Here is a 53,043-nt window from a genome sequence, read left to right as displayed (position 1 = left end):
TTTCTCTTTCCAAATCAACAATGTCAAAGACCCAAACCGCTCCAGCGGCCCGACTTGTTTAGCGCCGGTGTCGTCGGCGGAGGCGGGTGTTTAGTGAAGCCCGATCCTCATGTCAATCGCTCTTTTCAGAGATTTTGCAGACCGAAGAGCGAACCCTTCAAACCGCAAAAAATCACCGGGAGTAAGCTGCGAGGCTGACCCCTAAACCGTAGCTCGGCGTTTCGAATGAAGCGCGGAACCTAATGAAGCCAACCGATGAAAGCAAGAAGTTTTTCAACCTCTTTCCTTCGTGAACCGTGGAAACTGCTGTCCCCGCGGCCCGTCGGCCAGCCCGTTTCCGAGCGAGGCGGCTCTATACGGACCGCCCCCTTTGTCCGCAACCGGAATCTGACGCTTTTGCGAAGATTTTGGCAGACCCCGGATCGCTCAAGCTTCACCGTCCCTGCTGCGCCTGATTACAGCTGGCGACGCACCAGTTTTCCGTAGTGATCCATCAGATCCAGTGAAAGGGCGCCCGGCGTGAAGCGATAGTCGCCCACCTCCGCCACCGGCGTCACTTCGACCGCGGTTCCGGTCAGGAAGCATTCCGAGAAGCCGGACAGTTCTTTCGGCAGGATGTCGCGAACCACGACCTCGATCCCCTTAGCCTTGGCGATCTCGATCACCGTCTGGCGGGTGATGCCATCCAGGATGTGCTCGACCTTGGGCGTATGGATGACGCCGTCCTTGACGAAGAAGACATTGGCGCCCGTCGCCTCGGCGACATAGCCGCGCCAGTCCAGCATCAGGGCGTCGGCATAGCCATTACGCTCCGCCGCGTTCTTGGACATGGTGCAGATCATATATAGACCCGCCGCCTTGGCCGTGGTCGGCGCGGTCTGCGGATCGGGGCGGCGCCACTTGGACCATTCCAGACGCAGGCCGCGCGCCTTCACTTCCGGATCGAAATAGCTGGGCCAGTCCCACACGGCGATCGCCAGATGGACCTTGTTGTTCAGGGCCGAGACGCTGGTCTGTTCGGCGCCCAGATAGGCGACCGGGCGAACATAACAGTCCGTCAGCCCATTCTTGGCGCAGGTTTCATTGCAGAGCGCATCGATTTCAGCCACGCTGTACGGGATCTCGAAATCGAGCAGGTTGGCGGAGCGTTTCAGCCGCTCCGAGTGCGCGGTCAGCTTGAAGATTTCGCCGCCATACATACGCTCACCCTCGAAAACCGACGAGCCGTAGTGCAGAGCATGGGTCAGAACGTGCGTTTTTGCTTCCCGCCAGGGTACAAACTCGCCATTCATCCAGATCCATCCGTCACGATCGTCGAAAGGAACGAAGGCCATTGGAACACATCTCCCGCGAAACTGACGGTGTTAGAGCCGCCCGAATCGTTCAGGTCAACGCCCTGAGCGGGAGGAAAGACGCATGAGCATGACGGAATCACGCCCTTATGGCCGCTCCGGCCCCATCGCCGGGCCCGGCGTCGGCCGCCATCTGCTGATCGTCGACGACGACGACCGCATCCGCGAACTGCTCAAGGAGTTCCTGGCGCGCGAAGGTTATCGCGTCACCGGGGCCGCCCACGCCGCCGCCGCCAAGCGGATGATGGAGCTTATCGAGTTCGATCTGGTGGTGTTGGATGTCATGATGCCGGGCGAGAGCGGGTTTGATCTGACCACCTGGGTGCGGGGCAAGGCGGAGCTGTCCAAGACGCCGGTTCTGCTGCTGACCGCACGCGGCGATCCCGAAGACCGGATCGAGGGTCTGGCGCGCGGCGCTGACGACTATATGTCCAAGCCGTTCGAACCGCGCGAACTGGCGCTGCGGATCGAGGCCATTCTGCGTCGCACCGGGGGCAAGCCCATTGGTCCGCGCGAGATCAAGCTGGGCGCCGCCGTCTTCGACATGGAGCGGCTGGAGTTGACCCGCGAGGGCAAGCCCCAGCGTCTGACCGAGGCCGAGGCGCAACTGCTGAAGACGCTCGCGCTTCACGCCCATGCACCGGTTGAACGGATGAGCCTGTCGCCCGACACCGCCGACATCACCGGCCGCGCCGTCGATGTTCAGGTCACCCGCCTGCGCCGCAAGCTGGAAAGCGACCCCAAGAACCCGCGCTATCTGCAGACCGTGCGCGGCGTCGGCTATATGCTGGCGCCCGACTAAGGCTCTAAGCGGACCGGCTGAGGAAACATGCGGCTTCTGCCCGCCTATCTGTGGCCGCGTTTCCTGAAGCGGCGCCTGCCCACCTCGCTATGGGGGCGTTCACTGCTGATCATCGTGCTGCCGGTGCTGGTGATGCAGGTGGCGGTGACATGGATCTTCTTCGACGCCCACTGGCAGACGGTGACGGCGCGCCTGTCCGAAGGCCTGGCCGGCGACATCGCCTGGGCGGTCGAATCCTATGAGGACGACCCCAGCCCGCAGGGTCTGCAGCGTTTGGCCGACCGCGCAGAACGTTCGATGTCCCTGTCCATCGCCCTGCAGGAAGATCGCGTCCTGCCGACAGAGCAGAGGCGTGGCCCCATCGGGGTCGTCGACCGGGTTCTGGATCATGCGCTGCAATCGCGCCTAGACCGCCCCTACTGGTTCGACACCACCCGATATCCTTCCTACGTCGATATTCAGGTGCAGGAGCCGCAGGGGGTCTTACGCATCATCGCCCCGCGCGAAAGGGCCGTGGCGACCCAGGCCCATATCTTCGTGCTGTGGCTGACGATTGCGACCGTGCTGCTGATGGGCGTGGCCATCCTGTTCATCCGCAATCAGGTGCGCGCCATCGAGCGCCTGGCCGACGCCGCCGAAGCCTTTGGCCGAGGCGAGACGGTGCCGCGCTTCAAACCGCATGGCGCGCGTGAGGTCCGCGCCGCCGCCACCGCCTTCATGGCCATGCGCGACCGGATCCAGCGCCATATCGACCAACGCACCGCCCTGCTCGCCTCGGTCAGCCACGACCTGCGCACGCCGCTGACGCGCCTGCGTCTGGAGCTGGCGCTGGCGCCGCCCTTCAAGCGCCAGGCCGCCATGCGCGGCGACCTGGACGAGATGGAGCATATGATCGACGAATATCTGGCCTTCGCTCGCGGCGAGGCTGGAGAAACGCCGCAGCCGGTGTCCGTGCCCGACCTGCTGGGCGCCGCCGCCGATGACGCCCGGCGCGCCGGCGCCGAGGTCGAGTTGTCAGCGCCAGAGGGCCTGACCGCCATCTTGCGCCCCCTCGCCTTCAAGCGCGCCCTGGTGAACCTGGCCGGCAACGCCGCTTCTCACGGCGACCATGTTCGGCTGTCGGCTCGCGTCCTGACATCCGGCGGCGTCGAGATCGCCATTGAGGACGACGGCCCCGGCATTCCCGACGAGATGCACGAAGAGGCCTTCCGCCCCTTCTCGCGGTTGGACGATTCACGAAACCAGAACCGCAAGGGGGTGGGACTGGGTCTGGCCATCGCCCGCGACGTGGCGCGCAGTCATGGCGGAGACATCACCCTGGAACGCAGCGATCTGGGCGGACTGAAGGCTGTGATCCGGATTCCAGGCCCAGTGTCCCTAGCGCCAGCGGAAGCGGCGGCCGACTGAGCCTCCAACGACCCGTGTCGTTTCAAATCTGATACCCCCACTAGCGAAAACCTACGCCAAGGCGCATCTACAATCCCGACAGGGTTGGAGATGGAACAGATGCGTAAACTTGCTTTCTTCGCCCCCTTGGCCGCGACCCTGGCGGTCGCCGCCATGGCTCAGGCGCAGCCTCAGGCTCAAATTCAGGCCACCACACAGGTTCAGTCCGAAAATCAGGCGCCGTCCAATGTCACGGTGACCATCGGACGCGATCTGCAGACCAGGGTCGAGAAGCTGGGCGTGCGAGAGGTCAATGACCAGATTGCAAACCTGCAGTCCAACGTCGTGCGCGTGCTGGAGGAATCCTATCCCGGCGCCAGCGCTCAACTGGTGCTGACCGACCTCAAGCCCAACCGCCCGACCATGCAGCAGATGCGCGATACGCCGGGACTGGACCCGATCCGCAGCATCTCCATCGGCGGTGCGGCGATCGAAGGTCAGTTGACGACAGCGGACGGCCAGACCCGTGCGGTGAAGTTCTCATACTTCTCGCCGTCGATCCGTGACGTCTGGGGTTACGGCGTCTGGCAGGACGCCGACCGCGCGTTCGAGCGGTTCAGCGCCTATCTGCAACGCGGTCGTTTCTAGGGTTCAGCCCATCTCGCGGTTGCGGCGGACCGCCGCTGCAACCGTGTCGTGGGTCATGGCCGTCAGGCGGCCGCCGCGCGACAGGGCGTCCAGACCGGCGCGGGTCGAACCGCCCGGCGAGGCGATGCGGTCGATCAGAACCTCCAGCGGATCATCGCCCATCGCATCCGCAGCGGACCGCAGGGTGGCGCGCGCCAGAACATCGGCTGTCGCCGCGTCCAGACCCGCCGCCTCCCCGGCCCGCGCCAGGGCTTCTGTGAAGGCGTAGAAATAGGCCGCGCCCGATCCGGCTACGGCGGTGGCCGCGTCCATCAGAGCTTCTTCGTCCAGATCGACCGTCTCCGCCATCGGCTCGAACAGGGCTCGTCCCAGTGCGCGCGCATCGGCATCCGCAGACCAGACGGAAGCCACGCCCCGTCCGCGTGAGACGCCCGTGGTCGGCATGACCCGCACGATGGGCCATCCGCCGATGCCTTCAGCCAGCGTCGGCGCCATCACGCCCGCCATGACAGACAGGATCACCGCCTGGTCCCCCAGGAACGGCAGCAGCGGCGTCACGACCTCGCGCCATTTGGCGGGCTTCACCGCCAGCACGATGACCTGGGCCTCGGTCAGGGCCTCCAGCGGCGGATTGATCCGTGCGCCCTTGGCCCGCGCAAACTCAGCGACAGGCTTCTCGGACGGGCTGAGAATGACCAGGTTTTCAGCCGCAACTGTTTCAGTCAGCAGCCAGCCTTCCAGGATGGAAGACCCCAGACGGCCGCACCCGACCAGAACGACGGTTTCGCTCACAGCCATCAGGCGGTGCCGACGGTCTCGAACAGGCAGGCGTCGATCGCCTCCTGCGGCTTCTTGTTGCCCCGGACCATGAAGTCGAAGGCGGGATAATAGCGATCCGCCGCCTCAACCGCCGCATCAATCATTGACGCAGCCTGGGCCAGGGTCGGACGCTCGCCCATCGGCAGGGCGAGCGAGTGACGGAAAACGATCTCGCCATCCTCAGCCCAGACCTCGAAATGCCCCATCCAGGTGCGCTGATTGATCATGCCGACCAGTTCATAGGCGGCGGCCTTGCGGCTCTTGGCCACCTTCAGATCAAGCGCACAGCACAGCTGCAGGCAGTCCCCTTCAGGACGCCAGGCGAACCACAGCTCATAATCCTTCCAGTCGCCGGCCAGCGCGAACGCCAGATCACCGTCGTTGGTGCGGTCGAACGGCAGGTTTTCGGCCGTCAGAACGTGTTCGACTACTTCCAGCGGGTCGAAAGGCACGTCCGTTTCCTCTGGCCGGGCGATGTCCATCAAGCGTCTCGATTCAGGCGGCGGCCCCACGAGTCGGGGGCGTTAACGGGACGGTAAGCCTGTTCGCGGATTCGGCTCAACTGTCTGCGTCCGTTGCGGGAGTTCCATCTGTGGACGTTCCCTTGCGAGGCTTATTCGCGGGCTTTTCAGCCGCCTTCAGCGTCGCGATCTCGGCGCGCAGGGCGGCGATTTCATCTTTCAGAACGTCGAATTCGTCGCGACGGACCAAATCCATCTCGGCGGCGATCCGGTCAGCCTGCGCGCGCCAGGCCGTCTTGGCCTCTTCGCCCGCCGCCTGCGCCAGCCCCATGGCGCCCGTGGTCAGCTTGGCGAACTCATCCAAAAGGGGGTTGCGGGTCTGCATGGCGGGCTCCGACCTGACGTCGTTAACGAAATCTGACCCAATAGGGTGAACGAAACCTTTCTTTCTGCTGCTTCGGAGGCGCCATCAAGGCGTCGTGTTCACCCATCACTGCCATATCTCCTTCACAGGCGACGCAGGCGCCGTCGCTTGCTAAAGCTTCCAAGACTGAACCGACGAGGATCCCCACCTTGCCTTTTCCCGAATTCGACCCGGTCCTGATCCATCTGGGTCCGTTGCCGATCCGCTGGTACGCCCTGGCCTATGTCGCGGGCATCGTCCTCGGCTGGTGGTACGCGTCACGTCTGGCGCGCCGCGATAGCCTGTGGGCGCCAGGCCGCCCGCCGGTCAACAACACCCAACTGGATGATCTGGTCCTGTGGATCACCCTGGGCATCATCCTGGGCGGCCGGTTCGGCTACGCCCTCTTCTACAAGCCCGTCATGTTCGCCCAACTGTTCACCGGCCAGACCCTGGGCGAGCGGTTCGAACTGCTGCAACTCTGGACCGGCGGCATGAGCTTCCACGGCGGCTTCCTGGGCGTGGCCATCGCCATCATCCTTTTCGCCCGCCGTCAGAAGATAAACATGCTCAGCCTGGGCGATCTGGTCGCCCCCGTCGTGCCGCTGGGCCTGTTCTTCGGCCGCATCGCCAACTTCATCAATGGCGAGTTGTGGGGTCGCGAGACGACCGTTCCCTGGGCCATCCGCTTCTGCAACGCCCGCATCGAACAGATGTACGGCTTCTGCCCCGCCGGCGACGTCCCGCGTCACCCCAGCCAGCTTTACGAAGCCGGACTGGAAGGCCTGCTGCTGTTCTCGGTCCTGTCGCTGGCGATCTGGAAGTTCAAGCTGCTGCAGAAGCCGGGCTATATCACCGGCCTGTTCCTCGTCGGTTACGGCATCTGCCGCGCCGCACTGGAGAATGTGCGCGAGCCTGACTACGGCATGCCCCACTTCCCGCTCGGCCTGACCATGGGCATGATGCTGTCGATCCCGATGATCCTGGTCGGCGGCTGGCTGATCTGGCGGGCCTGGAACCGCTCGCCCGCCGCAGCATGAGCGCGCCGGTCGAAACCCTGAAGTCCCGGTTGGCGCGAGAGATCGCCCTGACCGGGCCCATGACGGTCGCCGACTACGTCACCCGCTGCCTGCATGACCCCAGAGGCGGCTACTACGCCTCGCGCCCATCGCTGGGCGAACGCGGTGACTTCATCACCGCCCCTCTGGTCAGCCAGATGTTCGGCGAACTGATCGGCCTGTGGGCGGTCGAGACCTGGCATCGCCTGGGCGCGCCCGAGCGGTTCCGTCTGGTCGAAGTCGGTCCCGGCGACGGCACGCTCATCAGCGACGCCCTGCGGGCCGCGCGCCTGGCGCCGGGCTTCCTGGAAGCCTGCGACCTGATCCTGATCGAGCCCAGCGCCCCCTTGCGAGACTTGCAGGCCCGGGCTCTGGCGGGCGCTGATCTGTCGCCGCGCTGGGTGCGTGACCTGACGCGGATCGAGACCGACGCGCCGGTCATCCTGATCGCCAACGAGGTGCTGGACTGCATGCCCGCACGTCAGTTCGTCCGCACGGAGGGCGGCTGGGCCGAGCGGCGCATCGGCGTCACAGACGACAACGACCTGACCTTCGGCCTGACCGCCATCTCTGGCGGTTTTGACAAGCCGTCCTTCGACATCGAACCCGGCCAGGTGTTCGAGATTTCGGAGCAGCAGCCCGTCTTCGGCCGCGATCTGGGCCTCTTGATGAAGGCCGCCTCGGGCGCCGCCCTGCTGATCGACTATGGCCGTGCGCGGCCAGAGGCGGGCGATACGCTTCAGGCCCTGCGTCGCCACCAGAAGGTGTCGCCGCTGGACAATCCGGGCGAGGCCGACCTGACCCAATGGGCCGACTTCCCCCTGGTGCTGGAGGCCGCGCTGCGTACCGGCGCCGACGTCACGGGCTGCCTGCCCCAGGGCGAGTTTCTGCGACGTCTGGGGATCGAAGCCCGCGCTGAACGCTTGAAGTCGGGACGGCCCGACGCGGCGCCCGTCATCGACCGCCAACTGAACCGCCTGACCGCCGACGACCAGATGGGACGCCTGTTCAAGGCTGCCGCGATCTTCTCGCCCCGATCGCTGATCGTACCGGGATGGGATGCCGAGTAGAAGACGACCATGACCGACCTTGCCCCCATCACCCATCCGCTGCTGACCGCCGCTGGCGTCAAGCACGGCTTCTTCACCCGCGCGGGCGGCGTCTCCACCGGCATCTATGAGGGGCTGAACGCTGGCGTCGGCTCAAAAGACGACCCCGCCGCCGTCGCCGAGAACCGTCGCCGGGTCGCAGAATCAATGGGCGCAGACGCCGACCACCTGAACGGCTGCTACCAGATCCATTCCGCCGTCGCGCGCGTCGCTGACGGTCCCTGGCATGGCGACCGACCAGAAGGCGACGCCGTCGTCACCGCCAATCCCGGCCTGCTGTGCTCGGTGCTGACCGCCGACTGCGCCCCGATCCTGATGGCCGATCCCGAGACCCGCATCGTGTCCGCCGTCCATGCCGGATGGAAGGGCGCCCTGGGCGGCGTCGTTCACTCCGCCGTCGCGGCGATGGAGGCCCTGGGTGCCGATCCGCGCCGCATCCTCGCCGTCGTCGGCCCGTGCATCGCCCAGGCCAGCTATGAGGTGGGCGTCGATTTCGAAGAACGTTTCGCCCATCACGACCGGGGCAGCGAACGCTTTTTCCACCCTGGCGTCGCGCCCGACAAACGCCAGTTCGACCTGCCCGGCTTCGTCCTGTGGCGCCTGCAGCAGGCAAGCGTCGGCCAGGCCGTCTGGACCGGCCACGACACCTGCGCCGACGAAGCCCGGTTCTTCTCCAACCGCCGCGCCTTCCAGCGCGGAGAACAAGATTTCGGACGCCTGATCAGCGTGATCGGGGTTTAGCGCAACCGACAGAACGCCCCCGCCCGTCCGGCCGGGAGAAGCCGGTCAGCCTGCTTCGGCCAGTTCCGGCACGCGGGTGATCACCCGCCAGGCATGAGGCGCCGCCAGCAGCGCGCGGACCAGCTTGTTGTTCAGGGCGTGACCCGCCTTGTAGCCTTCGTAACGGCCCAGCAGCGGCGCGCCCAGCACGTACAGGTCGCCGATGGCGTCCAGCGCCTTGTGCCGAACGAACTCGCGCTCCATGCGCAGGCCGCCGGGGTTCAGGATTTCGTCGCCGTCGATGACCACGGCGTTCTCCAGCGAACCGCCGCGCGCCAGACCCGCCTGACGCAGCGCCTCGACCTCATGGGCGAACCCAAAGGTGCGGCAAGCCATGATCTCTTGGCGGAAGGTCGGCTCATCCACGACGAAGTCGACGACCTGATTGCCGATCGCCGCCGACGGAAAGTCGATCTCGAACCGCATTTCATAACGGTCGCACGGCATCAGGGCGGCGTGCTTGTCGCCTTCGGTGACGTGAACCGTCTCCAGAATCTCGATGTAGCGCTGCGGCTGGGGCTGCGGACGGAAACCCGCGCGGTCCAGCAGCTTGACGAACTCCAGCGCCGAACCGTCCAGGATCGGCAGCTCCGGTCCATCCACCTCGACCACGGCGTTGGATACGCCCAGGGCGCAGAAGGCGGCCATCAAATGTTCGATGGTCGACAGGCGGACGCCCGCCGCATTCTCGATCATGGTGTTCAGGCGCGCATCCACCACGGCCTCGCCCGAAACGGGGATGCGGTTGTCGCGGTCGGTGACATCCGTGCGCACGAAGACGATGCCCGTGCCCGTAGGCGCAGGACGAACCGCCAGCCGCACCCGGCGGCCGGTGTGCACCCCGACGCCGGCGATGATGGCCGGCGCGATGATGGTGCGTTCGTGGTGATCTTGTCTGAACGACAAACTCAAACTCGCTTCTTAACTGCGCGCACCGCTGCGTGCGGATTGCGACCTGCGCTCCATTTAGCGGCAGGGCTGCAAGCACGAAATGAAAGTCGGGTTTCGGATTGTTTCGATACGAAACAGGCCCCTAAAGGCAGAACGCCCCGGAGCGCGAGGCTCCGGGGCGTTCATTGTTTCAGGGCTTAGCGCCTAGTTGGCCAGTCGGCGGAGAAATGAAGGAATCTCCAGGTCGTCGTCGGCCTGACCCATTTCCTGCTCGGGCTGGTGCGAAGGTTGGCTGGTCTGGCGCATCTGCGGCGCACCGCGGCCATAGGTCGGCTCCGGCTGCGGCTGAGTGCGTTTGCCGCGGCCGAACAGGCTCCAGCCGCTGCGACGGTGATCACGATCATCGTAGTCATCTTCGATGGCCGGTTGCTGCGGCGCGCGCGAGTACAGATCGGGCTGCGGTTCCGGGGCACGGGCCGCCGGAGCGCGGGTCTCATATTCCTCGACCCAGGGATCGACGATCGGCTCCAGATTACGCGGTGCCTCGGCGACGCGGATCACGGGTTCAGGGCGGGGCTCGGGCTCGCGCGCGGGCGGCGCCATGAAGGTCGGAACGACCGGAGCCGCCTCGATGCGGGGTTCAGGCGCGCGGGGGGCCTCGGCGCGGGTCGGCTCGCGATAGACGTCACGGGTCGGCTCGGGGGCGCGCGGTGCCTGCGTGCCATACAGACCACCCGCCGAACGGCGCGCTTCATGGCTGGCCAACGGCGCGGACGGGGCAACCGGATCGACGCGTTTGATCTCGCCCTCGTCCATGCCGGTCGCCACGACCGACACGCGGATCTTGCCTTCCAGGGCGGGATCGAATGCCGCGCCGAAGATGATGTTGGCGTCGCCGTCGACTTCGGCCGAGATGGCGTTGGCGGCCTCGTCGACTTCCAGCAGGGTCATGTCCAGACCGCCGGTGATGTTCACCAGCACGGCCTTGGCGCCCTTCAGCGAGGTCTCGTCCAGCAGCGGGTTAGCGATGGCGTTCTGAGCCGCCAGGAGGGCGCGGTCGTCGCCCGTGGCCTCGCCCGTGCCCATCATCGCCTTGCCCATTTCGGACATGACGGCGCGGACGTCGGCGAAGTCGAGGTTGATCAGGCCCGGCAGGATCATCAGGTCGGTGATCGAACGCACGCCCGAGTGCAGCACCTGGTCGGCCATGCCGAAGGCGTCCGCGAAGGTCGTGCGCTCGTTGGCGACGCGGAACAGGTTCTGGTTCGGAATGACGATCAGGGTGTCGACATAACGCTGCAGCTCGGCGACGCCCGAGTCCGCCAGGCGCATGCGGTGACGGCCTTCGAAGGTGAAGGGCTTGGTCACGACGCCGACGGTCAGGATGCCGCGATCACGCGCGCACTTGGCGATGACGGGCGCTGCGCCCGTGCCGGTGCCGCCGCCCATGCCGCAGGTGATGAAGACCATGTGCGCGCCTTCCAGGTGCGCGTGGATCTCGTCAGCGGACTCCTCGGCGGCGTTCATGCCGACCTCAGGATGGGCGCCTGCGCCCAGGCCTTGGGTGATGGTTTCGCCCAGTTGGATGCGACGGTCGGTCTTGGCGAACGACAGATGCTGCGCATCCGTGTTTGCGACGACGAACTCGACCCCTTCAAGGCCGGCGTCGATCATGTTGTTCACGGCGTTCCCGCCGGCGCCGCCAACGCCGAACACGACGATGCGGGGCTTCAGTTCAGTGTTCTGCGGCTTGACCAATGAAAGCGACATATCTGTTTTCCGACCTTGCGACCCTGCCCCTGCACTCCAATGCGACTACCCCGCCGAATCACATTGGTTATGAGCGCGTTAAGGATTGCGCCCATGAGGGTTAAGAGAAGGTTACGGCGATAATATGAGTCGCGTCATTTACCAGACAGCTTTTAGATATAACCAAGATCGTCGAACTTACAGTCTGATGCGTAGCGCGGCCGTTAAGTCAGCCCACAACAAAATAGCGGGGGGAGGGAATCCCCCGCCCCGCCATCTTGCAAGCTTAAGAACCAGTCAGATCAGAAGCTAACGCGAGCGCCAACGACGTAGCGACGCCCCAAGCCGTCATATACGTCCGGCTGGGTGGTCCAACCAGTGGGCTGACCCCAACCTTGGCCAATGTACACATACTTATCGAAGATGTTGTCCACGCCGACGAAAACGGTAGCCTTCGGCGTCACCGCGTAACGAACTTGCAGATCAGAGAAGGTCGTCAGAGGAATTCGACCGTCCTCATCGTAGTTGTTGCAGGGGTCAAGCTGATCAAAGCAGCTCTTACCGACGAACTGAGTCTGCCACGACACTGTCAAAGCGTCCCGTCGATACAGAAGATCGAGCTGAGCCTTGTTCTTTGACGTCCCAGTCATACCCGAAGATTCGACCAGTTCGCCACCAGGCAAGGCTGACTGCTTATATTCTTCAAGACGTTGATACGACAAGCTTGCTGTCAGGGTGCCCCAGTTTCCGTTCCAGTCCCTTGTTCCCGGGAAGTTATCCAGGCTGAAGACATAGCTGGCCATGACATCGAAACCGCTCGTCTTGAAGGTGCCAAGATTCTGAGTTTGCGAGTTCAGTTCACGCATCGCGCCGACTTGCGCCGTGCCCGTGGCGTAACGAACTACCGACTGACAGAACGGGCTGCTGGCGTCGTAGACACCGCCACTGTTGACATAGCACTCGTTCAGGCTGGTCCCGCGCGCCAGGTTTGCGATGATGTCGTCAATCTCGATGTTGAAGTAATCAACCGAAATCGAGAATGGCGTCAACCAATCATACCATTTGGCATTGAACAGAACTCCACCGGTGATGCTGGTGCTCTTCTCTTGTTTCAGGTTCGCGTTGCCGCTGTTGAAGCCGCCCGTACCTTGCGCTTCTGCTTGAGTCTGGGAGAAGACGCCATCACGCGCGACACGCGCCGCCAATGTCGGATCAGCCAAACATGCCCGTGCATTGTCACTGTCGATAGTGGCGGCATTGATGCCGCTAGCCGCAACTGCCGCAGGATTGGCGATGTTCTGGCGCGTGTTGTAGAATGCCGCCTTACCTTGAGTGACCGTCAGACCGCGGCAAGGGTCCGCCGTAGTTGGGAACGTCTGAGAACGCCCAGAATACAACTCACTAATATTCGGCGCACGCACTGCGACCGAATATTGCGAACGCAGCTTCAGCCAATCCGTAGGCATATACTCTAACGACGCGGCCCAAGCGCTTGTATTCCCGATCGTCGAATAATCCGACAACCGCCCAGACAAGTTCAAATCCAGTTGATGTGCAAACGGAAGATTCGCCAGCAAGGGAATATACAGCTCACCAAAACCTTCGATCACATTGAATGATCCTCTGGTTTCAGGGGCCACGTTACCAGAGGCCAAACCTTGCTGCAGCGTGGCGTCCGGAGTGTTGCGAGACTCTTCGCGGCGGTATTCACCGCCGAAAGAAAACTTCATGGTGCCTGCGGGCAGATTCACCAGGTCGCCACGGATGTTACCGTTCAGAACCTTCTGGTCCACAAAGGAGTCGAACGAGTTCTGCACCGCAATGTAGTCAACGACGCCCTGTGATGCGCCACCTTCCTCAAAAATACGGAACGGTGTGCAGCCGCGAGCTCGCTCAGCGATGTTACGGCAAGCAAGAACGCCTCCGCCCGTATCCACAACATCCAACACGTTAATCAAGCGATCCTTAAGGATGCCGCCCGTGGTGATTTGTTGTTCCGAGCTCCGGCCCCAGTTACCGCTGACTTCATACTTCAGGTTCATTGAGCCAGGAAGCTCGCCTTCCAAGCCGGCAACCACACGGAACAGGTCACGTGTCGCTTCGTTCTGTCGGTTGCCGAATTCGGTCATCCGGCGCTGGAAGCCGACCACACGTTGCGCATCAGTCAAACCAGGCGTCCGCGCACGAACTTGATTTCGGATTGATTCAGGCACGATCGCGCTGAGCAGGGGAATGCCATAAAGACAGCCATTCGCTGCCGAACATTGTGGATTCAACCCAATGTCTTGTGCGTCGCGGAAAATATCCGCCCCGCTGACAGGGCTCGATTCAATGTCGCTCTTGGTGGAGCCCCGGAAATAAGACCCTTCCAAGAAGAAACGATTGTCGTCGTTAAACTTGTAAATTGCCTGTCCCGAAAATTGCAGCGCGGAGTTCGGGACATAAAGCAGACGCTCTGCTTGGCGATTGAAGCCGTCCGTGCCTGCAGCATACGGTCTGGCCGCGCCTGTTGTCGGCTCATAAACGACGTTGGTGTTATTCAGGCCGATACCCGGGAGGATGGCCACCCCCCTAGGGATGAAGCTTGAACCAAAGAAGTAGACCGTTTCCCCGAACGTGCCCCCAACATTTAGCCCGTTTATACCATCCACCGCCATGTCGCGGTCACCACGATCCTTGGCGAAGACAGCCTTGTTGTCCTGGTAGGACAATGTCCCCACGAAGTTGCCGCGATCATCCGCAAAGTTCGAACCAAACTTGGTGCCGATCTTAAAGGTTTCGCGGTCTCCTCGGTCCGTGATGCCGTATTGGCCGAACATCTCGAAGCCGTCGTAATTTCTGTCCGTGATGATATTTATAACGCCGGCCAGTGCGTCCGATCCATAGATGGACGATGCTCCGCCCGTCACAACGTCGACACGGTCCACAAATTCAGTCGGCAAGCTGTTGAAATCGACGATTTGCGAGCCCGGCAAACCAGCAACAAATCGGCGACCGTTGACCAGAACGAGTGTTCGGTCTTCACCGAGATTGCGCAACTCCACGGTTGCGACACCATTACCTTGAGTATAGAAATTAGAGTTGGTAGGCGTCAACGACGACACGCCCGCAGCGGGAAGGGTCCGCAGAATTTCACCCAGATTGACCTCGCCCGTGACGGCGATGTTTTGGGCCGTTACGACCTGGACCTGCGTCGGTGATTCCTGGTTAGGGCGGGCGATACGCGACCCCGTGACAACGATCTCACCCACCTCATCAGCATCACCATCCACCGGCGCCTTAGCCCTGCTGGACTGAGCAAATGCAGGAGCCGAAACGGCAATCAAGCCAGCGAGCACCGTCGTGCTAAAAAGATATTTGCGTTTGAAAAGCATTCCTCGACCCCATCCAAGGTTGAATTAATAACCAAAGACTGTGCGGACAGCCCGCGCCCCTGATAACGCCGGTCTATTGGAATGTGAGGATCAAGCAACCTTTGTGGCGCAAATTGGACTAAGCGAACGATGAAATGTTACAAAAAAAACACAGATTGGCGACGCTTGGAGATAACAGGAGGTGATGAATTTTCTTAAAAATTGGAAATTTTTGCTAACTATTCAGAAATATGTAGTATATTTTCTTATTATTTCGCACGTTATAAGCAGCGCGTGCAATTTTCACACATATCCACCGATGCCGTCGAGCTTAAGCAAAAATGCGGCACAGCATTTTCGCGTGGAGCGACGAGGGCTAAAAGGCGAAAAAACGACAAAATGAACGTCGTTTCACATTCAGCGGCTGACGGAAACTTTTGCTGAAAATACCACCTACAGGTTGTCCCGCAACCAGCCTGCGACGCGGCCAACGACATTGCCGCGGTGGACGCGCGGCGCATCCGCCGCTGTGATCTGCCTCGCCATCAGCTTGCGGGCCGACACGGCTTCGCGGGGGCCGTAGGCGGCGCGGAGGAGGACGCCGGCGGTGGCGCAGAAGGCGGGACCGGAGGCGGCGTCGGCCAGGTGGGGGGCGCGCTGCGGTTTGCCCAGACGGACAGGGCGGTCGAAGACGCGCACGGCCAGTTCACGCACGCCGTTCAGTTGGCTGGCGCCGCCGGTCAGGACCAGGCCTGCACCCGGCTCCAGGCCGACGCCAGCGGCTTTCAGACGGTCGCGAAGCAGTTCGAGCGTTTCCTCGACGCGGGGGGCGATCACGGTCTTCAGCATGGCGCGCGGTACGATGACCGGGCCAGCCGAGGCGTCTTCGCCGCGCGGCGGGGCCTCCAGCATTTCACGGTCTTCGTTGGCGCTGGCCATGGCCGAGCCGTGCAGGGTCTTCAGGCGTTCAGCGCCGACCTTGGACGTCGACAGGCCGCGGGCGATGTCGGAGGTGACATGATCCCCGCCCACATTCAGGCTTTCGATGTGCAGCAGAGAGCGCCCACCCCAGACGGCGGCGCTGGTCGAGCCGCCGCCCATGTCGATGCAGACGGCGCCCAGATCCATCTCATCCTCTTCCAGCGCGGCCAGGGATGAAACGACCGGTGCCGCGGCGACGCCCTGCAGGTCCAGGTGCGCCAGTTCGAGGCAATGGCTCAGGGTCGTGAACACATTCTCGGCCATCGAAACGACCAGCAGGTCCAGACCGAGCGAGCCGCCCCGCATCGAGCGCGGATCATGCACGCCACGCGCGCCATCCACGGACCACCCGATCGGCAGGACGTGGATCGGGCGGCGATTGGGCAGGCGGATCTGGGCTAGGGCCATGCCGATGGCGCGGGCCAGATCGGCATCGCCTACGGGGTTTGCGCCCAAAGAGACACGGGCCTGCACCCGGTGACTGGCCATCTGGCCGATGGCCGTCGTGACGACGACGCCGGACACAGGGCTTTGCGCCGCGCGTTCGGCGCGTTCGACGGCATGGCCGATGGCCTGGGCGGCCTCGTCCATATTGATGATGGCCCCGCCCCGGATGCCCTTGGACTGGACGTGGCTGGCGCCCGCAACGCGGATGGTGCGGTCGGCGTGACGCACACCGTCGGGCTTCATGATGAAGCAGGAGACCTTGGACTGGCCCAGGTCCAGCGCCGCCACTACAGGCGCGCGTCCGGCGCGCGGGTCCAGAGACGCCCCGCGATCACCACCTTTGCCGCCCTTGCCGCCCTGCTTGCCCGCCATCGTCGTCTTCATCCCAGTCTCGTCTCAGGCGCCGGCGGGTCGCACGGCGACCTCGTCGGGAGTTCTCAAATCGACGCGGGCGAAGCCCAGGTCGAGCAGGCGTTCGCGCTGATCCAGCGCATCGAGGCGGATCAGGGCCGCCTCCTGTTCCGTCGCAGGCAGTTGGATCAGACTGCCGTCCTTGAGCCGCAGGTCCCAGCGGCGCTCGTCCACGCGGACCAGGGCGTCGATCCGGCCCATCAGGCGCGGACGCTGGTTCAACAGCGGCAGGATGTCCCCGGCGGCCACGTCGGCGCCCTTGCCCACCACCAGCGGCAGATTGGGATAACGACGCGCGTCTGCGCCGGTGATCACCTGGCCCCGGGAGTCGATCACCTTGATCTGACCAGCCTCCTGCCAGACGGCCAGGCGGTCATGCTCCTTGATCTCGACAATCAGGGTGTCGGGCAGCAGGCGAACGACACGCGTCTCCTTGACCCAGCCCACCGCTTGGACGCGATCGCGGATCGCATCCAGATCCAGACTGGTGATCGGCTGTCCTGCGTGCAGGTCCAGCGCGCGGCGGATGTCGGGTTCGGCCTCGGCCGTGGCGCCGGTGATATGCACCCGGTTCAGCGTCAGGCCCATGCTGGCCGTCAGATTGTCGACGCCGTGCGAGAAGGAGGCGCCGATACGTTCGGCCCGCGCGCCCGTCGCCAGAACCACGCCCAACAACACGGCGCCGCTCGCCAGGGCGATGATCATGGTGCGAGGCGAAACGTCGATCCGGCCGATGGCGGCCATCTTTCCGGGGATGGCGGACGCATTCTGAGAGCCGCCGCGCGAACGCCCGCCCCCGCCGGAGCCTGCGCCCTTGGGGCCTTGAGAATTCTGTCGCCGACCGCCGCGAACTACCGCGGGCATGAGGCGTCCTCCACCATCCACCGAACCAGGTCTTCGTAGCTCATTCCGGAATAGGCGGCCTGCTCTGGCGCGAGCGAGGTCGGGGTCATGCCGGGCTGAGTGTTGACCTCCAGTAGAACGAGATCGTCCTTAACATCGTCATAACGGAAGTCGGACCGGGAAACCCCTCGGCAACCCATTGCAGCATGGGCCAGCTCGGCCTGACGCAGCGCCGTCTCGAACACATGGGCGGGCAGCACTGCAGGCAGCACATGGACCGAGCCCCCGGGCGCATATTTGGCTTCATAATCATAGAAGCCCTTGGTCGGGGTGATGTCGGTCACGGTCAGGGCGCGCGGACCCGTCGCCTCTCCGATCACGGTGACGCACAGTTCCTTGCCCGCGATATAGGGCTCTACCATCACCTGTTCGCCATAAGCCCAGTCGGAGGCGCCGACCTCGGCCTGAGGGCGGTTGGCGCCTTCGGGCACCAGGAAGACGCCGACGGATGAGCCCTCGGCGTTCGGCTTGATGACATAGGGCGGGTCGATGACGTGGCGGCTGGCGACCTCATGACGGTCAAACAAACCACCGCCCGGCACCTTGACGCCTGCAGCCCGCAGCACGGCCTTGGACTTGTCCTTGTCCATCGCCAGGGCCGAGGCCAGCACGCCGGAATGGGTGTAGGGGATTTTCAGCGTTTCCAGAACGCCCTGAACACAGCCGTCCTCGCCCCAGGCGCCGTGCAAGCAGTTCAGCACCACGTCAGGCTTAATCAGGCCGGCCAGCACATTGGCCAGGTCACGCCCCGCGTCCACGCGGCTGACGCGCACGCCCTGCCGCTCCAGCGCCCGGGCGCACTGTTCGCCAGACGACAGCGACACTTCGCGCTCGGCGGAAAGACCGCCCATCAGGACGGCGACATGCAGATCTTGGAAAGGACGGGTCATGCGTGGCTCCAGCAGGAACCGATGCAACAAATGTCCTTAACAGGTCATCAACCTTATCGCCCCGCCGCTCAAATTCGATGTTCGCGAAAAGGAACGCGCAGCGACTTCAGACGACCCTGCGGCCGATGCGTTTGATCTCCCAGTCCAGTTGAACGCCGGTCTTCAGCAGCACATCGGCGCGAACAGCTTCGCCCAGGCCTTCGATGTCAGCGGCGGTGGCTTCGCCGGGGTTGATCATGAAGTTGGAGTGCAGGTCGCTGAACATGGCCCCTCCCCCGGTTTCCGTATGCAGCTTGCCGCGCCAGCCCGCCTCGTCGACCAGCTTCCACGACGAATGGCCGGGCGGGTTCTTGAAGGTTGAACCGCCGGTCTTTTCACGGATCGGCTGGGTGGTTTCGCGACGGCTGGTGATCTCGCTGATCCGTGCGGCGACAGCGTCGGGCGCATCGGGTGTTCCGCGATAGACGGCCTCGATCCAGATGATGTCGGCGGGCGCTTCGGAATGACGATAGGTGTAGCCGAAGTCGGCCAGCGTATAATCGACCCGTTTCCCCGTCCGCGTCAGACCCCAGGCCGACACCAGCACATCCTTGGTCTCGGCGCCGTAGCAGCCTGCATTCATCGTCAGGGCGCCGCCGATGGTTCCGGGTATCCCGGCATAGAACTCCAGCCCCGCGATTCCCGCTTTGGCCGAGGCGCGGGCCACCATGGAATCCAGCGCGCCTGCGCCCGCCGTGATGGTGTCGCCTTCCGCCGTCACGCCCGCGAACGGACGCCCGGCCAGACGGATCACAACGCCCTCGACCCCGCCGTCACGCACAATGACGTTGGACCCGACGCCCAGCACCGTCACCGGCACGGAGGCGTCCAGCCCCTTCAGGAAGTCCGCCAGATCATCGGCGTCGGCGGGAATGAACAGCAGTTCCGCCGTCCCGCCCACGCGGAACCAGGTGAAGGGCGCCAGAGGCTCATCGCGCAACAGCTTGCCACGCACGGAAGGGAGATCATCACGCCAGGTCATGTCTGCTCCGATAGCGGCGTCGGCATGGAAATCAAAGAGGCCGCGTCCTGCACACTGGCCTGCACCGCGCGGCGTCGCCTAAAGACGCGGGATGAAACTGCTCTCCGCGCTCAAGATCATCGCGCTCAGCATGGCGCTGACGGCTGTATTGCTGCTGGGCTGGATCGGCCTTTCGGTCCTGGCCTACAATCACGGCGCTGGGGCCATATCATCCAATGCGGTGCTGAATTTCATGCTGGCCGCGCTGCTGGCCTTCATCGGCCTGCCGATCCTGCACCGCGCCTTCTACCGCTATTTCTGGGCCATCCGGCGCAAGCTGGCGTCGGGCGAGATGCAGATCGGCGACAGAATGCCAGTCATCGGCTCTGAACCCCACGCCCCGCCGCCGCGCACCGCCAAGACGCGGGGGCAGATCGCCCTCTACGCCGTCTTCTATGTGATCGGCATCGCGTCCTTGCTCGCGATCTATGTGCCGATCGGCCATCAGGAGGGGCTGAACGCCTTTCTCTCCCGGTTCAGCGCAGGGCGCAGTTCATTCACCACCCTGGCCACGCTGGTCATCATCTATCTGCCGATGGCGATCACCCTGGCGCTGATCTTCCCCTTCGTCGATGCGGACAAGAAGCTGATCCAGAAGGGCGGTGCCGACGCCGACGAAATCCTGCGGCTGCAGGATCGTCAGGAATGGCTGTTCTCGTTCGCCACAGCCTATGTCTGCGTCGGCTTCCTGACCTTCATCGCCGGACACATGATCCTGCGGTTCCTGGCGTGAGTTAAGACAGCGCGCAGACCGCTCAGCCCTTCAGCGCCTCCAGTTGTCCCGGCAGGGCATAGGCCCAGGCGGTGATGTCGCCTGCACCCAGCAGGACGACCAGATCGCCCGGCCGGGCTTCCTCAGCGATCACGCCCGGCAGGGCCTGCACGCTTTCCAGCGGCTGGACCGAGCGGTGGCCGAAGCGGCGCGCGCCCTCGACCAGCGCATGTTTGTCCACCCCCTCCAGCGGCGCTTCGCCTGCCGGATAGACGTCGGCGACGATCACGGAATCCGCGTCGGAAAAGCAGGTGGAGAACTCTTCCATCAGGTCGCGCAGGCGGGTGTACCGGTGCGGCTGGACGACGGCGATGACGCGGCCCGAACCATCGGCGTTCTGGGCCACTTGACGCGCGGCCTTCAGAACAGCGGCGATCTCGACCGGGTGGTGGCCGTAGTCGTCGACGATCCGCACGCCGTTGACCACGCCCGTGGTGGTGAAGCGACGCTTGACCCCGCCGAATCCGGCCAGACCGGTCTTGATAGCGTCATCGGCCACATCCAGTTCACGCGCCACGGCGATGGCGGCAAGCGCGTTGGCGACGTTGTGGCCGCCCGCCATCGGCAGGTGCAGTCCCTCGATCCGCGTCTCGTCGGCTTCGGCGCCCGCGCCCTGGAAGACCACGTCGAACCGGCAGCCGTCCGGCCCCATGTCGATATTCTCGGCCCGCACCATGGCCTGAGGATTGACGCCATAGGTCACCAGACGCCGATTATCGATGGCGGCGACCAGACGCTGCACCTCCGGGTGGTCCAGACAGACGGCGGCGAAACCATAGAAGGGGATGTTCTCGACGAAATCGATGAAGGCTTTCCGCACCCCTTCGAAGTCGCCGTAGTGGTCCAGATGCTCGGGGTCGATGTTGGTGACGATGGCCACCGTCGACTTCAGACGCAGGAAGCTGCCGTCCGATTCATCCGCCTCGACCACGATCCAGTCGCCGTCGCCGACTTTCGCATTGGTGCCATAGGCGTTGATGATGCCGCCGTTGACGATGGTGGGGTCCAGACCGCCCGCATCCAGCAAGGCCGCGACCATGGATGTCGTCGTAGTCTTGCCGTGCGTGCCGCCGACCGCCACCGAGAACTGCAGCCGCATCAGCTCGGCCAGCATCTCGGCGCGCCGCACCAGTGGGATCCGACGCTCGCGCGCCGCCATCATCTCCGGGTTGGTCGCCTTGACCGCCGTGGAATAGACCACCGCCGAAACGCCCTCGCCCACATGGGCGGCGTCATGGCCGATGAAGATTTTCGCGCCCAGTTGCTCCAGCCGTTCGGTGTTGGCGCTGGCCTTGGCGTCCGAACCCTGAACCGAATAGCCGATCTTCAACATGATCTCGGCGATGCCGCTCATGCCTATGCCGCCGATGCCGACAAAATGGACTGGGCCAAGATCAAAGGGGACGGGGCGTAGGCGTGCGATCATCCAAGCCTCTTAGACGCCGTCTTGGCCCCTGCGAAGAGCGCCGCGCCTTAGGCGCGAACTTTTCTGTTGGTCCGTGTCCCCCGAAGTTTCTTCCGTGACGCTGGGACCATTGCGGCCCGGCCGCGTTCGCTCTGCACATATCCATGATGACAGGGAGGTTTTCATGACGACCAGGAAGATCACGGAAGCGACCGCGGGTGATGGCGGGGAACTGCATCAGACCGCCTCTGCGCCTGAGGCCCGCACCACCACCAATCATGGGGCACCGATCAGCGACAATCAGAATTCGCTGAAGGCGGGGACGCGCGGTTCGACCCTGCTTGAGGACTTCATCCTCCGCGAAAAGATCCAGCATTTCGACCATGAGCGCATTCCCGAGCGCATCGTCCACGCCCGCGGCTCGGCCGCCCATGGCTTTTTTGAACTGACCGACAGCCTGGCCGAGTTCACGACGGCGAAAATCCTGACCGAGGTGGGCAAGAAGACCGAACTGTTCACCCGCTTCTCCACCGTCGCAGGCGGCGCCGGATCGGTGGACACGCCGCGTGACGTGCGCGGCTTCGCGGTCAAATTCTATACAGTCGAGGGCAACTGGGATCTAGTCGGCAACAACATCCCCGTCTTCTTCATTCAGGACGCGATCAAATTCCCCGACCTGATCCATTCGGTGAAGATGGAGGCGGACAAGGGCTATCCCCAGGCCGCCAGCGCCCATGACACCTTCTGGGACTTCATCGGCCTGATGCCGGAAAGCACCCATATGCTGATGTGGGCCATGTCCGACCGGGGCATCCCGCGCAGCTTGCGGATGATGGAAGGCTTCGGCGTCAACACCTTCCGCCTGATCAACGCCGAGGGCACGCCGACCTTCGTCAAATTCCACTGGCGGCCCAAGCTGGGGACCCAGTCGACCTGCTGGGACGAGGCGGTCAAGATCGCAGGCGCCGATCCCGACTACCACCGCCGCGACCTCTATGAAGCCATCGCCCAGGGCGACTTCCCCGAATGGGAGTTCGGCGTCCAGTTGTTCAGTCAGGCCGAAGCCGACGCCCTGCCCTTTGACATCCTGGACCCGACCAAGCTGGTCCCGGAAGAGGATCACCCGATCCGCATCATCGGCCGCATGGTGCTGAACCGCAACCCGGACAACTTCTTCGCCGAGACGGAACAAGCGGCCTTCCTGCCGACCAATATCGTCCCGGGCATCGACTTCTCCGAAGACCCGCTGCTGCAGGGGCGGCTGTTCTCCTATCAGGACACCCAGCTGTCGCGTCTGGGCACGGTCAACTTCCACCAGATCCCGATCAATCAGGCCAAGGGTTGTCCGTTCCAGAACTTCCAGCGCGACGGTCATATGCAGACCCAGGTCTTCAAGGGCCGCGCCAATTACGAACCGAACAGTCTGGCCGAAAACGGCGAGGACGGCGGGCCGCGCGAAGATCCCAAGGGCGGTTTCCGCACCGCCCCCATTGCGGTCGAGGGTGAGAAGGTCCGCCTGCGCGCCGAAACCTTCGCCGACCACTACAGCCAGGCGCGTCTGTTCTTCCGCTCACAGACCGCGCCCGAACAGGCCCACCTGGCCAGCGCCATCGTTTTCGAACTGTCCAAGGTTTCGCTGGACCATGTGCGTCAGCGCATCCTGGGCAATCTGAGGAACGTCGATGAAGACCTGGCCAAACGTGTCGCCAACGGCCTGAACCTGCCGCTGCCCAAGGCATCTTCCCCCGCGGTCGCGCCGGTCGATCTGGAGCCGTCGCCTGCCCTGCGCATCCTGGGCAAGTACCCGGACACGCTGAAGGGCCGAAAGGTCGCCATACTGGTCGCGGACGGCTCGGACGGCGCCGTCGTGTCGTCAGTACGCAAGGCGGTTGAGGGCGACGGCGGCTCTGTCTTCATCGTCGCGCCCAAGATCGGCGGGGCCAAGCTGGCGGACGGGTCGACCCTGGCGGCCGATGGCCAGTTGGCCGGCAGTCCCTCGGTCCTGTTCGACGCGGTGGCCATCATCCTGTCCGACGACGGCTGCGCGCAGTTGCTGAAGGAAGGGGCCGCCGTCGATTTCGCCAAGGACGCCTTCGGTCACCTGAAGGCCGTCGGCTTCACGCCTCAGGCCCAACCGCTGCTGGACAAGGCAGGCGTCGAGCCTGACGACGGCGTCGTCGACATCGCCCAATCGGCGAAGGGCTTCATCGAACCGGCCCGCACGCGGCAGTGGGACCGCGAGCCCAAGGTGCGGATGCTGGCCTGACAGAATGGAAACCGACGCGATCTTTCGCGTCGGTTACTCCGCCTTAACCGTAACGATTCACCATGATGGCTCTGTTTGTTTCGGGGCCGCCTTTCCATGTCCGATCTGAAGACCGACGTCGTTCACCGCGGCGACTGCATCGAAGTGCTGAGAAGCCTGCCTGACGCTTCGGTGGACATGGTCTTCGCCGACCCGCCCTATAATCTGCAGCTGGGCGGCGACCTGCTGCGTCCCGACAACTCCAAGGTCGATGCGGTCGATGACGACTGGGACAAGTTCGGCAGCTTCGCCGAATACGACGCCTTCACCCGCGCCTGGCTGGCGGAATGCCGCCGCGTGCTGAAGCCGGAAGGCTCGATCTGGGTGATCGGCTCGTATCACAACGTCTTCCGTCTGGGCGCAGCGATCCAGGACCTGGGCTTCTGGGTGCTGAACGACATCATCTGGCGCAAGTCCAACCCGATGCCGAACTTCAAGGGCACCCGCTTCACCAACGCCCACGAGACCCTGATCTGGGCCGCGCGGTCGCGTGAGCAGAAGCGCTACACCTTCAACTATGACGCGCTGAAGGCCTTCAACGAAGACACCCAGATGCGTTCGGACTGGACTTTCGCCCTGTGCACCGGCGAAGAGCGGATCAAGGACGCCGACGGCAAGAAGGCCCATCCGACGCAGAAGCCCGAGGCCCTGCTCCACCGCGTGCTGATGTCGGCGACCCGCCCCGGCGACGTGGTTCTGGACCCCTTCTTCGGCACCGGCACCACCGGCGCTGCGGCCAAGCGTCTGGGTCGTCATTTCATCGGCATCGAGCGTGATGAAACCTATGCCGACGTAGCTGAAAAACGCATCGCCGCCGTCATTCCCGCCGCCCTGGAAGACCTGAAGGTCATGGGCTCCAAGCGCGACGAGCCCAAGGTGCCGTTCGGCGCCCTGGTCGAGGCCGGCCTGCTGCAGCCCGGCGACCGCCTCTATACGCCCAAGGGCGACCGCGAGGCCCGCGTCCGCGCCGACGGCTCGCTGATCCACGGCGACCTGACCGGCTCGATCCACAAGCTGGGCGCCCTGATGGAGAACGCCCCGGCCTGCAACGGCTGGACCTACTGGCGCTTCAAAACTGATCAGGGCCTGAAATCCATTGACGCCCTGCGCGCCGAAATCCGCGCCGGAATGCAGTGACGGCGCCCCGCCCGCGACAGAAAAACTGAAAACCCTACTTCCGCAATTCACCGGGATGCGGAGGAACGTGACAGTCTGATCTTCGTTGATGCCAACGGTCTGCTCCCGCAGGCCGGAGCACCACATCATGAAGATCGCCCAGGTCACGCCGCTGTATGAGGCTGTCCCTCCCAAGCTTTACGGAGGGACCGAGCGCGTCGTCGCGCACCTGACGGACGCCCTTGTCGACCTGGGTCACGATGTGACCCTGTTCGCCAGCGCCGACGCCCAGACACGGGCGCGGCTGGTCCCCGTTCGCGATCAGGCCATCCGCCTGGACCCCGCCCCGCTAAAGTCCGATTTGGCCGCGCACCTGTCGATGCTGGGCGAGGTGCTGGACCGCGTCGATGAGTTCGACGTCATCCACTTCCACACCGACATGATCCACTTCCCGGTTTTCCAGCCGTGGGCGGACAAGACCATAACCACCCTGCACGGGCGTCTGGACATGAAGGACCTGCCCGCCGTCTATGCGCGCTGGAGTGATTTCGGACTGGTCTCCATCTCCGACAACCAGAGACAGCCGCTGCATTTCGCCAACTGGAAGGCGACCGTCCACCACGGCATGCCCGCCGACCACTATCAGTTTTCGGCCAAGTCCCAGGGCTATCTGGCCTTCCTGGGCCGCATCTCGCCGGAGAAACGCCCCGACCGCGCCATCGAGATCGCCACCAAGCTGGGCCGGCGCCTGAAGATCGCCGCCAAGGTCGACGCCGCCGACAAGCTGTATTGGGAGGAGACGATCCGCCCATTGATCCAGGACAACCCCCTGATCGAATTCATCGGCGAAATCGGCGACCACCAGAAGTCGGCCTTCCTGGGCGGCGCGGACGCCCTGTTGTTTCCCATCGACTGGCCCGAGCCCTTTGGTCTGGTCATGATCGAGGCCATGGCCTGCGGCACCCCGGTGGTCGCCTTCCGCTGCGGCTCGACGCCCGAGATCATCGAGGACGGACGGACCGGCTTCCTGGTGGATACGCTTGAACAGGCCGTCGCCGCCACGGACCGGACCCGCCTGCTGGACCGCGAGACGGTGCGCGCGCGCTTTGACCTGCGCTTTTCGTCCACCGCCATGGCGCGCAGCTATCTGGATGTTTACGGCGACCTGCTGGCCCGACGTCCCTTTGCAGAGCCGCCCCTGCCGGATGTCGTCCGCCCTATCCGCCCCCTGAAGGAAGAGCGCAGCTTCACCACCCGCGCGTGAAGCTCGAAAATCGGGCGGCGAGGATGAACCCTCAGCCGCCTGTTTCATTTGAATGATCAAGCGGCCCGTCAGCGCCGCATTTGGATGAAACGCTCGGCCAAGGCCTCAATAACGGCGGAGAGACCTGATGGACGACGCCTATTCCACCCAGATGACGGCGGGTGAAACCGTTGAGGCCTCTGGCCTCGAACAGCTGATGGCCCTGAAGGAAGGCGATGTCTTTCTGGTCGCCGACGGCTGGGGCGACATGAAGGGCGGGGCGGACGGATTGTTCGCCCACGACACCCGCGTCCTGTCGCGCTGGGTCATGACAGTCGGTCTGGCGCGGCCGTCGCGCCTGTCCTCGGGCGTCAGTCAGGACAATGTCTTCTTCTCCTGCCATTCGACCAACCGCCCCCTGCCCCCGATGGGCGGGCGCTCTGCGCCGGCGGGCGTGCTGCATATCGAGCGGCGGCGCTTCCTGTGGGACGAACGGATGTTCGAGCGCATCCAGATGGTCAATCACGGCATGGAGGACGTCCTGCTGCCGCTGGCCTTCGATTTCGGCGTCGACTTCGCCGACATCTTCCAGGTGCGCGGCACGCCTCGGGCCAGGCGGGGAACGGTCCATGCGCCGACCATGGACGGGCGCCGCGTCACCTTCCGCTACACCGGCCTCGACAAGGTGGAGCGCCACAGTTGCCTGTCCTTCTCTGAACCGCCTGCGCGCCTGACCGGCCAGCGCGCCGAGTTCATGTTCAGCCTGCCCAAGGGCAAGACCGTGGACCTCTATGTCGAGTGCGGTCTGGACGCCTGCGAGGCGCCGGACGCGCAGCGCTGGCGGCTCAACGCCGTCCATGCCCGGATCGCCATGCGGGCGAAGCGTCGACGCGGCGCCTCGGTGCGCGGCCCGCGCAGTCCCCGCTTCAACGACTGGCTGGATCAGTCGCGCGCCGACATGGCCCTGCTGACCACCGACCTGCCGACAGGCCCCTATCCCTATGCAGGCACGCCCTGGTTCTCGACCCCCTTCGGGCGTGACGGCATCATCGCCGCCTGGCAGATGCTGTGGCTGGACCCGTCCCTGGCCAAGGGGGTCCTGACCTATCTGGCCAGCCGACAGGCGACCGAAACCTCGCTCTATCAGGACAGCCAGCCCGGCAAGATCATGCACGAGACGCGCGGCGGCGAGATGAGCGCCCTGCATGAGGTGCCGTTCGCCCTCTACTACGGCGGCGTGGACACCACCTGCCTGTTCGTGGCGCTGGCGGGCGCCTACGCCAACCGCACGGGCGACCTGAACCTGATCCGCAAGTTGTGGCCCAATCTGATCGCGGCGTCTGAATGGATGCGCGACTATGGCGACAGCAACGGCGACGGCCTGATCGACTATCAGCGCGGCGCCGACACGGGCCTGTCGAACCAGGGGTGGAAGGATTCAGAAGATTCGATCTTCCACGCCGACGGCCATTTTCCCAAGGGCCCCATCGCTCTGCTGGAGGTCCAGGGCTACGCCTTCGCGGCCTGGAAGGCGCTGGGCGATCTGGGCGAGCGGCTGGGCGACGACCGCGCCGCCGACTGGCGGGCGCGCGCCGAACAGGTCCGCCAACTGGTTGAGGATCAGTTCTGGATGGAGGACGAAGGCTTCTACGCCATCGCCCTGGATGGCGACGGCCAGCAGTGCCGCGCCATCGCCTCCAATGCGGGACATCTGCTGTTCACCGGCCTGCCGTCGGTGGAGCGCGCACGGCGCGTCACCAAACGCCTGCTGACCGCCGAGTTCCGCACCGGCTGGGGCATCCGCACGCTGGAGCTGGGCCAGGCGCGGTTCAATCCGATGAGCTATCACAACGGCTCGGTCTGGCCTCACGACACGGCCATGGCGGCGGCCGGCATGGCCGGTTACGGCGAGCGCGCCGCCGTGGCCGAGATTCTGGCCGAAATCTACGCCGCCGCCGCCCATTTCCACCTGCGCCTGCCCGAACTGTTCTGCGGCTTCCCGCGTGAGCCGGGCGAGCCGCCCATCGCCTATCCGGTCGCCTGCCTGCCGCAAGCCTGGGCGGCGGGGTCCGTCTTTCTGATGCTGCAGGCCTCGCTGGGCCTGTCCATCGACGCCTGGAGCGGAACCATCAACATGACCGATCCGGTCCTGCCGTCAGGGCTGGAGCGGCTGGACATCACAGGCCTGGAGATCGGCGACGCCATCGTCGATCTGAACTTCCGCCATGTGGACGGTCGGGCCGTGGTCGTGCCCAGGCACAAGCGCGGCAATCTGTCGGTGCGGACCCTGCGCTGAGGTCCGTTCAGATCAGGGCCGGTTCGCCCGCCCGGTCCAGCGCCTTGGCGAAGACGGTCGGCAAGGCGGCGCGCGCCGCCTCGACGGTCATCCATTCATAGTCGCCGCCGCCTTCTACCCGCGCCGTCCGCACGCTCAGGGTCAGGCTGAAATGGGTGAAGACGTGCTCCACCGCCCCGGCCTCGCGCCAGTCGGCGGCGACAGGCGGGGCGCCCGTCGGGCTGGCGGACCAATCGCTGGTGGGCAGGCCCATCATGCCGCCCAGCAGCCCCTTGTCCGGCCGTCGCTCCAGCGCCACCCGCCCCTCGGCGTCGATCATCACGAAGGCCACGCCCTGACGATGCGGCCGCTCGGCCTTCTTCGTCTTGATCGGAAATCGCTCAGGCGCACCGCCCGCAAAGCCTAGACACTGATCGGTCAAAGGACAGACGCCGCATGTCGGCGACTTGGGACGACACACCGTCGCCCCCAGATCCATCAGCGCCTGCGCCCAATCGCCGGGTCGGTCATCCGTAATGAATTGACCCGCCAGCCGCTTCAGTTCCGGCCTTGCGGCGGGCAGCGGCGTCTCGACCGCAAACAGCCGCGCCATCACCCGCTCGACATTGCCGTCCACCACATTGGCCGCGCGGTCGAAGGCGATCGAGGCCACGGCAGCGGCGGTGTAGGCGCCCACGCCGGGCAGGGCCAGCAGCCCGGCCTCCGTATCCGGGAACACCCCGCCGTGGTCGCTGGCCACCGCCCGCGCGCAGGCCAGCAGGTTTCGAGCGCGGGCGTAATAGCCAAGCCCAGCCCACGCCGCCATCACCTCTGCATCCGGCGCGGCGGCCAGGTCCGACACCGTCGGCCAGCGGCGGGTGAAATCATGGAAATAGGGCGTGGCGTGCGGCACTGTCGTCTGCTGCAGCATCACCTCGGACAGCCAGACGCGATAAGGTTCGGTCCGCGTCCCCGCCCCCGGCGGCGCGCGCCACGGCAGGCTTCGCGCGTGGGCGTCGTACCAGGCGAGCAGTTCAGATCGGATCAGGGAGACGTCAGGCATCGGTCGGGCTATATAGGCCTATGCGCCGCACCCTGCCCACAGACGCCGAGGTCCGCGAGATTCTGTCTCGCCGCCGCACCCGCCCGGTGCCCCGCGTCGCGCCCCGCGCGGGCAAGGCCCTGACGCCCCTGATCAAGAAGCTGGACGCCCAGTTCGGACGCAGCGCCAGCGCCCTGGAGCCGTTGTGGATCGAGATTGTCGGCGAACGGCTGGCGCGGATCACCTCGCCCAAGAACATCATCAAGGGCCGCGCGGGCCAGCCCGGCATTTTGGAGCTTCGCGTCGTCAGCGCCGCCGCCCTGCTGGTCCAGCACCAGTCCGAGGAAATCCTGGCCAAGGTGAACCTGTTCCTGGGCGAAGGAACCGTGGGCAAGCTGCGCATCGCCCAGGGGCCGATCAAGCCGCCGGTCAAGGCCATCGAACGCCCCAAACGCGCGCCCAAGCCCCCGCCCCTGTCCGCCGCCGCAGAGGCCGACCTGGCCGCCTCCATCGCCTCCGCGCCTGACGAACTGAAGGCCGCCCTGGCCAAGTTGGGCCGTGCGGCGATGTCGCGCCCAAACAGTCAAGATTGACAAAACTTCGCCGCACCTGTTCTCGACTAATCATGGATTGCGTTGTTCCAGGGGAATCGCGCGATCATCCGGCAACGCTCCGATCAAGGAAGTCACATGGCCCAGACTGAATCACGCTTCGCCCGCATGAGCCGCCGCGCGGCCATCACCGGCGCCGCCATGGCGACCATGGCCCTGGCCGCCTGCGGCGGCGGCGCCAAGGGCGCGGCTGAAGGCGACATGGCCCAGGGCGCGGCTGAAGGCGCCAAGGTCACCGTGGTCGAATACGCCTCGGTCACCTGCCCGCACTGCGCCATCTGGCAAGAGAACACCTACCCGGCGTTCAAGGCCAAATATGTCGACACGGGCAAGGTCCGCTACATCTTCCGCGAACTGCCGACCCCGCCGGTCGACGCCGCCACCGCCGGCTTCCTGGTCGCGCGCTGCGCCGGCCCGGACAAGTATTTCGACGTCGTCCACCAGCTGATGAAGACTCAGCAGGAGATGATCACCACCTCGCCGCGCGAATGGCTGCTGCGCACCGCCCAGGCGGCTGGCCTGTCGGAAGAGCAGTTCAACCAGTGCGTCACGGACAAGAACGCCGTCGCCGCCATGGAGAAGCGCGTTCAGGCCGCCCGGGCCCAGGGCGTGACCGGCACCCCGGCCTTCTACGTCAACGACACCCAGGTGATCTCGCCGGGCGGCGAAGGCGCCAGCCTGGCCGACCTGTCGGCCGCCATCGACGCAGCCCTGGCCAAGTAAGATGATGAAGCGCGCGTTGACGGGACTGTCGGTTGCTCTCGCCCTTGTGGCGGCGCCTGCCTTTGCCGCCGACGCGCCTCCGCCGCCGGTGACGGCGGCGGACCATGTCCTGGGCCAGTCCACGGCCAAGGTCACGGTCATCGAATACGCCTCGCTGACCTGTTCGCACTGCGCGGACTGGCATGACCACGTCCTGCCTGCACTCAAGGCCCGCTACATCGACCGGGGCGAGGTGCGTTTCGTCTATCGCACCCTGCCGACGCCGCCGGTCAATGTCGCACAGGCGGCTGCAGGCGTGGCCCAGTGCGCCGCGCCGGGCAAGTTCTTCGCCACCATCGACGCCTTCTTCGCCGCCCAATCGGCCCTGCCGACGACGGGAACCGGCCCCTATTTCGAACGCGGGGTGGCGGCGTCGGGCCGCACGCGGGACGAGATCAGCGCCTGCCTCAACGAGCCGGCCACCGCCGCCGCACTGGAGGCTCAGGTGAACGGCGCCGTCGCGGCTGGCGTCGACGGCACGCCTGCCCTGTTCGTCAATGGCCGCCGGGTCACGGACGTGTCCTTTGCGGGCCTGTCCGCCGCCATCGACCCGCTGCTGCGTCGGTGACGCTCTAGGTCCATGCAGTTCCAGCGCCTCCGGCTCGTCGGCTTCAAGTCGTTCGTCGACCCGGCGGAAGTGCATATTGAATCCGGCCTGACCGGGATCGTCGGGCCGAACGGCTGCGGCAAATCCAACGTCCTTGAAAGCCTGCGCTGGGTCATGGGCGCCAACTCGGCCAAGGCCATGCGCGGCCAGGGCATGGACGACGTCATCTTCGCAGGCGCTGCGGGACGACCCCCGCGCAGTCATGCCGAAGTCCAGCTGACCATCGACAACGCCCAACGCCGCGCGCCCCAGCCCTTCACCGACAGCCCAATTCTGGAGGTGTCGCGCCGCATCGACCGGGGCCAGGGCTCGACCTATCGCATCAACGGCAAGGAGGTCCGCGCCCGCGACGTCCAGCTGCTGTTCGCCGACGCCTCGACCGGCGCCAACTCGCCCGCCCTGGTGCGTCAGGGCCAGATTTCGGAACTGATCGCCGCCAAGCCCCAGAACCGTCGTCGCATTCTGGAAGAGGCGGGCGGGGTCGCCGGTCTGCACACCCGCAGGCATGAGGCCGAACTGCGCCTGAAGGCCGCCGAGACCAATCTGGAGCGCCTGGACGACATCGGCCGCGAACTGGAGACGGCGCTGAACCGCCTGAAGCGCGAGGCGCGGCAGGCCGAGAAATACAAGAAGATCTCCGCCGAGATCCGCGCCCTGCAGGCCGCCTTGCTGTACGTCCGCTGGAACGACGCCAGGCTGGCTGCCGAGGCCGCCGCCGCCGAACTGCGCGACGCCGACCGCGCCGTTGCCGAAACCACGACCGCCGCCGCCGCGGCCCAAACCGCTGCACTCGCCGCTCAGGAAGCCCTTAAGCCCGCGCGGGAGGAGGACGCCGTCGCCTCCGCCCTGCTGCACCGCGCCAGTCTGGAGCGCGACCGGTTGGACATGGCAGAACAGGCCGCCCGGGCCGAGGTGGACCGGCTGAAGGCCGAGGCCGCCCGCATCGCCGCCGACGCTGAACGCGAAGACAATATGGCCGCCGACGCCAGACGCGAACTGGATCGGCTGGATCATGAACTGACCCGATTGAAGGCCGAGATCGCCGCAGCACCCGAGCGCGGCCCCGAACTGGACAAGGCGCTGGCCGCCGCCGAGGACTCGCGCAAGGCCGCCGACGCCGAGGTCGAGCGTCTGGCCGGAACCCTGGCCGCCGTTGAGGCCCGCGCTGCCGCCGAGGCCGCGCGCAAACGCGACGCCGAGGCCCGCCTGTCGCGCGTGACCGGCCAGTTCGACCAGGCCAGGCGCGAACGTGAGGCCCTGGGTCCGTTGGAGACGCCAGAACTGGAGACGGCCCGTCAGGCGCTGGAGACGGCGCAGGCCGATCTGTCCGCCGCCCGCGAAGCCGTCGAGGCCGCCGAGGCTCGACGCGGCGAATTGGCCCGCACGGAGCAGGACGCCCGCACCGCCGCCCGCGCAGCCGAGGACCGTCTGGGCCGCCTGCAGACCGAGGCGCGGGGTTTGGCCCAACTGCTGGTCACTGGCAAGCGCGACCACCCGCCTGCGCTGGACAGGGTGCGCGCCGACAAAGGCTATGAAGCCGCCCTCGCCGCCGCCCTGGGCGACGATCTGGACGCCGCGCTGGACGCCCGCGCCGCCGCCTATTGGGGCGGGGCGGATGCGCCAGTTCCCACATGGCCTGCGGGCGTCACGCCTTTGTCGGCCCATGTGCAGGCCCCGGATCAGTTGACCGCCCGGCTCGCCCTGTGCGGCGTCGCGGCCAGGGCTGAGGCCGCGCAACTGGCGCAGGCTCTGCCGCCCGGCGCCCGTCTGGTGACGACCGAGGGCGACCTCTATCGCTGGGATGGTTTCGTCAGCCGCGCCGAGGCGCCGCGCCCCGCCGCCGTCCGTCTGGCGCAGCGCACGCGCCTGGCCGAACTGGAAGCCGAAATCGACAAGGGCAAGCCGGCGCTGGATCAGGCCCAAGCGGCCCAGAAATCCGCCACCGACGCCTTCCGCGCCGCCGAGGAAGCGGTGAAGGCCGCCCGCCTGAAACCCTTCGCCGCCGACAAGGCCGTGACCGCCGCCCGCGACCGCGTCGAGAACCTGGCCCGCGAACAGACCCGCCGCGAAGCCCGGGCGCAGGCGCTGGACGACACTGTGACCCGCCTCGACGTCGAGGTGGCCGAGGCCCGCGCCGCTCTGGAAGCCGCGCAAGGCGTCGACGCTCCGTCCGAAACCGTCGCCGGTCTGCGTGACGAGCTGACCGCCGCCCGATCCGCCGCGGATGCGGCCCGCACCGCCGCCCAGACGGCCCGCTCCGATCGCGACGCCGAGGCCCGCGACCGTCAGGGCCGCGAACAGCGCCTGGGCGGCCTGAACCGCGCGCGCGACGGCTGGGTCAGCCGCTCGAAAGACAGCACCGCCCGCATCACGGCCCTAGCGAAAGACGCCGAAAAGACCGCCGCCCTGCTGAAACAGGCCGAGGTCGCGCCGCAGGGCTTCGCCGAACAGCGCGCCAAGCTGCTGGACACGCTGACTGCGGCCGAGCAGCGTAAACAGGCCTCGTCCGACGCGATGGCCCTGGCCGACACGACGGCGGGCGACGCAGACCGCGCCTCACGCGCCGCCGACACCGCTGCGTCGCAGGCCCGCGAGGCCCGCGCCGGACTGGCCGCCCGCGCCGAGGCCGCCGCCGAAAAACTGACCGAAGCGGAAGCCACCGTCCGAGACACCGCCCAGATGTCGCCGGAGGAGCTGGGCCAGAAGCTGACCGACGACGCCATCGCCCGCCCGCCGGATGCGGCGGGGGCCGAGAACCTGCTTTACGGACTGGAGCGCGAGCGCGAAGCCCTGGGCGCCGTCAACCTGCGCGCCGAGGACGAGGCCGTGGAATACGGCGACCGCCTGCAGAGCATGAAGTCCGAGCGCATCGACCTGACCCAGGCGATCGCCAAGCTGCGCGACGGGATCGACGAGCTGAACGCCGAGGGCCGCGAACGTCTGGTCGCCGCCTTCGATGTCATCAACACCAACTTCAAGACCCTGTTCGAGGCCCTGTTCGGCGGCGGCCAGGCCGAACTGAAACTGGTCGAAAGCGACGATCCGCTAGAGGCGGGTCTGGAGATTTACGCCTGCCCGCCCGGCAAGCGCCTGTCGGTCATGTCGCTGATGAGCGGCGGCGAGCAGGCCCTGACGGCGGCGGCCCTGATCTTCGGCGTCTTCCTGGCCAACCCGGCGCCCGTCTGCGTGCTGGACGAGGTGGACGCCCCGCTGGACGACGCCAACGTCGACCGCTTCTGCCGGATGCTGCACGAAATGCGCTCGCGCACCGACACCCGCTTCATCGTCATCACCCACAATCCGGTGACCATGAGCCGGATGGACCGCCTGTACGGCGTCACCATGCCCGAACGCGGCATGAGCCAGCTGGTCAGCGTGGACCTGAATCAAGCCGAGACCCTGGTCGCATGATCACCCTGATGCTGGCCTTGCTGGCCGATCCCAGTCCTGCTTTGGTGCCCGTCGGCGTCGGCCGCTTCGCCATCTATGCCGATGTGAACTCCATCGCACGCGACGGCGACATCGCCCGGATGCGCGAGCTTCAGGTGACCGAAACGGGGTTCAAGGTCGGCGACGTTCTCTATGTCGGGGGCTGGTCACGGTGGGCGTTCGACTGCCGGGCCATGACGGCGGACCGGCTAGACTTTTCCTCCCTGCGCGCCGACGGAACCGAAGGCCCCGCCACGCCGGATAACGCCCCCGCCTATCCTGCCGCACCGGGCGGGGATGCCGCCGAGCTTCTGGCCGTCGCCTGCGCAAGCCAGAAGCCGACCGACACAATGTCGCTGGATGATGCCGTCAGGCTGGGTCAGCAGGCGCTGGCGGAATAGGCGGGCGCGCCACCGCCTCCCCTTGCGGCCATTCCAGACGATCCCGCGGCAGGGCCTCGCGGCAATGATCGCGCATATAGGCCATCAGCTTCTCGCGGATTTCGCAGCGCAGATCGAAAGCCACCCCGGCGGACCGCGCGCTGGCCAGGCACCGAAGCTGCAGCACCCGCTCGGTGATGTCGGTCACCTGCATCACCTGCACCTCGCCGTCCCAGTGTTTCGACGCCTGGACGATGCCTTCATAGGCGACGCGCAGTTTGTCCACCGGCGCCTCATAGTCCACATAGAAGAAGGCCACGCCCAGCAGGCGCGAGTTCTCGCGCGTCCAGTTCTGGAAGGGCTTGGTGATGAAATAGGACAGGGGCAGCACCATCCGGCGCCAGTCCCACAGCTTGACCACCACATAGGTCGAGGTGATCTCCTCCACATTGCCCCACTCGCCCTCCACGATCACGGCGTCGTCGATGCGGATCGGCTGGGTCAGGGCGATCTGGATGCCCGCCACCATGTTGGTCAGGATGGGCTGAAGCGCCAGACCGGCGATGATGCCGACGACGCCTGCCGAGGCCAGCAGGCTGACGCCCCACTGTCGGAACCCGGCGATGGTCATCAGGGCCAGGCCGACCGTGACGATGAACAGAACCACCTTGGCCACCCGCTGCAGGATGCGGGTCTGGGTCAGGTGTTTGCGGGCGACCAGATTGTCTTCCGTGGCGACGTTGAACCGCTTCAGGTGCATCACCGTCCACATGTCCAGCACCCCGGACGCCAGCCAGCCCATGATCAGGATCGACAGGAACAGCAGGATCGAACGGATGTCGGCGGATGGCTCCGGGTGCATCGGCGACACCGTCACCCCGATCCCTATGCCGATGATGATGGTCAAGATGCGCAGCTTGATCCGCGCCCGCTCGACCACCCCGCGCCAGAAGACATCCTTGTTGCGCACCACCCGGCGCAGGATTTCGAAGGCGATCTTGTGCACGATCCAGCCGCCGCCGACGAAGACCAGCAGAACGATCAGGATCACAGCCCATTCCGGCAGCCAGTCGAACTGGTGCCACAGGGCGCGGACTTGGCGGGTCAGGGCGATGACTTCGGGAGGCATGCCTCTCTAACGCATCACAAGCTTTACGGTTTTCCTTCTCTCGCCCATTTCCTGGAGAGGTGGATCGGCGCAGGGGCGAGCGAAGGCCGGATCAGCGTTTCGCGGTCGCCTCGACCAGATCGGCCAGACGTTGCGCCGCGTCGGGAATGGCGACCGATTTCGCCGCCGCTGACATGACCGCCAGACGCGCCGGATCGGCCAGCACATCTTCGAGCGCCGCCGCCAGACGCTCAACCGTCAGATCGTCTTCCAGAATGACTTCGGCGGCCCCCGCATCGACCAGAGCCTTGGCGTTCAGGCGCTGGTGATCGTCGGTGGCGATCTTCAGCGGGATCAGGATGGACGGCAGGGCCGCCACCGCCAGTTCGGCGCAGGTCGAGGCGCCGGACCGCCCCACCACTAGATGCGCCGCCGACAGGCGCGAAGCCATGTCGCGGAAGAAGGGCGCGACCTCAGCCTCTATCCCCGCCTCCAGATAGACCTGCTGGGCGGTTTCCAACGTCTCGGGACGCGACTGCTGCTGCACCTTCAGGCGACGTCGGATGGCCTCAGGCAGGGCCGCCAGGGCGCGGGGCGTCGTCTCCGACAGGATGCGCGCGCCCTGACTGCCGCCCGTCACCAGCACGCGGATCGGGCCGTCTGCGGCGGGCGCGACATAAGCCCTGTCGAACAGGGCGCGGATATCGGCGCGCACGGGGCTGCCGACGACGTGCGATCGTCCCTGCACCTTGGCGGGCGCGCGCTCCAGGGTCGGGAAGGACGAAGCGACTTCGTTCACATAGGGGGCAAGGATGCGGTTAGTGCGGCCCAGCACGGCGTTCTGTTCGTGGATCACCGTCGGACGCGGCGACGTCGCCGCCGCCACCAGCGCAGGCGCCGACGGATAGCCGCCGAATCCCACCACGACATCGGCGCCCAGACGGTCGAAGGCCGTGCGCGCCTGCATCACGCCCTTGAAGATGGCCACGCCCGCCTTGACCAAGCCCAGAGGCCCCGATCCCGTCGCCGCATCCAGCGCCAGACGTTCCTCGGCCGGAAAAGCATGGGCGTATTGCTCGCCCCGGTGATCGGTCGCCAGAACCACGCGCCAGCCGCGCGCCGACAGTTCACGCGCCAGGGCCTCGGCCGGGAACATATGCCCGCCGGTTCCACCGGCGGCGACGACGCAGAGCTTGGACATTCAGGCCTCGTTTTTACAGCAGACGGCGACGCGAACCGGGCAGGCTCGCCCCCGGCTCATACGCTCCGGGACGACGACGCGTCAGGGCCAGCGCAAACCCCATGGTCACGCACATGGCCAGCATGGACGATCCGCCATAGCTGATGAAGGGCAGGGTCATGCCCTTGGTCGGGATCAGGTTCAGGTTCACCGCCACATTGATGCAGGCCTGAAGCCCGATCAGCATGAACAGGCCCGCCGAAGCCGTCTGTTCGAACGGGTCAGTCAGCTTCATCGCCCGGCGCATCCCGCGCACCACGATGAAGGCGTAGAGGCCGATCATGATCAGGCTCAGCACCAGGCCGAACTCTTCAGCGCCGACCGAATAGATGAAGTCGGTGTGCAAGTCCGGCACCCGGCGCTTCATCACCCCCTCGCCGATGCCGCGCCCGACCAGTCCGCCCGCGCGGATGGCCTCGGATGCGCTGTCGATCTGGTGGGTGTCGGTGGTCTCGGGCGAGGTGAAGCGGCTCAGACGGTCACGCATGTGACCGAAGACGAAATACAGCGACACCAGTCCCGCCATGCCCGCGCTGGCCAGCACCGCCATCCACTTGAACGGCACCCCGGCCATGAAGAAGACGGCCATGAAGGTGGTGGTGATCAGCAGGGTCTGGCCGATGTCCGGCTGGATCAACAGCAGACAGACCGTCAGGGCGTAGAAGCCGAACGCAATGGTCACGCCCGGCACCCCCTGCCCCTTCTGCGCCTCGGCGAACATCCAGGCGGCGAAGACGATCAGGCCGGGCTTGGCGAACTCGGACGGCTGCAGGCTGAAGGGGCCCAGGTTCACCCAGCGCGCAGCCCCCTTCACCGTGTCGCCGATGAACGGCAGGGCCGCCATGACGATGATGGCGCTGAACAGGGCCAGCACCGCCACACGCCGCACGCCGCGCGGCGACATCAGCGAGGTGGCCAGCATGACCGTCAGCCCCATGCCCGCGAACGCCATCATCCGCCACGAATAGTGGAAGGGATCGGTGATCGATTCATCGGCCAGGATCGCCGCCGGGCTGGAGGCGAAGCTGAGCGCGACGCCTAAGCCCATCAGCGCCAGGGCCGCGCTCAGCAGTCCACGATCCACGGTCCAGAACCACTGGGCCACATGGCTCTGATCATTGCGCGAGAAGGTCGGCGTATAGGGCGCGGTCATGCGGTCGCCTCCGGCGCGGCGCCGAGGTTGAGCACGGCGGCGCGGAACGCCTCGCCCCGCGCCTCGAAGTCGGGATACTGGTCGAAACTGGCGCAGGCGGGCGACAGCAGCACGATCTGCTCGACGCCCGACGCCAGAAACGCCTCATGCGCATCGGCGGCGGCGGCGGTCACCGCTGCATCCAGCGTCTTCGACACCAAATGCGGGGTGGCGCCCAGTGTCACCGCGAAAGCGTCCGCCGCCTCGCCGATCAGATAGGCCTTGGTCACGCGGGGGAACAGGTCGGCCAGATCAGCGATGCCGCCCGCCTTTGGCACGCCGCCGGCGATCCAGAAGACACTTGGGTAGCTGGCCAGCGCCTGACGCGCGGCGTCGGCGTTGGTGGCCTTGGAATCATTGATGAACCGCACCGATCCGATATGGCCGACAGCCTCCATCCGGTGCGCCAGGCCGGGGAAGGTCAGCAGGCCTTCGACAGCGGCTTCGTGCGACACGCCCAGCGCCCGCGCGGCGGCATAGGCGAAGGCGGCGTTCTGGGCGTTGTGGCGACCGGGCAGCGAGCGGGCTGCGGACAGGTCGGCGATGACTTCGCCATCCTTCAGAACAGCCCCGGCGCGCGCCGTATATCCTTCTTGTCCTGCGGCCGACGGGTCGGTGCTGATGCTGACCGTATGGCGTCCGGCGGCGTGCAGCGCATCGAAAACGCCCTGCCCCCAGGTTTCATCGACGCCGACCAGCGCGACAGCGTCAGGTCCCTGCGCCGCAAATATCCGCCGCTTGGCCGCGACATAGCCTTCCATCCCGCCATGGCGGTCCAGATGGTCCGGCGACACATTGGTCAGGATCGCCACGTCAGGCGTGAAGCTGGTCGTCAGGTCCAGTTGATAGCTGGACACCTCGATCACATAGACCGCGTCCGCCTTCGGCTCCGGCAGGGCCAGAACCCCGATGCCGATGTTGCCGCCGACATGGACCGTCAGCCCCGCCTGTTTCAGCACCCAGCCGATCAGGGCCGTGGTCGTGGACTTGCCGTTGGTGCCGGTGACGGCGACCACACGGGGCCGCTGCTCCGATGGAAGCATGGCCAGGGCGCGGGCGAACAGTTCGACATCGCCGATAACCGGCACGCCCGCTTCATGCGCGCGGTCGACCGTCCAGTGCGGCTTGGGATGGGTCAGGGGCGCGCCCGGCGAAAGGACCAGGGCGGCGAAGTCCGACCAGTCGGCGGCGGTCAGGTCTTCGACCTCGAAACCTTCGGCCTGGGCCTGCATTCGGCCCGAAACGCTGTCGTCCCACAGGATCGGGATCGCGCCCCCGGCCAACAGAGCGCGCGCCGCCGTGATCCCCGACCGTCCCAGGCCGAAGACCGCAACACGTCTGCCCTCATAGCCGGGAACGGGGATCATGGGATCAGCGCAGCTTCAGCGTGGACAGGCCGATCAGCGCCAGCGCCCCGGCGATGATCCAGAACCGGATGACCACGGTCGATTCCGGCCAGCCCATCTTTTCGAAATGGTGGTGGATCGGCGCCATCAGGAAGATGCGCTTCTTGGTCAGCTTGTAATAGCCGACCTGGATCATGACCGAGGCGGCCTCGATCACGAACAGGCCGCCGATGATGCCCAGAACCAGCTCGTGCTTGGTGGTCACGGCGATGGCGCCCAGCGCCCCGCCCAGAGCCAGCGAACCGGTGTCGCCCATGAAGATCTTGGCGGGCGGCGCATTGTACCAAAGGAAGCCCGCCCCCCCGCCGATCATGGCCGTGCAAAAGATGGCCAGTTCACCCGCGCCCGGCACGTGGTGGATCTGCAGATACTGCGAAAAGACGAAGTTGCCGGCCAGATAGGCGATCACGCCGAACGCGGCGGCGGCCATCATCACCGGCACGGTGGCCAGACCGTCCAGCCCGTCCGTCAGGTTCACCGCGTTGGAGAAGCCGACGATGGTGAAGGCCGCAAACGCCACATAGAACCAGCCGATGTTCAGCAGAACGGCCTTGAAGAAGGGGAAGGCGATCGAGGTCTCAAGCCCCGGCGAGGTCGGCGAGTGGGTCATCCACAGCACCGTCAGCACGCCCGCGACCACGGCGACGACCGTCTGGGCCAACAGCTTCTGCTTGGACGTCAGGCCCGCCGAGGTCTGTTTCGTCACCTTGGCGTAGTCGTCGATGAAGCCCAGCACGCCAAACGCCGCCGTCACGCCGCACACGATCCAGATATAGGGGTTGGTCAGGTCGCCCCACAGCAGAACGGCGACGCCGATGCCCGCCAGGATCATCAGGCCGCCCATGGTCGGCGTGCCGACCTTGGACAGGTGCGAAACCGGGCCGTCGTCGCGGATCGGCTGGCCCCGGCCCTGTTTGGCGCGGATCCAGTTGATGAAGCGGCTGCCCATGGCCACCGCCACCACGGCCGCCGTGGCCAGGGCCAGGGCGCCGCGCACCGTCTGATACTGAAGCAGGTTCAGCAGGGGATACTGGTGCGCCACATCGGCGTAATAGAGATACAGCAGATAAAACATTCGGTTCCCCTACCGCGCCACGCCGGGCGCGTCGCCGCCTGAGGGCAAGCCCCCTTCGGCGCTGTTCAGATCGGCCAGGGCTCTGGCGACCAGCGACGCCTTCGACCCGTTCGATCCCTTGACCATGACAATATCGCCGGGCGCCGCCAGCGCGGACGCTTCAGCCGCCAGCTCCGCCGCCGTCGGGCGCCACAGGCCGCGACGCGAGGCGGGCAGTGCATCGTATAGATGGCGCATTTCAGGCCCCGCGGCGTGAACCACATCCACCCCCGCCGCCTCGATGGTCGCAGCCAGGCCTTCATGCAGGGCGCGGCTCTGTTCGCCCAACTCCAGCATGTCGGTCAAAACGACGATGCGGCGCCCGCCGGGCGCGATCGCCCGCGCGCCCAGGCTCTTGAAGCCCGCCGTCATCGACAGCGGATTGGCGTTATAGCTTTCGTCGATCAGGGTGAAGCCGCCGCCCGGCAGGCTTACGATCCGCGTCTGTCCTCGCCCCGCCAGCGGTTGGAACCCGGCCAGGGCCTGCAGCCCCGTCTCCAGCGGCACGTCCAGCGCATCCAGCATCGCCAGAACGCACAGGCTGTTCAGCCCCCAGTGCACGCCCGACTGGGCCAGACGATAGTCGATCCGCCGGCCGAACAGGTCCGCCGTCACAGCCGCCCCTTCCGCATCGGGTCGGAAGTCGATCAGGCGGGCGTCATGCGCCGCATCGCTGCCGAAAGTCACCAGTCGCGCGCCGACCGCCCGCGCGGCCTCGGCCAGCACGGCGGCATAGGCCACATCGCCATTGGCCACGGCGGTTCCTCCGGGAACCAGCCCCTGGAAGATCGTCGCCTTTTCGCGCGCCACCCCCGCCTCGCCGTCGGCGAAGGCTTCGATATGGACCGGGCCAACCGTAGTGACGCAGGCGGCGTGAGGCGCCACGAACTTCGATAGCGGCGCGATCTCGCCCGGCGCGTTCATGCCGATCTCGAAGATGGCGCGCTCGGTCTCCACCGGCATCCGCGCCAGGGTCAGCGGCACGCCGATATGGTTGTTGTAGCTCTTGATCGAACCATGCGACCGCCCCGCCAGATCAAGGCCCGCCTTGATCGCCTGGGTCACGCTGGTCTTGCCGACGCTGCCGGTGACGGCGCCGCGCTTCACATGGGGCGCCCGGTTGCGCGCGGCGACGCCCAGCGCCTCCAACCCGTGCAGGGTGTCGGCGACCACGACGTGCGGCCCGCCCTCGACCCGATGTTCGACCAGTGCGGCGGCGGCCCCGGCGGAGAAGGCGCTGGCGGCGAACTCATGCCCGTCGCGCGCGCCCTTCAGGGCCAGAAACAGATCGCCGGAGACGATCTCGCGGCTGTTGTAGGTGACGCCCGTGATCGGGCGGTCGTCGCCATGCAGCACGCCGCCCGTGGCGGCGGCGACTTCGGCGGCCGTCCAGAGCGGGCGGGCGGAGGTATCAGGCATTAAGGGACAGGGCCTCGGACGCGACAGTGGCGTCGTCAAAGGGATGGGTCACCCCGCCGACGATCTGACCCTGTTCATGCCCTTTTCCGGCGATGACCACCACATCCCCGTCGCCCATCATTTCAATGGCGGTTTCGATGGCCGTGCGGCGATCACCGATCTCCATGGCGTCAGGATAGCCAGCCAGAACCTGAGCACGGATTGAGGCGGGGTCTTCGGAACGGGGATTGTCGTCGGTGACAATGGCCACATCGGCCAGGCGGCCTGCAATCCCGCCCATCAGCGGACGCTTGCCGCGGTCGCGATCGCCGCCAGCGCCAAAGACGACAATCAGACGCCCCGTCGCATGGGGACGCAAGGCGTTCAGCACCGTCTCCAGACCATCCGGTGTGTGGGCGTAGTCGACATAGACCTCGCCCTTGGCGCCCGCCGCGCGCGCGCCGATGCGCTGCAGACGGCCCTGCGCCCCGGTCAGGTTCTCCAGAGCCCCGACGACGGCGTCCGGCGCGTCACCCGCCGCGATGCACAGCCCGGCCGCCACCAAGGCGTTCGAGGCCTGGAAGGCGCCCGCCAGCGGCAGAAGTATCTCGCGCACCGAACCGCGCACATCCAGCGTCAGGCGCTGTCCTTCGGGCGTCGCCTTGCGTCCGATCAGCGTCAGGTCGCGCCCGCGCTCGCCCACGCCGAACACGCCCAGTCCGGCCATGATCGAGGCCGAGGCGAAGGCGGAATAGGCGTCGGAATCGGCGTTCAGCACTGCGGTGCGTCCGCGCGGCAGCAGGGCCTCGAACAGACGCAGCTTGGCGGTGCGATAGTTCTCCATCGTACCGTGATAATCCAGGTGGTCCTGGGTCAGGTTGGTGAAGCCCGCCGCCTTCAGCGCCACGCCGTCCAGACGCCGCTGGTCGATGCCGTGGGACGAGGCCTCCAGCGCCAGATGGGTGACCTCCTTGCGCGCCAGTTCCGCCAGCAGACGCGCGGCCTCGGCGGCGTCGGGGCTGGTCAGGCCGGGACCGGTCAGGGCGTAGGTCTTGTCGCCTTTCTGACCAATCACGCCCAAGGTGCCCATGCTGGCGGACTTGTGGCCGATGCCGGCCCAGATTTCGCGGCAGAAGGTGGCGACCGAAGTCTTGCCGTTGGTCCCGGTGATGGCGACGCAGGTCTTGGGCTGGGCGCCATAGAAGCTGCGCGCGGCGATGGCGTAGGCCCGGCGCACGTCCCCAGAGGTGACCAGAACCGGGGCCGCATTGTCCGGCGTGTCGCTGGGCGCCAGCACCGCGGCCGCCCCCTGCGCCAGGGCTTGAGGGATAAAGGCGCGGCCGTCCGCCGCCGATCCGGGCAGGGCCACGAACAGGGCACCGGGCGCGACCTTGCGGCTGTCGGCGGTGACGCCGGTGATCACCGGGTCGGAGGCCACGTCGCGGCGCAGCAGGTCTGACAGGTGAAGCGCGCTCACAGCCCGTCCCCCGCGACATCCTGATAGGCCGGGACCTTTTCGCCCGTCGCCGTGCGCCAGCGGTCTTCGCGACGCTCGACGCCCAGGAAGCCCGCGATCCGGTCGGCTGTGTTGCGCACCGCAGGCGCCGCCACATAGGCGCCCGTCTTGGGATAGGAGCCCGGCTCATCGACGACGATCAGGATGGCGTAGCGTTTGGCGTTCAGCGGCCCGTCGACAGGGAAGACCGCCGCGAACGAACCGACCGCGTGGTTGGCTTCATAGCGGCCATTGACCAATTTATTGGCCGAGCCGGTCTTGCCCCCGACCCGCAGGCCCGGCGCATCGGCGAACCCGCCAGAGCCCTTGACCACGTTGCGGCGCATCAGGTCCAGAATGGTGCGCGAGGTTTCTTCGGTGACGATCTGCGGCGTCTGGGCGCCGACCGCCCCGCCCTTGCGCAGGCTCAGCGGAACCATCCGCCCGCCGTTGGTCAGGGCGCCCATGGCCTGAATGACCTGGGCCGGGGTGACCATGATGCCGTAACCGAAAGACAGGGACGCCAGGGTGGAGTCATCCCAACGGCGCGGCACGACCGGCTTGGCCGATTCTCTCAGCTCCACCGACGAGGCGCGCAGCAGGCCCAGACGGTCGAAATAGTCGCGCATCCGGTTCGCCCCCATCTGCACCGCCAACTGCGAGGTGCCGATGTTGGACGAGTGCAGATAGACTTCCTCCAGCGACATCACGCGGTTCTGGGCGTGGAAGTCCTTGATGCTGCGGTTGCCGATCCGCAGGGCCTGCGAGGCGTCGAACTGGGTGTTCATGTCCGCCAGGCCCAGGTCCAGACCCGCCGCCACGGTGAAGGTCTTGAACACCGACCCCATTTCATAGTGGCCCGAAACCGCGCGGTTCAGGGTCGCGCCGTCCGGCGCTGCATTGCGGTTGGCCTGGCTGAAGTTCGGCCAGCTGGCCATGCCCAGGACTTCGCCGGTCTGGACGTCGGTGACGATGCCCACCGCGCCCTTGGCCTGGGCCTTGATGGCGGCGGCGGCCAGTTCGTTCTCCAGCACGCCCTGAACGCGCAGGTCGATGGACAGGGGGAAGCTTTCCCCCCGCTGGCCCGCCGCGCGGATTTCGTCGTTGAAGGCCAGTTCGGCGCCCGAGATGCCGCGGCCGCCCGTGTCGGCGTCGCCGACGATGTGCACCGCCGATGTGCCCAGCGGATAGGCGCGACGATCCTCGGCCTCGAAGGTCACGCCGCCCAGCGCCAGATTATGCACCGCCGCCTTGTCGGCCGGCGTCAGGCCGTTCATCACGATCAGACGGCGATCACCGGCCAGCACCCGGCGCAGGCGCTCGGACGGGATTCGCGGCAGGGCGCGGCGGATCTGGCGATAGGCCAGGTCGCGGTCCCAGATCTCGTTCGGATTGATGTAGAGGCCGTAGTGGATGACGTTGGTGGCCAGCAGCTCGCCATTGCGGTCCGTCAGATCGCCGCGGCTCAGCGCGTTCGGATTGCCGACCGACCAGCGTCCGCCCGTATCGGCGAACAGGGCCTTGTAGGATGCGCCTGCCGCCAGACCGGCGAACACGACCGAGAAGGCGATCATGATCAGGAAGATGCGGACGCGGGTGTCCTCTTCCGGGCGAGCGTCGGCGCGGGCGCGCTCGAACCCATGCTCCAGACGCCAGACCAGCTCCGACACCCAGCGCCAGAAGGGCGCAAGCCGTCCCTGGACATCCAGAGACGGCGCAGGCCGTTGAGGCGGATAGCCGCGGTGGTCCTGAACGCTCATTGCGCGCTCTCCGCAGCCGGGGTCGCAGAGGGTTCAGCCGGTTTGGCGGGCTCGGGCGCAAGCGCCGTCAAAGTGCCTTCGCCGCCCTGTTTGTGCACATCGACCGGCCCCAGGCCGGCCTGACGCGACAGGGCCTCAAGCCGTGCAGGCTGCTCCAGCCGGGCCGCCTCGGCGCGCAGCAGGCGCACACGCTGGTTAGTTTCGCGGATGTCGCGTTCCAGTTCCGCGATCTTGGCGCTTTCGCGCGCGGCCGCCGCCTTAGCGACATAGACCGACATGATCATGACGGCGACCAGCACCACGCCGATGATCTCGATCCAGCGGACGCCGCGCACCTTCCAGTCGAACAGACGCTGAAGCACGCTCTTGCGATAGGCGAAGGGACTGGCCGTCATGCCGCCGCCCTCCCCTTGGTCGCGGCCCAGGCGGGCGCGTCCGTGCGGATCGCCGCGCGCAGCTTGGCCGAACGGGCGCGCGGATTGACCGAACGCTCCTCGTCGCCCGCCTCGCGCGCGCCCTTGAACTGCAGGGTGAAGCTGGGCTTGCGCGGATCAACGGCCATCGGGGCATGACGCGAACCGGCCGGGGCGTTGCCCGTGCGCTCGGTCAGGAAGGCTTTGACGATGCGGTCTTCCAGCGAATGGAAGGTGACGACGGCCAGACGTCCGCCCGGCGCCAACGTCGCTTCGGCGGCTTCCAGCCCGCGCTCCAGTTCGCCCAGTTCGTCATTCACCGCGATCCGCAGCGCCTGAAACACCCGCGTCGCCGGATGGATCGGCGCGCCGCGACGTCCGCCCAAAGCCTTCTCGACCACCTCAGCCAGATCCAGCGTGCGGGTGAAAGGCTGTTCGGCGCGGCGGCGCAGGATGGCGGTGGCCACCCGGCCCGACTGACGCTCTTCACCATACAGTTTGAAGATGTGGGCCAGCGGCCCATGATCCCAGGTGTTGACGATGTCGGCAGCCGTCGCGCCGTCATCGGACATGCGCATGTCCAGCGGCCCGTCGCGCATGAAGGAGAAGCCACGCTCGGCCTGATCCAGTTGCATCGACGAGACGCCGATGTCGAAGACGGCGCCGTCCAGCGTCGCCTTACCGCTGTCGGCGAAGGCCTCAGCCAGACCCGAGAAAGGCGTGCGGACCAGCTGGAAACGGTCAGGGAAGTCGCGCGCGACCGAATCGGCGTGCGGCTGGACCGTGGGGTCGCGGTCCAGGGCGATCACCTCAGCGCCGGTCGCCAGAATGGCGCGCGTATAGCCGCCTGCGCCGAAGGTGGCGTCGATGACCACATCACCGGAACCGGGCTTCAACGCCTCGATCACCTCGGCCAACAGGACGGGAGCGTGGGGAGCATCAGTCACGAACCGCCCCCCGCCAGCTTCATCTGCGCCGCCAGCTTCAGGGCGCCGATCTGGGCCATGCCCGCCTTGGCCAGGGCGCGCTGTTCGGCGCGTCGAGCGGTCCACTTCTCACGCGACCAGATCTGGAAGCGATCGTTCAGGCCGACGATGACGACCGTGTCCTCCAGTCCCGCCTCGGCGCAGAGGGCTTCCGGCAGGGTGATGCGGCCGCCTGCGTCATAGGACAGACGCACCTGCTCGCCCATCACCTGCCACTCCAGCGCCGAACGCTCTTCAGATCCGAACGGCAGGGATTCGATCATCTCAGCATAGACGGCGAACAGGCGATCGCCGCCCGCCTCTAGGCAGTCTGCTTCGATGGAGGGGAAGATGAAGACGCCGCCAGCTGCGCCGTTTTCGGTCGTGCGGAAGTCGTTGGGGATCAGGAGACGACGCTTGCCGTCCAATTGTTTCTCGTAAGTCGAGAGAAACACGCCTGTCCAATCGAGCCTTTCGACCCGTCCCTAGATGCCTGACTTGCGCCCGCCGCGCAGCCTCACAGCCCCAATCATGAAAATTGGGATAGCATGGGATGAAATGGGCCTCAATGGGATTGAAGCTGACTCTTAACCATGTTCCCGGCTTGCGGCGCGGGAAACACACTCAAATACCGTGAACATAAAAAGAACATTCAAAGTATTCACAGCCTGTGCATGACTCTAATCTTGCTGATGCGACAAAAGGTTAACGAGCTGGAGCCTGTGGAGCCGCGCCCCAATCGGCAAACCGGGGGATAAGATCTGGCCCGTCCGGGGCCGGCGAAAGAACAACAAGATCATTGCTCTATGAACGCCGTGTCGATTGCTGCGGGTCCGATTGTAAAATACGGTAAAGCTTAACGCCGGGCGGTGAATCAGGCCGCGACCGGCCTCGGCCGCACACGGGGCGGCTGACCGCACGCCGCGCGCGACGCAGCCTGTCGAAAAAATATGCCAGACGGCCTGTAAGCCGGGTTTTGTTCCGCTCCGAAAAGCGGCGACGATCATTCCTCTGGACCGACCATTGCTGATCGGTTCTCGCGACCTACCCGGACATCTGAGGCGGTGAACCCCGCGAGCGAACCCGCGCGATGTCCCTATTTGGTCTTGCTCCAGGCGGGGCTTGCCATGCCGTCGACGTTGCCGCCTACGCGGTGGGCTCTTACCCCACCCTTTCACCCTTACCGGCCTCGCAAGGCCGGAGGTTTGCTTTCTGTGGCGCTATCCCTCGGGTCACCCCGGGCGGAAGTTATCCGCCGCCTTTTCACCGTGGAGCCCGGACTTTCCTCGACAGGGGCGAACCCTGCCGCGACCGCCCAGCCGTCTGGCGCGCGCTAGATGCGCGCAACCGGCGCGAAGGTCAATCCAGCACGCCCGTCACGCTCTCGGCGCTGGCCAGTTGCAGCAGCCCCACCAGACGGGCGCGGGTCTCGCCGTCGGCCACGCCGTCAACGCGGCTCTGACGCCAGTGGCGCTGGAAGGCGCGCACGGTGCTTTCAGTTTCGGCGTCATAGTCGCCGCCCGGTTTGATGCCGTAACCCAGTCGATGCAGGCCTGCGCGCAGCACGACCACGCCGATGCCGTCATCGCCCTTTTGCAGCAGACCGCCCAGGGCCTTGATCCGTTCCGCCGCCGGTTCGAACCAGAGGCCATGGCCCGCCTCGGCCAGACGTTTCCACGGGAACAGTTCGCCGGGATCGTCCTTGCGTTCCGGCGCCAGGTCGGAATGGCCGATGATGCGGCTGTCGGGCACGGTCCAGCGTTCGCGGATGTCGCCGATCAGGGCGATGACCGACGCGATCTGGGCGTCCGGGAAGGCGCTATAGCCGAACTCATGGCCCGGATTGACGATCTCGATGCCGATGGAGGCGGCGTTGCAATCGTCCTCGCCCTGCCAGACGCCGCGTCCGGCGTGCCAGGCGCGGCGCTCTTCCGGCACAAGGCCGAAGATGCGGCCGTCTTCCTCGATCAGATAATGGGCCGACACCTGGGCTTCGGCGTCACGCAGGCGCGCCAGGGCGGCCTCCCCCGTTTGCATGCCTGTATAGTGCAGGACCAGCATGTCGGGCGGGGCCCGGCGTTCATCGAAGTTCGGCGACGGCGCCGCGATGATCTGAACCATCGGAAACCAGCCCTAGCGGCCGTCGCGCTCCCAGCCATAAGCGACCCAGGTCTCGCCGACCTTGTGGGCCTCGATCACGTCAGGATCGCTTGAACGGCGGCGCTGCGTCATGTTGCGGCGCGCCTTCAGCGCCAGACCTGCCAGGAAGACCAGCACGCCTGCGAACAGGGCGATCACCGCCACGGTCACCGCAGTGAAGATGGCCAGGATCGCGCCGACGGCGACCGCCGCAGCGCCTGCGACAAGGCCGAACACCCACATCACCGAGGCGACGAAGCCATTGGGCCGACGGCGTGCGGCGAAGCCGACTGTGGCGAAACGTTCAGGCTGGAACATGGATAATCCTTTCAGGCGCTCCGAAGAACGCCGAAGAGCCAATGTCGGTCCAACATGGTTTCCCGTCAATGGAAACCCGCTGAACAGGGACGCGCGTGTCGTCGCACGTCCCCGTGACCAGATCGGGGCGGGATCGCGCGATCAGAACTGCGGCTGATCAGCCAGAACCACCGCGCCCTGGCTGCGCATCCGGTCGCCCTCGATGCGGCGCATGACGGCCTGGGCCTGCGGGTCCGACATGACTCCGCCCAGCATGACCAGCGCCTTGGCGCCTTCCGTCTGGACGCCGAACATTTCCGACAGGGCCTCAAACGTCGATTTCGACTTGGGGAAGTGTTTGAAGCGCACCGATTCGTCCGCCGGGATCTTGGCCAACTCCTTGGCCTTGGCCACGGCTTCGGTCAGACCGCCCAATTGATCGACCAGCCCCAGCGGCAGGGCCTGGGCGCCGGTCCAGACGCGGCCCTTGGCGATTTCGCGAACCCGATCCGGCGACAGCTTGCGGCCCGTGGCGACGCGCTGGATGAAGTCGTCGTAGATGCGGTCCATCGAGGTCGAGAAGGCGGCCCGTTGCTGCGGCGTGAAGGTCTGGGTCGGAGAGAAGGCGTCGGCGTATTCGCCGCCGACCGACAACTGGCGCATGTCCACGCCGAACCGGCCCAGAGCGTCCGCCAGAACGAACTTGCCGCCGAACACGCCGATGGAGCCGGTCAGGGTGGTGGGCTGGGCCACGATCCAGTCGGCCTCGGAACTGATCCAGTAGCCGCCCGAGGCCGCATAGGCGCCCATGGACACGACCACCGGCTTGCCTGCCGCCCGCGCCGCACGCACCGCCGCCAGAATCTGTTCCGACGCATCCGGCGACCCGCCGGGCGAAGAGACGCGGAAGACGATGGCCTTCACATCCTTGTCCTCGATGGCGTCGTAGATGGCCTTGGCCGTGTCGTCGGAGCGGATCGAGGATCCGCCGCCGAAGCCGCCGCCCGAACCGCCGCGCCCGGTCACGATCGCGCCTTCGCCGCCGACGATGGCGATGGCGTTCTTGCCTGAACCCAGACGGTCGCCCTTGTCAGAGGCGTATTTGTTGAAGGGGATGATCTCCGCCCCCTTGCCCGCGCGCTGCTTGATCGCGGCCTCGGCCTCCTCGGCCTGGCCGATCTTGTCGATCAGCTTGTTCTCCAGCGCCTGCTGGGCCGTATAGGGACCGCCCTCGATGACCGCCTTCAAAGCTTCAGGCGTGGTCTTGCGGTCCTGCGCCGCCCCGGCCAGGGCCGAGCCGTACATGGCGTCCATCCAGGCCGTCATCGCCTCGCGGTGCGGACCGGTGTAGTCGCTCTGGGTGTATTCGTTGACGGCGTTCTTGTACTCGTAGCGCTGCTCGAAATCGGCCTTAACGCCGTATTTGGCGAAGGCGCGGCCCAGGAACACGCTGTCGGCCGAGAAGCCCGTCGCCTGGAAGCCCGAGGTGTTCTGCATCCACAGCTCATCCGCCGAGGTTCCGACCATATAGGTGGACATCACCGCGCCCGCCGGCGCGAAGCCCTGGCTGTGGGCGATGACCGGCTTGCCCGACTTGCGGAAGCGGTGGATCGCCTGACGCAGCTCATCCGCCGTCGCCGGGGTCATGCCCGCTTCCGGCAGGCGGATCAGCAGCCCCTTGACGCTGCGGTCCTCGCTCGCCTGGGCCAGGACATCGACCACCTGGATCGCCGACAGGCCAGAGCCGCTGAAGGCCGCGAAGGGATTGGTCGAGGGCTGGTCCGACACGCCTGCGCGCAGGTCCAGCTCCAGCACCGCCGCAGCGGGCGTCGTGGGCTTGGACGAGCTTGCCACAGCCATCGTCAACAGAACCACCGGCACCACGACCAGGAAGAGGATCAGCCCGGTGAAGACGCCGAGAACCGTCAGGAAGAACTGTTTCATGAAGAAGGGCAGGCCCGCGCAGGTCAGAAGCGACCGAGCGTCCAACATAGTGGGACGGGGGCTGCGGTCAAATGAACGTCAGGCAATCTGCGTGCAGGCTTCGCAACCACGGCGCCGTTCTCGCTGCATCGCAACGAGACGATTGATGACCGCCCCCGAAATCCTTATATCAGCCGCCTGCGAGCGGGGGCCTATCGCCCCGCGTGTATTCGGAGACCGCGCCCATGCTGGTCACCTTGATGAAGTCCAAGCTGCACCGCGCGACGGTGACCCAGGCCGATCTGGACTATGAGGGCTCCATCGCCATCGACATGGACCTGCTGGATGCTGCGGGCATCTATGCGAACGAGCAGGTCGATGTGCTGAACATCACCAACGGCGCACGCTTCACCACCTACGCCATCCAGGCCCCGCGCGGGTCCAAGGTCATCGGCGTCAACGGCGCCGCCGCCCGTCTGGTGCAGAAGAACGACAAGGTGATCGTGGTCACCTACGGCCAGCTGCCCGACGCCGAAGCCCGCCAGTGGACGCCCAACGTCGTTTTGCTGGACGACGACAACAACATCAAACGCTCGACCTGATCATTCAGCGCCCCGCCAGAATCAAAAAGGCCCGCCGGTGACGGCGGGCCTTTCTTCTTGGGCGATCTGACGATCAGCGGACGATGTCGTACACGCCGTTGATGTCGATCCGAACGGTCAGTTCGCCAGCCGAGACGGGGGTGGAGTCCGCCATGGCCGCACGGGCGAACATGGGGGCCGGCATCGGCATAGGCGGTTGGGGCGAATAGCCGCCGCCTTCGTTCAGCGAGCGGATGCCGCCCAGTTGCACGCCCAGGGCCTGGGCATACAGTTGCGCCTTGGACTGCAGGGCGCGGACGGCCAGTTGGCGGGCCTGGTTTTCAGCCGCCGAAGCATCCTTCAGACCAAAGCTGATGCCGTCGACCTGATTGACGCCTGCAGCGACCACGGCGTCGGCCGTCGTGCCGACCTTGTTCAGGTCATTGATGGTCACCGTCACGCGGTTGATGGCCTGATAGCCGCGCAGCTTGGGCGGTTCGTTCTGCACATAGTCGTACTGGGCCTGGACGTTCAGGCCAGAGGTCTGGATGTCGCGCTCGGC

The 53,043-nt window shown here is 66.0% G+C and carries 45 protein-coding genes and 1 other RNA gene (1 of these 46 cut by a window edge); 17 read left to right on the top strand and 29 right to left on the bottom strand.

Annotated elements, in window-relative coordinates; translation table 11 throughout:
• Window positions 1–455: 455 nt before the first annotated feature.
• Window positions 456–1,334 carry a branched-chain amino acid aminotransferase gene (locus JKF87_RS15060; protein ID WP_201100702.1) on the bottom strand — a complete coding sequence of 293 codons (879 nt, stop codon included), beginning with the start codon at window positions 1,332–1,334 and terminating at the stop codon, window positions 456–458.
• A gap of 88 nt (window positions 1,335–1,422) precedes the next feature.
• Here JKF87_RS15060 and JKF87_RS15055 point away from each other — a divergent pair, with 88 nt between their 5' ends.
• From JKF87_RS15055 to JKF87_RS15045, 3 genes are all read left to right on the top strand, one after another.
• Window positions 1,423–2,154 (top strand): response regulator, encoded by a 732-nt coding sequence (locus tag JKF87_RS15055; RefSeq protein WP_370874350.1) that lies wholly within the window; start codon window positions 1,423–1,425, stop codon window positions 2,152–2,154.
• 27 nt (window positions 2,155–2,181) lie between these two features.
• A complete protein-coding gene (locus JKF87_RS15050) occupies window positions 2,182–3,561 on the top strand; it encodes an ATP-binding protein (protein WP_201100700.1) in 1,380 nt (459 codons plus the stop codon).
• 99 nt (window positions 3,562–3,660) lie between these two features.
• Window positions 3,661–4,188, top strand: coding sequence for a hypothetical protein (locus JKF87_RS15045; protein WP_201100699.1), 528 nt, complete (start codon window positions 3,661–3,663; stop codon window positions 4,186–4,188).
• A gap of 3 nt (window positions 4,189–4,191) precedes the next feature.
• On the opposite strand, the gene JKF87_RS15040 is transcribed toward JKF87_RS15045, so the two are convergent.
• The 3 genes from JKF87_RS15040 to JKF87_RS15030 all read right to left on the bottom strand — a co-directional run bounded on the left by JKF87_RS15040 (window position 4,192) and on the right by JKF87_RS15030 (window position 5,853).
• A complete protein-coding gene (locus JKF87_RS15040; protein WP_201100698.1) occupies window positions 4,192–4,986 on the bottom strand; it encodes a pyrroline-5-carboxylate reductase family protein in 795 nt (264 codons plus the stop codon).
• Window positions 4,986–5,489, bottom strand: coding sequence for a type III secretion system chaperone family protein (locus JKF87_RS15035; RefSeq protein WP_201100697.1), 504 nt, complete (start codon window positions 5,487–5,489; stop codon window positions 4,986–4,988). Before JKF87_RS15035 ends, JKF87_RS15040 begins: the two co-directional genes overlap by 1 nt.
• Window positions 5,490–5,565: 76 nt before the next feature.
• Window positions 5,566–5,853, bottom strand: a complete 288-nt coding sequence (locus JKF87_RS15030) for an accessory factor UbiK family protein (RefSeq protein ID WP_201100696.1) — start codon at window positions 5,851–5,853, stop codon at window positions 5,566–5,568.
• Window positions 5,854–6,041: 188 nt separating this feature from the next.
• On the opposite strand from JKF87_RS15030, the gene lgt reads away from it, so the two are divergent.
• From lgt to pgeF, 3 genes are read left to right on the top strand one after another with little or no spacing between them, the layout of a single operon-like run.
• On the top strand, window positions 6,042–6,911 hold the full coding sequence (gene lgt / locus JKF87_RS15025; protein WP_201100695.1) for a prolipoprotein diacylglyceryl transferase: 870 nt from the start codon (window positions 6,042–6,044) through the stop codon (window positions 6,909–6,911).
• The gene (locus JKF87_RS15020; protein ID WP_201100694.1) at window positions 6,908–7,999 is read left to right on the top strand and encodes a class I SAM-dependent methyltransferase; all 1,092 of its coding nucleotides are present in this window, start codon (window positions 6,908–6,910) and stop codon (window positions 7,997–7,999) included. The genes lgt and JKF87_RS15020 overlap by 4 nt, the downstream gene beginning before the upstream one ends.
• Window positions 8,000–8,008: 9 nt before the next feature.
• Window positions 8,009–8,779 (top strand): peptidoglycan editing factor PgeF, encoded by a 771-nt coding sequence (gene pgeF, locus JKF87_RS15015; RefSeq protein WP_201100693.1) that lies wholly within the window; start codon window positions 8,009–8,011, stop codon window positions 8,777–8,779.
• 45 nt (window positions 8,780–8,824) lie between these two features.
• Here the strand turns inward: pgeF and lpxC are convergent, their stop codons facing one another.
• The 7 genes from lpxC to murB all read right to left on the bottom strand — a co-directional run bounded on the left by lpxC (window position 8,825) and on the right by murB (window position 19,464).
• On the bottom strand, window positions 8,825–9,724 hold the full coding sequence (lpxC, locus tag JKF87_RS15010) for a UDP-3-O-acyl-N-acetylglucosamine deacetylase (protein ID WP_201100692.1): 900 nt from the start codon (window positions 9,722–9,724) through the stop codon (window positions 8,825–8,827).
• A gap of 189 nt (window positions 9,725–9,913) precedes the next feature.
• The gene (gene ftsZ, locus JKF87_RS15005; protein ID WP_201100691.1) at window positions 9,914–11,479 is read right to left on the bottom strand and encodes a cell division protein FtsZ; all 1,566 of its coding nucleotides are present in this window, start codon (window positions 11,477–11,479) and stop codon (window positions 9,914–9,916) included.
• Between the two features lie 281 nt (window positions 11,480–11,760).
• The gene (locus tag JKF87_RS15000) at window positions 11,761–14,832 is read right to left on the bottom strand and encodes a TonB-dependent receptor plug domain-containing protein (RefSeq protein WP_201100690.1); all 3,072 of its coding nucleotides are present in this window, start codon (window positions 14,830–14,832) and stop codon (window positions 11,761–11,763) included.
• A 432-nt stretch (window positions 14,833–15,264) separates the two neighbouring features.
• The gene (gene ftsA / locus JKF87_RS14995; RefSeq protein WP_236261425.1) at window positions 15,265–16,482 is read right to left on the bottom strand and encodes a cell division protein FtsA; all 1,218 of its coding nucleotides are present in this window, start codon (window positions 16,480–16,482) and stop codon (window positions 15,265–15,267) included.
• A gap of 153 nt (window positions 16,483–16,635) precedes the next feature.
• On the bottom strand, window positions 16,636–17,514 hold the full coding sequence (locus JKF87_RS14990; RefSeq protein WP_201100689.1) for a cell division protein FtsQ/DivIB: 879 nt from the start codon (window positions 17,512–17,514) through the stop codon (window positions 16,636–16,638).
• Complete coding sequence (locus tag JKF87_RS14985) at window positions 17,502–18,443, bottom strand: D-alanine--D-alanine ligase (protein ID WP_201100688.1); 942 nt, start codon at window positions 18,441–18,443, stop codon at window positions 17,502–17,504. The genes JKF87_RS14990 and JKF87_RS14985 overlap by 13 nt, the downstream gene beginning before the upstream one ends.
• A 106-nt stretch (window positions 18,444–18,549) precedes the next feature.
• The gene (gene murB, locus JKF87_RS14980) at window positions 18,550–19,464 is read right to left on the bottom strand and encodes a UDP-N-acetylmuramate dehydrogenase (RefSeq protein ID WP_201100687.1); all 915 of its coding nucleotides are present in this window, start codon (window positions 19,462–19,464) and stop codon (window positions 18,550–18,552) included.
• Between the two features lie 91 nt (window positions 19,465–19,555).
• On the opposite strand from murB, the gene JKF87_RS14975 reads away from it, so the two are divergent.
• Complete coding sequence (locus JKF87_RS14975; RefSeq protein WP_201100686.1) at window positions 19,556–20,236, top strand: hypothetical protein; 681 nt, start codon at window positions 19,556–19,558, stop codon at window positions 20,234–20,236.
• Window positions 20,237–20,258: 22 nt separating this feature from the next.
• On the opposite strand, the gene murC is transcribed toward JKF87_RS14975, so the two are convergent.
• On the bottom strand, window positions 20,259–21,701 hold the full coding sequence (murC, locus tag JKF87_RS14970; protein WP_201100685.1) for a UDP-N-acetylmuramate--L-alanine ligase: 1,443 nt from the start codon (window positions 21,699–21,701) through the stop codon (window positions 20,259–20,261).
• 163 nt (window positions 21,702–21,864) lie between these two features.
• On the opposite strand from murC, the gene JKF87_RS14965 reads away from it, so the two are divergent.
• The 4 genes from JKF87_RS14965 (at window position 21,865) to JKF87_RS14950 (ending at window position 28,640) form a co-directional block, all read left to right on the top strand.
• The gene (locus JKF87_RS14965; RefSeq protein ID WP_201100684.1) at window positions 21,865–23,946 is read left to right on the top strand and encodes a catalase; all 2,082 of its coding nucleotides are present in this window, start codon (window positions 21,865–21,867) and stop codon (window positions 23,944–23,946) included.
• A gap of 96 nt (window positions 23,947–24,042) precedes the next feature.
• Window positions 24,043–25,122 carry a site-specific DNA-methyltransferase gene (locus tag JKF87_RS14960; protein WP_201100683.1) on the top strand — a complete coding sequence of 360 codons (1,080 nt, stop codon included), beginning with the start codon at window positions 24,043–24,045 and terminating at the stop codon, window positions 25,120–25,122.
• Between the two features lie 127 nt (window positions 25,123–25,249).
• The gene (locus tag JKF87_RS14955) at window positions 25,250–26,365 is read left to right on the top strand and encodes a glycosyltransferase family 4 protein (protein ID WP_201100682.1); all 1,116 of its coding nucleotides are present in this window, start codon (window positions 25,250–25,252) and stop codon (window positions 26,363–26,365) included.
• Between the two features lie 127 nt (window positions 26,366–26,492).
• The gene (locus tag JKF87_RS14950) at window positions 26,493–28,640 is read left to right on the top strand and encodes an amylo-alpha-1,6-glucosidase (protein WP_201100681.1); all 2,148 of its coding nucleotides are present in this window, start codon (window positions 26,493–26,495) and stop codon (window positions 28,638–28,640) included.
• Window positions 28,641–28,647: 7 nt separating this feature from the next.
• On the opposite strand, the gene mutY is transcribed toward JKF87_RS14950, so the two are convergent.
• The gene (gene mutY, locus JKF87_RS14945) at window positions 28,648–29,682 is read right to left on the bottom strand and encodes an A/G-specific adenine glycosylase (RefSeq protein ID WP_201100680.1); all 1,035 of its coding nucleotides are present in this window, start codon (window positions 29,680–29,682) and stop codon (window positions 28,648–28,650) included.
• A 20-nt stretch (window positions 29,683–29,702) separates the two neighbouring features.
• Here mutY and JKF87_RS14940 point away from each other — a divergent pair, with 20 nt between their 5' ends.
• From JKF87_RS14940 to JKF87_RS14920, 5 genes are all read left to right on the top strand, one after another.
• Window positions 29,703–30,254 (top strand): DUF721 domain-containing protein, encoded by a 552-nt coding sequence (locus JKF87_RS14940; protein ID WP_201100679.1) that lies wholly within the window; start codon window positions 29,703–29,705, stop codon window positions 30,252–30,254.
• A gap of 96 nt (window positions 30,255–30,350) precedes the next feature.
• Window positions 30,351–30,995, top strand: coding sequence for a DsbA family protein (locus JKF87_RS14935; protein ID WP_201100678.1), 645 nt, complete (start codon window positions 30,351–30,353; stop codon window positions 30,993–30,995).
• A gap of 4 nt (window positions 30,996–30,999) precedes the next feature.
• Entirely contained in the window at window positions 31,000–31,602 is a 603-nt protein-coding gene (locus JKF87_RS14930) for a thioredoxin domain-containing protein (RefSeq protein ID WP_236261412.1), read from the top strand.
• A gap of 12 nt (window positions 31,603–31,614) precedes the next feature.
• Window positions 31,615–35,052 (top strand): chromosome segregation protein SMC, encoded by a 3,438-nt coding sequence (gene smc / locus JKF87_RS14925; RefSeq protein WP_201100676.1) that lies wholly within the window; start codon window positions 31,615–31,617, stop codon window positions 35,050–35,052.
• Entirely contained in the window at window positions 35,049–35,471 is a 423-nt protein-coding gene (locus JKF87_RS14920; protein ID WP_201100675.1) for a surface-adhesin E family protein, read from the top strand. Before smc ends, JKF87_RS14920 begins: the two co-directional genes overlap by 4 nt.
• Here the strand turns inward: JKF87_RS14920 and JKF87_RS14915 are convergent.
• The 15 genes from JKF87_RS14915 to sppA form a co-directional block, all read right to left on the bottom strand.
• Window positions 35,440–36,579, bottom strand: a complete 1,140-nt coding sequence (locus JKF87_RS14915) for a mechanosensitive ion channel family protein (RefSeq protein ID WP_201100674.1) — start codon at window positions 36,577–36,579, stop codon at window positions 35,440–35,442. The two genes, JKF87_RS14920 and JKF87_RS14915, sit on opposite strands and share 32 nt — an antisense overlap.
• A 91-nt stretch (window positions 36,580–36,670) precedes the next feature.
• On the bottom strand, window positions 36,671–37,759 hold the full coding sequence (murG, locus tag JKF87_RS14910; protein WP_201100673.1) for an undecaprenyldiphospho-muramoylpentapeptide beta-N-acetylglucosaminyltransferase: 1,089 nt from the start codon (window positions 37,757–37,759) through the stop codon (window positions 36,671–36,673).
• A gap of 13 nt (window positions 37,760–37,772) precedes the next feature.
• Window positions 37,773–38,951: an FtsW/RodA/SpoVE family cell cycle protein gene (locus JKF87_RS14905; RefSeq protein WP_201100672.1), complete on the bottom strand. Its 1,179-nt coding sequence runs from the start codon at window positions 38,949–38,951 to the stop codon at window positions 37,773–37,775.
• Window positions 38,948–40,357, bottom strand: coding sequence for a UDP-N-acetylmuramoyl-L-alanine--D-glutamate ligase (murD, locus tag JKF87_RS14900; RefSeq protein WP_201100671.1), 1,410 nt, complete (start codon window positions 40,355–40,357; stop codon window positions 38,948–38,950). Before murD ends, JKF87_RS14905 begins: the two co-directional genes overlap by 4 nt.
• 4 nt (window positions 40,358–40,361) lie before the next feature.
• On the bottom strand, window positions 40,362–41,471 hold the full coding sequence (gene mraY, locus JKF87_RS14895; RefSeq protein WP_201100670.1) for a phospho-N-acetylmuramoyl-pentapeptide-transferase: 1,110 nt from the start codon (window positions 41,469–41,471) through the stop codon (window positions 40,362–40,364).
• A gap of 9 nt (window positions 41,472–41,480) precedes the next feature.
• Entirely contained in the window at window positions 41,481–42,929 is a 1,449-nt protein-coding gene (locus JKF87_RS14890) for a UDP-N-acetylmuramoyl-tripeptide--D-alanyl-D-alanine ligase (RefSeq protein ID WP_201100669.1), read from the bottom strand.
• Entirely contained in the window at window positions 42,922–44,385 is a 1,464-nt protein-coding gene (locus tag JKF87_RS14885) for a UDP-N-acetylmuramoyl-L-alanyl-D-glutamate--2,6-diaminopimelate ligase (RefSeq protein ID WP_201100668.1), read from the bottom strand. The genes JKF87_RS14890 and JKF87_RS14885 overlap by 8 nt, the downstream gene beginning before the upstream one ends.
• Complete coding sequence (locus JKF87_RS14880) at window positions 44,382–46,163, bottom strand: peptidoglycan D,D-transpeptidase FtsI family protein (RefSeq protein WP_201100667.1); 1,782 nt, start codon at window positions 46,161–46,163, stop codon at window positions 44,382–44,384. Before JKF87_RS14880 ends, JKF87_RS14885 begins: the two co-directional genes overlap by 4 nt.
• Window positions 46,160–46,558, bottom strand: a complete 399-nt coding sequence (gene ftsL, locus JKF87_RS14875; RefSeq protein ID WP_201100666.1) for a cell division protein FtsL — start codon at window positions 46,556–46,558, stop codon at window positions 46,160–46,162. The genes JKF87_RS14880 and ftsL overlap by 4 nt, the downstream gene beginning before the upstream one ends.
• On the bottom strand, window positions 46,555–47,523 hold the full coding sequence (gene rsmH, locus JKF87_RS14870; protein ID WP_201100665.1) for a 16S rRNA (cytosine(1402)-N(4))-methyltransferase RsmH: 969 nt from the start codon (window positions 47,521–47,523) through the stop codon (window positions 46,555–46,557). Before rsmH ends, ftsL begins: the two co-directional genes overlap by 4 nt.
• Window positions 47,520–47,996: a division/cell wall cluster transcriptional repressor MraZ gene (locus tag JKF87_RS18705; protein ID WP_201100664.1), complete on the bottom strand. Its 477-nt coding sequence runs from the start codon at window positions 47,994–47,996 to the stop codon at window positions 47,520–47,522. The genes rsmH and JKF87_RS18705 overlap by 4 nt, the downstream gene beginning before the upstream one ends.
• Window positions 47,997–48,490: 494 nt before the next feature.
• Window positions 48,491–48,868, bottom strand: an RNA gene (rnpB, locus tag JKF87_RS14860) — RNase P RNA component class A.
• 32 nt (window positions 48,869–48,900) lie between these two features.
• A complete protein-coding gene (locus JKF87_RS14855; RefSeq protein ID WP_201100663.1) occupies window positions 48,901–49,662 on the bottom strand; it encodes a peptidoglycan recognition protein family protein in 762 nt (253 codons plus the stop codon).
• A 12-nt stretch (window positions 49,663–49,674) separates the two neighbouring features.
• Window positions 49,675–49,998, bottom strand: coding sequence for a hypothetical protein (locus JKF87_RS14850; protein WP_201100662.1), 324 nt, complete (start codon window positions 49,996–49,998; stop codon window positions 49,675–49,677).
• Window positions 49,999–50,139: 141 nt separating this feature from the next.
• Window positions 50,140–51,921, bottom strand: coding sequence for a signal peptide peptidase SppA (gene sppA, locus JKF87_RS14845; protein ID WP_201100712.1), 1,782 nt, complete (start codon window positions 51,919–51,921; stop codon window positions 50,140–50,142).
• A gap of 224 nt (window positions 51,922–52,145) precedes the next feature.
• On the opposite strand from sppA, the gene panD reads away from it, so the two are divergent.
• Window positions 52,146–52,502 carry an aspartate 1-decarboxylase gene (gene panD / locus JKF87_RS14840; protein WP_201100661.1) on the top strand — a complete coding sequence of 119 codons (357 nt, stop codon included), beginning with the start codon at window positions 52,146–52,148 and terminating at the stop codon, window positions 52,500–52,502.
• 73 nt (window positions 52,503–52,575) lie between these two features.
• Here panD and JKF87_RS14835 read toward each other — a convergent pair whose 3' ends face one another.
• Window positions 52,576–53,043, bottom strand: partial view of an SIMPL domain-containing protein gene (locus JKF87_RS14835; protein WP_201100660.1) — the 3' portion only. The gene runs 288 nt beyond the window's last position; 468 of the gene's 756 nt are visible here — the last part of the coding sequence; its start codon lies beyond the right edge, outside the window — the gene reads right to left on this strand; its stop codon occupies window positions 52,576–52,578.

The sequence above is a fragment of the Brevundimonas nasdae genome (assembly GCF_016654005.1).
GTDB lineage: Bacteria > Pseudomonadota > Alphaproteobacteria > Caulobacterales > Caulobacteraceae > Brevundimonas > Brevundimonas nasdae.
The sequence above is the reverse complement of the archived record's forward strand: the minus strand, read 5'-3'. Positions and strand labels throughout refer to the sequence as shown.

Coding starts and splice junctions, on each gene's coding strand:
- JKF87_RS15060 (WP_201100702.1), bottom strand. CDS start 1,334: ATGGCCTTCGTTCCTTTCGACGATCGTGACGGATGGATCTGGATGAAT.
- JKF87_RS15055 (WP_370874350.1), top strand. CDS start 1,423: ATGACGGAATCACGCCCTTATGGCCGCTCCGGCCCCATCGCCGGGCCC.
- JKF87_RS15050 (WP_201100700.1), top strand. CDS start 2,182: ATGCGGCTTCTGCCCGCCTATCTGTGGCCGCGTTTCCTGAAGCGGCGC.
- JKF87_RS15045 (WP_201100699.1), top strand. CDS start 3,661: ATGCGTAAACTTGCTTTCTTCGCCCCCTTGGCCGCGACCCTGGCGGTC.
- JKF87_RS15040 (WP_201100698.1), bottom strand. CDS start 4,986: ATGGCTGTGAGCGAAACCGTCGTTCTGGTCGGGTGCGGCCGTCTGGGG.
- JKF87_RS15035 (WP_201100697.1), bottom strand. CDS start 5,489: ATGGACATCGCCCGGCCAGAGGAAACGGACGTGCCTTTCGACCCGCTG.
- JKF87_RS15030 (WP_201100696.1), bottom strand. CDS start 5,853: ATGCAGACCCGCAACCCCCTTTTGGATGAGTTCGCCAAGCTGACCACG.
- JKF87_RS15020 (WP_201100694.1), top strand. CDS start 6,908: ATGAGCGCGCCGGTCGAAACCCTGAAGTCCCGGTTGGCGCGAGAGATC.
- pgeF (WP_201100693.1), top strand. CDS start 8,009: ATGACCGACCTTGCCCCCATCACCCATCCGCTGCTGACCGCCGCTGGC.
- ftsZ (WP_201100691.1), bottom strand. CDS start 11,479: ATGTCGCTTTCATTGGTCAAGCCGCAGAACACTGAACTGAAGCCCCGC.
- JKF87_RS15000 (WP_201100690.1), bottom strand. CDS start 14,832: ATGCTTTTCAAACGCAAATATCTTTTTAGCACGACGGTGCTCGCTGGC.
- ftsA (WP_236261425.1), bottom strand. CDS start 16,482: ATGAAGCCCGACGGTGTGCGTCACGCCGACCGCACCATCCGCGTTGCG.
- JKF87_RS14990 (WP_201100689.1), bottom strand. CDS start 17,514: ATGCCCGCGGTAGTTCGCGGCGGTCGGCGACAGAATTCTCAAGGCCCC.
- JKF87_RS14985 (WP_201100688.1), bottom strand. CDS start 18,443: ATGACCCGTCCTTTCCAAGATCTGCATGTCGCCGTCCTGATGGGCGGT.
- murB (WP_201100687.1), bottom strand. CDS start 19,464: ATGACCTGGCGTGATGATCTCCCTTCCGTGCGTGGCAAGCTGTTGCGC.
- JKF87_RS14975 (WP_201100686.1), top strand. CDS start 19,556: ATGAAACTGCTCTCCGCGCTCAAGATCATCGCGCTCAGCATGGCGCTG.
- murC (WP_201100685.1), bottom strand. CDS start 21,701: ATGATCGCACGCCTACGCCCCGTCCCCTTTGATCTTGGCCCAGTCCAT.
- JKF87_RS14965 (WP_201100684.1), top strand. CDS start 21,865: ATGACGACCAGGAAGATCACGGAAGCGACCGCGGGTGATGGCGGGGAA.
- JKF87_RS14960 (WP_201100683.1), top strand. CDS start 24,043: ATGTCCGATCTGAAGACCGACGTCGTTCACCGCGGCGACTGCATCGAA.
- JKF87_RS14955 (WP_201100682.1), top strand. CDS start 25,250: ATGAAGATCGCCCAGGTCACGCCGCTGTATGAGGCTGTCCCTCCCAAG.
- JKF87_RS14950 (WP_201100681.1), top strand. CDS start 26,493: ATGGACGACGCCTATTCCACCCAGATGACGGCGGGTGAAACCGTTGAG.
- mutY (WP_201100680.1), bottom strand. CDS start 29,682: ATGCCTGACGTCTCCCTGATCCGATCTGAACTGCTCGCCTGGTACGAC.
- JKF87_RS14940 (WP_201100679.1), top strand. CDS start 29,703: ATGCGCCGCACCCTGCCCACAGACGCCGAGGTCCGCGAGATTCTGTCT.
- JKF87_RS14935 (WP_201100678.1), top strand. CDS start 30,351: ATGGCCCAGACTGAATCACGCTTCGCCCGCATGAGCCGCCGCGCGGCC.
- JKF87_RS14930 (WP_236261412.1), top strand. CDS start 31,000: ATGAAGCGCGCGTTGACGGGACTGTCGGTTGCTCTCGCCCTTGTGGCG.
- smc (WP_201100676.1), top strand. CDS start 31,615: ATGCAGTTCCAGCGCCTCCGGCTCGTCGGCTTCAAGTCGTTCGTCGAC.
- JKF87_RS14920 (WP_201100675.1), top strand. CDS start 35,049: ATGATCACCCTGATGCTGGCCTTGCTGGCCGATCCCAGTCCTGCTTTG.
- JKF87_RS14915 (WP_201100674.1), bottom strand. CDS start 36,579: ATGCCTCCCGAAGTCATCGCCCTGACCCGCCAAGTCCGCGCCCTGTGG.
- murG (WP_201100673.1), bottom strand. CDS start 37,759: ATGTCCAAGCTCTGCGTCGTCGCCGCCGGTGGAACCGGCGGGCATATG.
- JKF87_RS14905 (WP_201100672.1), bottom strand. CDS start 38,951: ATGACCGCGCCCTATACGCCGACCTTCTCGCGCAATGATCAGAGCCAT.
- murD (WP_201100671.1), bottom strand. CDS start 40,357: ATGATCCCCGTTCCCGGCTATGAGGGCAGACGTGTTGCGGTCTTCGGC.
- mraY (WP_201100670.1), bottom strand. CDS start 41,471: ATGTTTTATCTGCTGTATCTCTATTACGCCGATGTGGCGCACCAGTAT.
- JKF87_RS14890 (WP_201100669.1), bottom strand. CDS start 42,929: ATGCCTGATACCTCCGCCCGCCCGCTCTGGACGGCCGCCGAAGTCGCC.
- JKF87_RS14880 (WP_201100667.1), bottom strand. CDS start 46,163: ATGAGCGTTCAGGACCACCGCGGCTATCCGCCTCAACGGCCTGCGCCG.
- ftsL (WP_201100666.1), bottom strand. CDS start 46,558: ATGACGGCCAGTCCCTTCGCCTATCGCAAGAGCGTGCTTCAGCGTCTG.
- JKF87_RS14855 (WP_201100663.1), bottom strand. CDS start 49,662: ATGGTTCAGATCATCGCGGCGCCGTCGCCGAACTTCGATGAACGCCGG.
- JKF87_RS14850 (WP_201100662.1), bottom strand. CDS start 49,998: ATGTTCCAGCCTGAACGTTTCGCCACAGTCGGCTTCGCCGCACGCCGT.
- sppA (WP_201100712.1), bottom strand. CDS start 51,921: ATGAAACAGTTCTTCCTGACGGTTCTCGGCGTCTTCACCGGGCTGATC.
- panD (WP_201100661.1), top strand. CDS start 52,146: ATGCTGGTCACCTTGATGAAGTCCAAGCTGCACCGCGCGACGGTGACC.